The organism is Vreelandella lutescens (assembly GCF_014640815.1).
In the GTDB taxonomy this organism is placed as follows: Bacteria; Pseudomonadota; Gammaproteobacteria; order Pseudomonadales; family Halomonadaceae; genus Vreelandella; species Vreelandella lutescens.
Genome location: NZ_BMHM01000009.1, coordinates 1 through 57,671 on the forward strand (window position 1 = coordinate 1; position 57,671 = coordinate 57,671).

A 57,671-nucleotide genomic window follows, 5' to 3' on the forward strand; every position below is an offset into this window, starting at 1 on the left:
CCAGGCGGCTACTCGCCGCCTTCGCGGGTGCCTCATTTGCTCGTCCCTCGCAAGATTCGTTACGCCGCGCTACGGGTTCATACGCCGCTTGATGTGGGCACCTTGTAGCGCGGTGTAAGCGGAGCGCACCCGCGAAGCACTCCGCTAGGAGTGCCGAAGGCGGCGCTGAGGTGTGATGTTTCACGGTGGCCTAATCCAGGCGGCTAATCGCCGCCTTCGCGGGTGCCTCTTTCGCTCGTTGCTCTCGCTCATTCGTTACGCCGCGCTACGGGTTCATACACCGCTTGATGTGGGCACCTTGTAGCGCGGCGTAAGCGATAGCGCACCCGCGAAGCACTCCGCTAGGAGTGCCGACTGTGGCACTGAGATGTGATTATGCTCAATGGCCTCATCCAGGCGGCTACTCGCCGCCTTCGCGGGTGCCTCATTTGCTCGTCCCTCGCAAGATTCGTTACGCCGCGCACCCGCGAAGCACCGCGCCAGCGGTGCCGAAGGCGGCGCTGAAGTGTGATCATACTCAACGTTATGGGATTTCTTGTGCTCTTCCGTTACGCCGTGCGGCGGGGTGGAAAGCGTTACCAAGCGTTCATGGAGGGGTTGAGTGCGCTACACCATAGACGCTGCACAACCCGAAGGCCTAGAATACAGCCCCACATTAGCTGTTAATCTGGAATTTCTGTGACTGCAACAACGCCTACGCCTGCAATGACATCAACGTTACCCGCGCTTGAACAGCCTTACCTGGACCTGATGCGTACCGTGCTGGAGCAAGGCGTTGACCGCAGCGACCGCACGGGCACGGGCACCCGTTCGGTGTTTGGCCACCAAATGCGCTTTGACTTGTCACGTGGCTTCCCGCTCCTGACGACGAAAAAGCTGCACCTGCGCTCAATCATCCACGAACTGCTGTGGTTCCTAAAAGGAGATACCAATATTGGGTATCTCAAAGAGAACGGCGTACGCATCTGGGACGAATGGGCCGATGAAAACGGTAACCTGGGCCCTGTATATGGCTACCAGTGGCGTAGCTGGCCGAGTCCTAACGGCGGCAGCGTTGATCAAATTGCTAATGTGCTTGAGCAAATTCGCAGGAACCCGCAGTCACGTCGTTTGATTGTATCGGCCTGGAATCCCGGCCAAGTAGATGAAATGAAGTTGCCGCCGTGCCACTGCTTGTTCCAGTTTTACGTGGCCGATGGGCGTCTCTCATGCCAGCTTTATCAGCGCAGTGCAGATATTTTCCTCGGCGTGCCGTTTAATATTGCAAGCTACGCGCTGCTGCTGAGCATGGTGGCCCAGGTCACTGGCCTAAAGCCCGGTGAGTTTGTGCACACCCTAGGTGACGCGCATCTCTACAGCAATCACCTTGAGCAAGCCCAAGAGCAGCTAGCCCGCACGCCTATGGCACCGCCTACGCTGGCACTCAACCCACACGTAACCAGCTTGTTTGACTTCACCTTTGACGATATTCAGATTGAAGGGTACGAGTCGCATCCACACATCAAAGCAAAGGTGGCCGTATGAGTCAGCCAGCCAACACCTATGAATCGCTCGTGCCGGTTGCCATGATTGTCGCTATGGCCAAAAATCGCGTGATTGGCGTAGAGGGCCAGCTACCCTGGTACCTGCCCGAAGATTTAAAGTTTTTTAAACGCATGACCCAGGCAAAGCCGCTGGTGATGGGCCGCAAAACCTACGATTCCATCGGAAAGCCTTTACCTAATCGACTCAATATTGTGGTTACCCGAGACACCCGCTTCACCGCAGAAGGCACACGCGTATGTCACGAGTTGCCAGCGGCCCTGGAACTGGCCGACCAGCACGCCACCATCGAAGCCGCAGAAGAAATCATGGTAATGGGAGGCGGTGAGATTTATCGTCAAGCCCTACCGTTTGCTCAGCGGCTCTACATTACGGAAGTAGATATAGAAGTAGAAGGCGACGCTCACTTCCCGGAATTCTCCATGGAGGAGTGGCAGGAAGTTCAGCGCGTACCCGGCCAGCCAGCGGAAGGGCAGCCGAACTACGACTTCGTTGTTTACGAGCGCTATAACGACTGATTAGGTCAAAGGAGGGGGTTATGGCCGCCAGCGTACTGCACCTACTAGAAACCTTAGAAACACGGCTAGAGCAAAAAAATGCCGAACTCACTGCATTGCGCGCGGAAAACCAGCGGCTGAAACAACAATTAGCCGCGATAGCGGCAGAGTCTTCAGCGCCACCAGTTGAGCCGCCGCCTATTGAGGAGAGCGCAACACTCGCTCAGGAAGAGACACTGCAAGAGCCGTTAATGACAGAGCCAGCAGTGACAGAGCCAGAGTTGCCCGTGTTGAATGAGCCCGTTGCCGTCGAGGCAGCGGAAGCGCCCCCTTCACCGCAAGCGCTGTTAAAGCAGTGGTATCAACGCTACCCAGAAGCCTTCTTTAAAGGGCACACCAAGCCACTGAAGGTCGGTATTCATCAGGATCTGGCCGAGCGTGAACCTTGGTCAGGCAAATTAATTAGGCGCGCGCTGGCAAATTACGTCAATTTGCCCCGCTACGTGAAGTCGATGCGTGAAGGGGCCGAGCGCGTTGATTTAGACGGCCAGCCAGCGGGGAAAGTCGATAAAGAAGCTGCTCAACATGCCAGCGAAAGGCGTAAAGATCAGCCCGATGCCAATAAAACAGAGCGTGTTAAAACGCCACTTAAAAGGCCGACTGATAAAAGCCTAGAAGCCCCTGCAAAAGCACCTCAGCCGCCTCGGCATTATCCTGAAAAAACCGTGGTGGCGGAAAAAAGCGAGCAGAGAAAACCGCTTAGCCTTGAAGAGAAGCTAAAAGGATTGCAGCAGAAGTTCGAAGGCCACTGAGACCGAGAACGTTGGTAAGGGTTCCAAAAAAAATCGCAAATCGTAAAAAAACACTGTTTTTTTCTATTGCGTTCCCTGGAATCCCAGTATAGAGTTTGACCTGCGAGCATTGGACTATAACAAGGCTTTGTTGAGGACATGTCGCATACCACCGGGAAAAACCGGCGGATGAGAAAAAGAGCATGGCCCGCAAGCCACTTACTGGCTTCATTTGAAGGCCAGTAATAACGATCGAAACAGTAAGCTAGTTAAGGAACCTACATCATGAAAAAGACACTTTTAGCGACTGCTATTGTTGGTGCCCTGGGCGCCTCCGCTGCCGCTCAAGCAGCTACCGTATATGACCAAGACGGCACCAAACTGGACGTCTATGGCCGTATCGCTATGGGTATCGCCGGTGGCGGCCCCGAGTACAACAGCGATGGCGAAGCTGTAGACAACAGCGAAGAGTTCGTTGATGTTTACTCTCGTCTTGGCCTGCGCATGAGCCAAGAAGTTACTTCTGACCTGACTGCTTTCGGTCGTCTGGAATGGCGTTTCACTGGTGACGAGCGCACCGGTCCGAGCGGCAACGGTCAGTCTGGCTTCAACGAAGTTCGTCAGAGCTACCTGGGTCTGCAAAGCAAGCAGTACGGTACGTTCCAGGCTGGTAACTTCGACAGCTTCTACAACCAGTTCGTATCTCTGCCGTTCGACGTATACATCGACCGTGGCCTAGAGTTCGCTGGTCACCCGAAACAGTCTCGCGGCGACTCTATCGGTTACTACACGCCTGACCTGCAAGGTTTCACTGCATTCCTGCAGCTGAAGCACTACAGCGAGCGTGGCGAGCTTGAGCCGGTTCGTGGCGAAGGCAACGTAATCGCACCGCAAGGTGGTGTTCGTTACCAGCAAGGTCCGTTCACTGTAGGTCTGGGCTTCGTTGAAGACGTAGTTCGTGGCGGCGGTAACGGCGAAATGCTGGGCGGCCTGATCGGTTCTTACGCTGTAAACGACCAGTTCTCTGTACGTCTGGGCTACGAAGGTCGCGAGCAGAGCGATACTCTGGGCGGCGGCTTTGACAAAGTAGGTCTGGGTGGTACTTACACCACTGGTCCTTGGGCGTTCACTGCTGACATCTACGACGTAAGCAACGACAGCAGCGCTGACTCTGACCGCACTGCATGGGCGCTGGGTTCTTACTACAAAGTGTCTAGCAACTTCGACGTATTCGTCGAGCTGAACCAAGCTGACCAGCAGTCCATCAACGTCACTCTTGACGGTCTGGACTCTGAAGTCAACGCTGACGGCGACGACATTTACTACCTGACAGGCGCTCGTTACCACTTCTAAGCCTTGGTCAAACCAAGCTTAAAGTTGTAACCCCTGCAGTAGATAATGAACCGGCCCTAACTAGGGCCGGTTTTTTGCGACTATTAATTTTGTAACGATAGATTTTGTAACGATAGATTTTTTAGCTATAAAAAGTGCGGTAGCTCCTCGTGGTGTTCATGTTGAGATAGCTTCTCACTAAATGAATTAATTGTTATAGTATAACATTGCTTTTAAGCTTGTTAAGCAAAGTAAGCAATTAAAAAGTAACGATTAACCGCTAGGGGCACCGATGAACCGGTCTATTCAAGTCGCAGTTGTAGCAACAACAGTCGTAATGGCTAGCACAAACGCTAGTGCAGCAACCCTTTATGAGCAGGATGGAGCGCAGCTAGATGTCTATGGGCGCATTGCTATGGGGATTGCTGGAGGAGGGCCGAAGGTTAATACGGCAGGCCAGCAGGTTAACAACAGCGCAGAGTTTGTAGACGTTTACTCCAGGCTTGGCTTTCGGGTGAGTCAGCAAGTGAGCGACGATGTCAGCGCCTTCGGGCGTTTAGAGTGGCGCTTTACGGGCGATGAGCGTAATACCGCGCAGGGCTTCAACGAGATTCGGCAAAGTTATCTTGGTCTTAAAAGCGAGCGCTACGGAACGCTTCAGGCGGGTAACTTTGATAGCCTCTACTATCAATTTGTCTCCGCTCCTTTTGACGTTTACCTAGATCGAGGTCTGCAGTTTAGTTCTACAGGGCTTCAATCGCGTGGCGACTCAGTGGGCTATTACACTCCAGAGTTAAATGGCTTCACCACGTTTGTGCAGGTAAAGCATTACAGCGAGCGAGGGCTCATCGGCGCTGAGCAGCAAAATGAGGGCAACGTGGTGGCTGCCCAGGGGGGGATCCACTACCAGCATGGCCCGCTGAGCGTAGGTGTTGGTGCTGTTGAAGATGTGGTGCGAGGCGGTGGCAACGGTGAAATGCTATACGGCGTGATGGGTAGCTATCAAGTTACGGATAGCGTGAGCGCGCGGCTGGGTACCGAATGGCAGGGGCAGAATGACCAATATGGTGGTGGCTATGAAACGGTGGGGGTTGGTGCAACCTATGTCACTGGGTCATGGGCATTCACTGCCGATTACTACCGAATCAACCGAGATAATCAAGGCGGCAGCGACGCCTGGGCAGCAGGAAGCTACTACAAGCTCTCCAGTGCCTTTAACGTATTTGTGGAGCTGGCAGAGAACGATGCGCCAGGGATTACTCACAACGGCGGCTTGAAAGACGCCTACTGGCTAACGGGCGCGCGCTACCACTTCTAACCGGATGTGAAGCCCTCGTTACCAAAAAAAACAGCAGGTAACGGGGGCTCATGATGAACATCGGTAGTCATAAAAAGCATACAAGAAAGTAGCAAGGTTTATGAATTCTCGCCTCACGCGGTGCATAGAAGCAGTTATACAGGTATGATTATACCTTAGGCTAAGCAGCTCAATTGAACGCCGTTTAAGTAAATAGTCACGTTAAAACGAATATCTTATGGTGTGATTGATTATAATTCTCATTATAAGAGTTGAATATCCTCATTAAGTCAATGATTTGACTGCTTCTAAGAGTCACGGATGATTAACAGAGTTTTGAAAAGCCAGCTTTTAACGACGCTGGGTGCCCGAGGCTTAGCGGCTGGAGGCACGTTTTTACTTTCTTATGTACTGGCAACCTTCGTCAGCATTCAGGCGTTTGGTGCCTTCATGCTATGCCTATCGCTAATGATTGGCATGCAGGTATTTGCAAGTCTCGGCACTGATCGAGCCACTCTAAAATATATGGGGGTCGCTACCTCTAATAATAATCGTCGAGAAGTGGCGTGGATATACAAGCACGCTATGCTCGTCAATCTCATCATGGGCAGTGTGCTCGGTTTGGTCCTTTGGCTAGCGGCCCCGGTACTAGCAAACGCCTTGCTCTCCTCAACAGACCGAGCCATAGAAAGCCTACGCGTTACAGCGCTACTCTCCCCCGTATATAGCATGATTTACTTATGCAACTTTTTGATGAAAGGGTGGGGCAGGGCGAATATCTCTTGCCTATTTGAAATTGGTTGCATCTCCATTGTGCTCAGCCTAGTGGTGCTGGTATCGACAGTGATGGGCATGGCACTGAGTGCCTTGAATCTAGTTACCTCTCTAGGCGCTATCTTACTGATTTACTTAATCATCGCTTTGTGGGTGGTGTTTAGATTTTACCGACGTAGCCCGCTAGTGATAAAGCCAGAAGTGAGCTTCACAAAAGGGTTTTATCGGCACCTGCCTGACTTTCTGCTCGTGGGCATTATTTTTTACTATACCCAGTGGGGAGTAGCGCTTGTGCTGGGTGTCTTTCACAGTGAGAGCGATGTGGCTCTGTTCAGCCTGGGGTTGCGCCTAGCCATGATCATTGGCTTCATTCTGACTGTCTACGACAGCATTTTAGGGCCTCGTTTCTCCAGGCTGCAGCACGAAGGTAATCATGACGGCCTGAAGCAGTTAGCCCAAAAAAGTGCTTTTCAAATGAGCTGCTTTGCGTTGCTGCCTACCATCGTTTTTATGATCTGGCCAAGCTCTGTGTTAGCCCTTTTCGGAAGTGACTACAGCGGTGCCGTTGGTGTAGTGAGAATTCTAGTGATAGGGCAATGGGTGAATGTGATGACCGGCTCGGTCATATTGCTGCTTTTAATGGCCGACCAACAGCAGGCAGCCCGAAATATACTAATCTGGTCAGTAATAGTGGGCGGCATAGCATCGATGTTACTCATCCCACGATACAGTGCTGAAGGGGCAGCGTATGCGCTGCTGCTTTGTCTATTGGTGCAAAACGGCGTGGCGGTATACGTGGTGAAAAAGAAATTCGGTTTCATGATGACCGACTGGCGATACGTGGTGTCGCGCAAAAACCGTAGCGAATCAACACTAAAGTGAGCGCGAATGATTAAGCTTGAAAAGGAATTTCTCCTTAAAGAGGGCATGGACTACAGCTTTATTAACCCCTTTTCATTAGGAGTTGTTGCACAGGAACTAAGCGAGCAGGAGTGCGATCGCATCCATTTTTATGCAGATGGGATTGCGGTAGTTCTCTATGTGAGGCTGTTCAAGCAGAAAAAAATTATCCGCACGAGCTTTGACGACACCTCCATAGCACCCGTGGTATTCACGCATGCGCAGGCTAATGGGCTAACGGTGTCGTTAATTGGCGGCACGGAGGAGAATATTCATCAGGCAGCTCAGCTGCTGCAGCAAAAATACCCTAGCCTAACATTGGTGTACACGCGGTCGGGGTATTTTGTTGACGATGAAGAGCGTACCCAGAGTCTTCAGCGCGCGGCCAGCTGCGACATCGTGGTGGTGGGAATGGGCGCGGGTAAGCAAGAGCGGCTGTTGTTGGATCTACGAAAAATAGGCTGGCAAGGTACCGGATTTACTTGCGGTGGGTACCTAGACCAGTTTGTGCATGCCAAGGGCCAAGATTATTACCCCGCCTGGGTCGATAAGCTCAATCTTCGTTGGCTTTATCGTATGGCCAAAGAGCCGCGTCGCCTACTAAAACGCTACTTAAAAGATTACCCCTATTTTCTGATTAAATACGGCAACAAAATCGAGTAAGTTATGATTCCTAAAAAAATACATTTTTGCTGGTTTGGCGGAAACCCCATGACGACGCTCTACAAAGAGTGTATGGCGACGTGGCGGGAAAAAATGCCTGAGTTTGAAGTCATAGAGTGGAACGAAGCCACGATTGATCATAGCAACCCATTTATTAAGTATTGCCTTGATAATAAAAAGTGGGCGTTTCTCTCTGACTACGTACGTATGGCGGCTTTGTATGAACAGGGTGGCGTCTACCTTGACGTGGATATGGAAGTCGTCCGCTCCCTTGAACCGCTTCTGGACAGCCAGTGCTTCCTGGGGTACGAGGATGAGGGGCGGCTCAATACGGCGGTGATCGGCGGCGTGGCAGGGCATCACTTTTTTAAAAATGCCATGGCGTTAATTGAAGCACGTCATGAACAGAAAAAGCCGTTTTTGATAGCGCCGGAAGTCGCAAACGCGTGTGTCGAGCAAGATGCTAGCGACATTGACCTTAAGCCCTGGCACTTTTTTTATCCCTATAACCCCTATGCGAAGGCTCATAACCGAAAGCAGCTGATGTACTGCTATATTCAAAGCGATACTTATCTCATTCACCACTGGGGCAAGGGGTGGAAGATGGGGATAGGCGAAAAAATTCGTAGAAAATTTTTTAAATAATAGTCGGCGAATAGCAAGACCATCACGTCTTAAGGCAGATAAGGCACTTGGGGGCAAGGAATGCAACGTCGTTACTCGTTTGGAAATGACATTATCCAATACCGTAAAAGAGGGCAGTCATTAGTTGCCATGCTAATGATGTTGCTGATAGTTGGGCTCGGTGTGGGCGGAGTGCTTTCACCCTGGGACTACAATGTATTGCCAGCAGTGCCTATGATGGAACTGATGGTGCTGCTTCTATCGGTACTGGTGTTTCCGCCTAAAAGCCGGTTGTCGTGGTTATTTATGCTGCTGGCGGGTGCTTATCTGGGCGTGACATTTATGATTGCTGTTATTATGAATGACGCTCATATACTTGACTATGTTCAAGCCTATAAAGCGTTTTTCTATGTTGCGCTGTTATGCTCATTTGTTGGCGAAACGCTGTTTAAGAAAGAGCAGGTTGCTAAATTCTTCTATGTGTTATTGCTGCTTTTCCTCGCTAAGTACTCTTATTCGCGTCTACTTGGATTAGACTCATGGGTCAGTCAAAGGCCGGGGATTTTTACAGAAAATAATTTTGAATTAGTGTTTTTAATCTTACTGCTGTATCTCGTGCTTCCTGTCATTCGGTGGCGCTTCTTGTCGTTTTCAGCCGTCATGCTAATTATTCTTCTCTCTGGCTCACGCAGTGCATTTCTGTGCTTTGCAGTCGTTTACTTCTTTAGTGTTTTCCGGCTGGGAAAAGGGTTTATAAAGCAGTGGCTGCTGCTCTTTCCCCTTTTGCTAGTGCTTGCATATGGCATTGTTTCCGACCGTATGGATATTTCCCTCGGTGGGGGCAGTGGTCCGGCGGTACAAGCGCCTAGCATGCCAGCATTGGAGGAGGGGCGAGGCTCCGCTACGACGCCAGAAACAGGAGAAGTTGTAGAGCAAGAACCTTTAACGTTCCGCTCATTCCTAGAGCGTGGAGCCTCTATCGATAGGGTGCGTTTCTTGCTTTACTTTTTGAATGAGACAGAAGATTGGCAGTGGTGGAATGTCATGCTTGGCACCCAGCCACTGACTCCGCTGTCGGTGCAAACCTGTGACGACCTTTCCTATTGGAGCGACCTGCATAGCTTTTCAGGTGATGGGAGCTGCTATTCCGTCATTCTGCACTCCTACATCATTCGCGTCTTATATGACCATGGTGTTGCAGGGCTTCTGTTTCTCGTTGTGTTTACCGTTTATGCGCTCAGAAAGAGCGGATATAGCTGGGCAGACACACTCTGTGTTCTAGGGGTATTGCTGGCGTCTTCTCTCTCTGTATCAGCCTTTAACAGCGTTTTTGCCGTGCTCTCAATGATCTTCTTCCTCTCTCATGAGCGAGGGCCAAGTAGCGCCGCCCTCCGAGAGGAGAGAGAGCGTACAGTGCAGCACGCGTGAAGTGCCAGTGCCGCCATATAACTAGATAGTAAAGAGACCTAGCGATGCCATCACACAGTAAATTAAAGGGCGTTCAGAAAAGAGGCGTCATTTTTTCAGAGCGCTATCCGCCAAAAATTATTTTTCCTGCGCTCGATATTCTTATCGTTATTTTTTCAGGGTTGCTCGCCTACCTGATCCGTTTTGACACGGTGCACCTGCACGAGCGCTATGTACTAGCGCTGGTATGCATGGCGCTCCTAGTGGTGGTGGCTAACAGTTCGACGGGTAGTTACAGGCGCTGGCGTATTTCTTCCACGTTTAGCATCCTTTCTAAGCTCATGCTTGTGTGGGTGGTGATCGGTATCATTGTCACTTCTATTATTTACTTTGCGCACGCCTCTGATCGCTACTCCCGGTTATGGGTGGGGCTAACGTTATTATTCTCATTTTTACTGGCTTCCAGTGCACGAGCGCTAGTGCAGTATGGGCTACGGCGTATACGTATCAGAGGCGGCGCACGGCGGCCCGTTTTTCTGGTTGGCCCTTCCGGAAATGTACTTCATGTAGCCCGGGGAATGCGCTCTGCCTCTTGGGAAGGGCACTCAATAGCGGGGGTTGAACGTTTAAATGGCACGCCATCCCAAGAGCAGCTGGAACGCATTGCTCAGCGCATTAGTAGCTCAGGAGCCGCAGAGGTATGGATTTGCGTTCCACTCGAAATGGGGGAAACCGTACACAGCCTCTTTTACACACTGCGTAACCATACCGAAGAGATACGCCTGATTCCTGATTTCAAGGACATGCGGCTGCTCAATCACCGCACGAGCGAAGTCGCGGGGCATCTTGCGATTGACCTCAGTGTGACCCCGATTAACGGCATGTCGCGGCTGGTCAAGCGGGCTGAAGATATAGTGCTTGGCAGCATCATTTCATTGATGATTTTACCCGTGTGCTTTGCCATCGCAGTGGTCATTAAAGTAACGTCTCCCGGTCCTGTATTGTTCAAGCAGTATCGGGCAGGGTCGAATGGGAAAGTGTTTAAAGTTTATAAATTTCGCTCAATGAAAGTGCATCAAGAAAAAAGTGGAACCGTAACGCAGGCCACCAAAAACGATAATCGCCTAACCCCCGTTGGTGCTTTTTTGCGGCGCACCTCTCTGGATGAATTGCCGCAATTCTTTAATGTGCTGCAAGGGCGAATGTCCATCGTGGGGCCGCGCCCGCACGCGTTGGCGCATAACGAATACTACAAAGAGCTGGTGGAGTCCTATATGCGTAGGCACAAAGTGAAGCCTGGCATCACCGGTTGGGCACAGGTAAATGGCCTACGGGGCGAAACTGAAGCGCTCGAAAAAATGCAGCGAAGAGTCGAATACGATCTTTGGTACATTGATAACTGGTCCGTGTGGCTGGATTTAAAGATCATTTTCATGACTGTGTTCAAAGGCTTTAAAAATGCTAATGCCTACTAGCAGGAGTGCATCATGATCTTAGTGACAGGCGGAACGGGTTATATTGGCTCTCACGTGGTGGTTGAACTGCTTCAAGCAGGTCACCGCGTGGCTATCTTAGACGACTTATCGAATAGCGAAGTGTCAGTCGTTGAGCGAATTGAGCAAATTACACACCAGCGGGTAGCGTTTTATCATGGCGATGTGCGTGACGTAGAGCTACTGGCGACCATTTTTCAAACCCACGCAATAGAAGCGGTGATTCACTGTGCAGGCCTTAAAGCGGTTGGTGAGAGCGTGGTTAACCCACTCGCCTACTATGATGCCAATGTATACGGTGCCATAGCCCTTTGCCGCGCCATGGCCAGCGCTAATGTTAAACGGCTCATTTTTAGCTCCTCTGCAACGGTATATGGCGTAGAGGCAACCCCGCCGTACTGCGAAACCATGGGGCGAGGCAGCTGCACCAGCCCTTATGGTTCGTCCAAAGCAATGGTTGAGAAACTGCTCGAAGATTTAGGCAGTAGTGACCCTGAATGGTCGGTCACTATTCTGCGCTATTTCAATCCTATTGGTGCTCACCCTAGCGGTATGATTGGCGAGTCTCCCCAGGGAATACCCAACAACTTGATGCCTTATATCAGTCAGGTAGCGGCAGGTGTGTTACCTGAATTACTCGTTTATGGCAGCGACTACCCCACGCCTGATGGCACCTGCGTTCGTGATTACCTGCATGTGGTGGATCTCGCCAAAGGCCACCAAATGGCACTTAAATCGCTGCTGCAACCAGGCATAAAACACTACAATTTAGGCACAGGGCAGGGCGTTTCCGTCAAGCAAATGATAGAAGCCTTTACCCAAGCGACCCAAGTGCCGGTGCCGTACCGTTTTGCACCGCGCAGAAGCGGTGATATTGCGGCCTTTTGGGCCAGCGCGGAAAAGGCTCGGCGTGAACTCGGCTGGCAAGCCAATAAACACCTGCATGAAATGATGGTAGATACCTGGCGGTGGCAGCAATACATCGCCCAACGTTAGGCTGCCCGCGCTGCGAACTCTTGCTAAGCCAGCTTGCCGCTTGTGCTAGTATCGCCTTCCTAAATGAATTGCCCGCAGGGCCATGAAAGGAAGTCTGTTGAGATGCTGGCTACAACCCCCTCTCCTCCTCATACACACAACAGTGCTCCTCAGCTATTTACAGGAGCCTCTGTTTTTCTGTTAGCGGCGATTGCGCTGGTGGTACCCAGTGGTTACTCACTGGGTGCTGTTCTGCTGCTGCTAGCCGGGCTTGGGCTTATCGCCACTAGGCGCGTACCCGTCATCACCAAGCAGGATGGTGCGATTATTGCTGTGCTGCTCGCTTATGCGGCCATTACCATGTTCGAGGCATGGTGGGATGGGCAAGGCAGTAAGGGGTTTGATAAGCCAAGCCGCTTTATCCTGGCCATTCCGGCACTCTTCTGGATGCTGCGCTACCCTCCAAAACCTGCGTTTTTATGGAGCGGAGCGGCAACGGGGGCGCTGTTAGCGTGCGGCTGGGCGGGTTGGCAAAAGCTAGTAGAAGGCGTAGACCGCGCACAAGGCCACACCCATGTTATTCAGTTTGGCAACCTGAGCATGCTATTGGGCGTGTTGTGCATGGCGGGGCTCGGTTGGGCGGTGGTTCAACGCCAGCGCGGCTTATGGATAGCATTGTTACTGGCAGGTGCCGTGGGTGGCGTGCTGGGGTCACTGTTTTCAGGTAGTCGTGGTGGTTGGGTAGGATTCCCGATCGTACTGTTAGTGCTTTATCGCGCCTACGGTACCCAGCTTTCCGCCAAGCTTAAAATAGCCGTATTAGCCACCGTATTGGTGGGTGGGGCAACGGTGTATGCCGTTCCGCAGATAGGTGTGCAGGATAGGGTTCACCAAGCGTTTAGCGATATCGCGCTCTACGTATCAGGTGAAAACCGTTCGACCTCGATTGGATCGCGTTTCGAGATGTGGCGAGGAGCGGCGCTGCTCATCCAAGAAAAGCCACTGACAGGCTGGGGCAGCAATGGTTACGCAGAGGCCATGGCAGAGTTTGGTGCAGCAGGCGTGATAAGTGCAGAGGCTGCGCAATACGGTCATGCGCATAATGAGTTTATTGATGCGTTCGCAAAACGTGGCCTGCTAGGTCTGATAGTTCTGCTAGCACTATACTTAGTCCCGATGCGTCTGTTTGCGAGGCAACTACAAGCTGATCACCTACCCACAAGAGCCGTGGCGACGGCGGGCGTGTTGCTGCCAGTCACTTTTTTGGATTTTGGATTGTCGCAAGTATTTCTGGAACACAATAGCGGCGTCATGATGTATGCCTTCCTGCTTGTCGTGTTATGGGGTATTTACGTAAACGAACAGCAGATGAAAAGTTAGAAAAGCCCGTTTGTTGAAAGTATAAGCTCATGTTTTTGTAAGATTATTTTGCCGGCCATTGAGGCCGGCATTTTAATATCACAACAATGGGTTCTTGGCTAAATAGAATTAATCAGTTGTACAAGGTTTGTTAACGTAGAGCCTTGCCGGTTAATCCCTTACAATGTTGCGTGCTTTTTAATAGCATAGGTTAATTAAATTTCATCCGCACAGCGTAGGGCAAGGGAATGCGTCCGTTACAATCCCTGGGCGGTAGCGTGCCTTTTTATTGGAAATCACCATGTCAAACTCCCCACTTTTCATAGCGCGGCCAGCTCGCATGCTGCTGGCAGCGTTAAGCGTTGCCGTGGTTAGCGGCTGCGCCACGTACCCCAGCGGCAACCAGCAGCAGGTGCAGTACGTGCTTGGCAACGACTCCGCCAAGCCGCTGCAAGACGAAAACCTGAACGGCTTTCTCGCCCAAGCGCCTGCCGGAGCCGTGCTTAACCTCGTGCAAAGCCCTTGGGGCGATAACGTCGAGGTCATCGCCGAGGCCCCCTATCTGGCGGCCAGCGGCAGAGAGTGCCGCAAACTGCGCGTAGTAGAGCAGGGCAGCGGCGCGGCTCGCACGGCGCTTACCTGTGCGACGCCTAACGGGTGGGTAAACCAGCGCATGCTGCTGCCAGAAAGCCAGCAAGGGGCGATGTCGTTGACAGCGCCATCCTCTATGTCTCAAGGGACCTCTCAAGGGCGCTATTAATGAGTTTACAACGCGTAATGAAACGGCTTTCTCTCACGCGCCCGGTAGCGGTGCTATCTCTGGCCTTGCTGGGCACCGCCGCCAGCAGCGCAAGCTGGGCACAAAGCATTAGCCTGCCCAATACTATCCTGCCGGAAGATCAAGCTAGCCAGCAGCCCGTCGAGCAGGTCAACGACAACCCCCGCGCCGACTGGCGTAGCGGCACCTATGGCCCGGTAGCGAACCAGCCGCAATTGAACCCCGACGCGCTGCCACCCTTTGGTGCCAACCTGTTTACCGGCGGCTTTCGGGGTGCCATGGGGGATGGGCTAAACGCCGATTACCAAGTAAAACCTGGCGACCAAATTACCGTGCGTGCCTGGGGCGCGTTTGAGTTTGACCGCGTGCTACCGGTCGATGCCCAAGGCAACATCTTTATCCCCGGTTCTGGCCCGCTCAATGTAGAAGGCCAGAACAGCCAGCAGGTCGATAGCCGCGTGCGTGGTGCTATTACCTCGGTGTACCCTGAAAACGTACAGGTATACACCAACGTACAGGGCGTGCAGCCCGTGGCGGTGTTTGTCACCGGTTACGTGCAAAACCCTGGCCGCTTTGCAGGCACACCCAACGACTCGGTACTTTACTTCCTAGACCAAGCGGGCGGTATCGACCAAGACCTAGGCAGCTATCGCCAAATCCGCGTGATACGTAACGACCAAACCGTGGCCACAGTAGATCTCTACGACTTCCTGATCAACGGCAGTATTGCGCGCCCGCAGTTTCAGGATGGTGACACCATTGTGGTGGAAGAGCGCGGCCCGGCCATTGCCGTAGTGGGTGATGTTCACCGTGAGCACCGCTACGAGCTGATTGGCAACCAGCTAAGCGGTGCGGAACTGGTAGAGCTTGCACGCCTCAGAAGCGGCGTATCGCATGTGCTGCTACGCGGCGACCGTTCCGACGGCCCCATGGCGCAATACTTCCCGATTAACGAGTTCTACACCCAAACCATTCGCAGCGGTGATGAAGTGGCGTTTAGCGCCGACCAGCGCAGCGAAACCATCGTGGTACAAGTAGAAGGCAGCTACTACGGCCCTTCACGCTTTGCGCTACCCCGCGATGCACGCCTGAGTGAACTGCTGGATGCCATTCCCGTGCCGGAAAACATGACCGCCGTGGAAAGCATTTCACTACAGCGTGAAAGCGTGAAACAGCAGCAACAACAGTCCATGGAAGATAGCCTGCGCCGCCTGGAAACCACCTACCTAAGCGCAGAATCAAGCACCAATGAAGAAGCGCAGATTCGTGCCCAAGAAGCGGAGCTGATCCAAAACTTCGTGCAACGCGCCCGCGAGCTAGAGCCCAGCGGCCGCTTGGTCGTCGCCTACAACGACCGTATTTCAGATATCCGCCTGCAAGATGGCGATGTGATCACCATTCCTGAAATCAGCGACTCCATCCTCATCAGCGGTGAAGTGCTGGTACCCCAAGCAGCGGTGTATCGCCCCGGCATGAGCGTGATCGATTATATTGAGAGCGCAGGCGGGTTTACCCAGCGGGCCGACGACGATCACATCCTGCTGGTTCGCCAAAACGGCGCAGTGGAAAACGCCCGCAATACCCCACTACGCGCGGGTGATGAAATTCTCGTGATGCCAGAAGCGCCCACCCACAACCTGCAGCTAGCCGCCACGCTCACGCAAATCCTCTACCAAGTCGCCGTCGCTACTCGTGTTGCGGTGGATTTGTGATGGGTGGTTGGTAAATAGTGAATGGTGATCGGTGAGTGGTGTAAGCAGTATCTCGTAGCGCGGCGTAACGACTGAGCGAGAGCAACGAGCGAAAGAGGCACCCGCGAAGGCGGCGCCAGCCGCCCTGATCAAGGCAGCCTAATCATCAACAGCTCCTTCATTTACGTTCTTTTCAAAAGAAACAGCCTCATGAACAACACACCCAGCGCCCCGAAAGGGGCGCGCACCCCCTGGCAAGTCACCCGTAGTGTGTGGTACGCCATGTTTGTGCGCGAAGCCCTCTCACGCACCATGGGCGACCGTATGGGCTGGTTCTGGATGGTGTTTGAGCCAGTCGCCTTTGTGGGCATCATGATTGGTGTGCGCAGCTTTATCCGTGGCGACCGCTTAGTAGTCAACGCAGAGTTTATTCCCTGGTTAATTGCAGGCTTGCTTGGGTTTGCGTTAGTCCGTGAAGGGATGATGCGTGGTATGGGGGCAGTGGAAGCCAATAAATCACTGTTTGCCTACCGGCAAGTGCAGCCAGTGGACCCCGTGTTAGTGCGTAATTTTCTAGAGGGCGCACTGCGTAGCTTCGTATTTCTCATCTTTATCGGCGGCGGCCTGATGCTTGGGCTGGATATGTATCCCGACAATGCCTTACGCGTCTTGGCCGCATGGCTTTCGCTATGGAGCCTGGGGTTGGGGCTCGGGTTAGTCACTTCGGTAGCGGCAACGCTCGTGCCAGAAATAGGCAAGGTAGTACGCATGCTCTCATTGCCGCTGCTTATCCTATCCGGCGTCATTATGCCCTTAAACAGCCTGCCACACTGGCTACTTGAGTACTTAATGCTGAACCCTATCCCCCATGGGTTAGAGACATTGCGCCTCGGTTTTTTTGAAAACTACAAAGTGGTTCATGGCACAAGCATGCTCTACTTCTGGCTATTTACTCTCACGCTAATCTCAGTTGGGCTGGTGATGCACCTGCGCTTTGTTGACCGTTTAAAGGCAAAATAACCCATGTACGCTTCTGTTAATCGTTTTGTAAAAGCATTTCCCCATTGGGCAGTCGCCATTATCGCGATAGCGTTGGTGTCGTTTTATTGGTTTGTGTGGGCAGAAGAGCGCTACGTCTCCCGAGCAACTGTCGTTTTAGAAAGCCCCCAAGTAGCCACGCCAGATATTAGCTTCGCATCGCTACTAGGTGGAGGGGGAGGCGGTAATACGCACGACTTGCTGTTGCTACGTGAGCATTTGTTATCCGTCGATATGCTACGGCTCTTGGATGAGCAGTTAGGTATTCGTCAACACTACAGTGAGCACGGCGACTTTTTTGCCAAGCTACGCGACCCTAATGTGCCCATTGAAGACCTCCACAAATACTACCTGCGCCGAGTAGAGGTAGAGCTAGACGAGTACGCTGGGGTGCTCAATATCCACGTTCAAGGTTACACGCCAGAGTTTGCAAGAGACATGGCAGCCCTGCTATTAGATGCTGGCGAAAACCACATGAACGAAATGGGCCACCGGCTAGCAGATGAACAGGTGCGTTTTTTAGAACAGCAAATGGTACGCCTGGAAGAGCGCTTTGAAGAAACGCGTGCCCAACTGCTCGAATTTCAGAATGAGTACGGCTTAGTATCGCCTACGGCCACGGTCGAAAGCATCAACCAAGTAGTGGCAACACTGGAAGGCGACTTAGCTCGTTTACAAGCCCAGCGCAATGCTCTAGCCAGCTTCCAAAGCTCACAATCAGCAGAGCTTCGCCAAGTAGAGCGCAGTATTGCAGCGTTACGCGACCAGATTGTGGAACAGCGCGATCGCCTAGCACAAGCCGCCGGTAACTCGCTCAACCGAGTTTCTGCCGAGTACGAAACCCTAGAGCTACAAGCCCAGTTCGCCCAGGAAACCTACTCCAGCGCACTGGCCGCCCTTGAAAACACCCGTTTAGAAGCCGCCCGCCAACTCAAGCAAGTCAGCGTGCTACAAAGCCCACTACTGCCAGAATACCCCACCGAGCCTAACCGCCTATATAACAGCAGCGTCTTCGCCATCATCACCATCTTCCTCGCGTTCATCCTCAGCATGATCATCATGATCGTCAAAGACCATCGCGATTAGAATTGTAGGTGAAGGGTGAAGGGTGAAGGGTGAAGGGTGAAGGGTGAAGGGTGAATGATGCCGCCACCCCGTAGCGCGGCGTAACGAAAGAGCGAGAGAAACGAGCGAAAGAGGCACCCGCGGAGGGCGGCACCAGCCGCCCCGATTGAGCCACCGAATATTAAAGTGCCATTGCAAACCACGGTGCCATCATCGGCAATGCTCACGCGTTGCTTCGCGGGTGCGCTCCGCTTACACCGCGCTACGGGAACACCGCCAATGTTATGACGCGTGACACCACCCCGTTTCGCGGCATAACGATCAATCGTGGCAATACTTCAAATGGTGGCAACATCCCGTAGCGCGGCGTAACGAAAGAGCGAGAGCAACGAGCGAAAGAGGCACCCGCGGAGGGCGGCACCAGCCGCCCCGATAACGCCACCACACGCCCAACGTCTCATCGCTGAAAGAAAGCACGAAAAGGAATTCAATGCTCAACATCACCCACCACGGTGGAGCCAAAGGCGTCACCGGAAGCTGCCACCAGCTCACCCTTGATAGCGAACACTCACTGCTGATCGATTGCGGGCTATTTCAAGGCGAAGACGCAACAGAAGACGCCTTCCAGCAGCTACAAATCGAATTCGATATCAGCACCGTCAAAGCGCTGGTCATCACCCATGTACACATCGACCACGTAGGCCGCTTGCCTTACCTATTGGCTGCCGGGTTCAAAGGGCCAATCATCTGCTCCATTCCCTCGGCCAAGCTATTACCTCTGGTGATCGAAGACGCGCTAAAAATCGGCTTCACTCGCAACGCGCAATTCATTGAGCGTTTCCAGCAGCAGCTAGAAAGCCAAATCATCAGCGTACCCTACGGCAAATGGCACGCCGTGGTAGAAGGCAATATCACCACGCGAGTAAAGCTCAAGCGGGCAGGGCACATTCTCGGCTCCAGCTACGTAGAAGTAGCGCACCAACACCCCAATGGTGAAAAGGAACGGGTCATCTTCAGCGGCGATTTAGGTGCCCCTTACGCACCGCTACTCCCCGCACCTAAATCCCCCTACGGCTGCGAACAGCTAGTACTCGAAAGCACCTACGGCGACCGAAACCACCCTGACCGCCGTCAGCGCCGAGCCACGCTGAAACATGCCATCGAGCAAGCACTCACTAACGGTGGCACAGTGATGGTGCCTGCTTTCAGCATAGGCCGCACCCAAGAGCTCCTCTACGAGCTGGAAGGCATCATTTATGACGCCGGACGCAACGCCAAACGCGGTCTACCCAAAAGCCAATGGCAAGCGCTAGAAATTATCGTCGATTCACCGCTCGCCGCACGCTTCACTCAGGTATACCGCCAGCTAAAACCCTACTGGGATAACGAAGCCCAGCGCCGCCTACGCAGCGGCCGCCACCCGCTCAACTTCGATAACCTCTACACCGTAGAAAGCCACGAAGCTCACGAGCAAACGGTAGCGTATTTAGCCAACACAGGCCGCCCAGCCGTAGTGATCGCCGCCAGTGGCATGTGCGCAGGCGGGCGCATTATGAACTACCTAAAAGCCATGCTAGGGGATGAACGCCACCAAGTTCTGTTTGTCGGCTACCAAGGCGCAGGCACCCCAGGCCGCGCTATTCAGCAATACGGCCCGCGTGGTGGTTGGGTAGAAATAGACGGCCAGCGCTTTGACATCAAAGCAGGGGTCACCTCCATCAGCGGCTACTCCGCCCACGCCGACCAAAAAGGCCTGCTCAACTTCGTCAAACGCATGCGCCGCTGGCCCCACACCATTCATTTGGTACACGGCGAACAAACCGCCCGCAGCGCGCTCAAACGTGAGTTGGAAGCAATGTACGCACGTAAAGGCAGGGGGGTGAAAGTGGTGAATGGTGAGTAGCACCAACCTCGTTTCGCGGCATAACCAACAATCGCGGCAACACCTCGAATGGCAGCAACCACCCCGTAGCGCGGCGTAACGAAAGAGCGAGAGCAACGAGCGAAAGAGGCACCCGCGGAGGCGGCGCTAGCCGCCCCGATCGAGCCACGGTGATTGATCAAACCCCGGTGGCATATTCGGCACCCCTGGCGGGGTGCTTCGCGGGTGCGCTATCGCTTACACCGCGCTACGGGAACATAGCCAACGTTAGAACCTTGCAGTCCCCGTAGTGCGGCGTAACGAAAGAGCGAGAGCAACGAGCGAAAGAGGCACCCGCGGAGGCGGCGCTAGCCGCCCCGATCGAGCCACGGTGATTGATCAAACCCCGGTGGCATATTCGGCACCCCTGGCGGGGTGCTTCGCGGGTGCGCTATCGCTTACACCGCGCTACGGGAACATAGCCAACGTTAGAACCTTGCAGTCCCCGTAGCGCGGCGTAACGAAAGAGCGAGAGTAACGAGCGAAAGAGGCACCCGCGGAGGGCGGCGCTAGCCGCCCTGATAACGCCACCACTCCGCATAGAAACCGCATCGACACATCATCGGCTACTAACCCAAAATGATTGAAATAAAGAACCTCTATAAGCGCTACCACAACCATCACGGTAGCGATTGGGTGCTCAAGGATATCAACGTCACCATTCCCCAAGGGGTCAGCGTAGGCTTGATTGGTGCTAACGGTGCGGGTAAATCCACACTGTTGCGTCTGATCGCCGGTATGGATTCACCAGAGCGTGGTGAAGTGATCCGCCATAGCCGGGTTTCCTGGCCAGTCGGGCTATCCGGTGGAATGCAAGGCAACATGACCGGGCGACAAAACGTCAAATTCGTTGCCCGTGTGCAAGGCAGTGGCCCGGAAGAAGTAAAGCGCGTTATTAAGTTTGTAGAGGAGTTTGCTGAAATAGGCCCCGCCTTTGATGAGCCCATTCGCACCTACTCATCGGGCATGAAGTCGCGTATTTCATTTGGCCTTTCCCTGGCATTTGATTTTGACGTCTATATTTCCGACGAAGCCACCGCCGTAGGCGACCGCGCATTTAAAGAAAAAGCCAAAAATCTGTTTCAATCAAAAATAGGCGTGTCATCGCTCATTATGGTGTCCCACTCAGAAGGCATTTTGAAAGACCTCTGCCAAGCAGGGCTCTACATCAAAAAAGGCCAAGCCTTCTGGTACGACGATATTAACGATGCCATCGCCGCTTATCACGTCGATAGTGATCAGAAAAAGCGCAGCGCCGACTTCCCTAAAGACCCCAAAGGCGCACGTCAGTATCTACAGTCCTGCCATGCGGATTTAAAAGCCGCCCAAGAACGCCTAGCGAATGCAAAAGAGCAGGGCGATACAAAAGAGATAGCCGAAGCCAAGAAAGCCGTGCAAGACGCAGGCAGCCGGGCCAAAGAAGCCCGCGCGCATCTTGAAACCCTTCGCTAAGTTTGCCGCTCATCACGCACAAAAGTAGGAAGTAATGCACAGCAAAACGTTTTTAATTACCGGTGGCGCAGGGTTTATTGGTTCAGCCGTCGTACGCGAACTCATCCATAGCACTCAACACCGAGTGATCAACGTCGATAAGCTCACCTATGCTGGCAATTTAGAATCGCTAGCCATGGTAAAAAGCAGTGAGCGCTACACCTTTGTGCAGGCCGATATTTGCGATGCACCCGCCATGCAGCGGCTGTTTGATGGGTACCAGCCCGATATCGTGATGCACCTAGCGGCCGAAAGCCACGTAGACCGTTCCATCGACGGCCCCGCCGAGTTTATCCAAACCAACGTGGTAGGCACCGCGGTACTGCTGGAAGCCGCCCGTGCTTATTGGAAAGCGCTTCAAGCAACGAACGCCACCAAAGCCAACGCCTTCCGCTTTCACCACATCTCCACTGATGAAGTATACGGTGACTTAGAAGGCACCGATGATCTCTTCACAGAGACAACACCCTACGCACCCAGCTCGCCTTACTCCGCCAGCAAGGCAAGCTCAGACCACCTAGTACGCGCTTGGCAGCGCACCTACGGGCTGCCCACGCTGGTCACCAACTGCTCGAACAACTACGGCCCTTACCATTTTCCGGAAAAGCTCATCCCGCTGATGATCTTGAATGCCCTCGCGGGCAAGCCCCTACCGGTATACGGCAACGGGCAACAAATCCGCGACTGGCTCTACGTAGAAGACCACGCCCGCGCCCTCATCCAAGTGGCCGTAGAAGGCCAAGTAGGCGAGACCTACAACATCGGCGGGCATAACGAACAAACGAACTTACACGTCGTAGAAACCATCTGTGACATCCTGGACGAGCTGGTGCCCCTACAGGCAAACGAGAGCACACAAGACACCACTCACCACTCACCACTCACGACTCACGACTCACCATTCACCACTTACAAACAACTAATCACGTTTGTAACAGACCGCCCAGGCCACGACGTACGCTACGCCATCGACGCCAGCAAAATCGAACGCGAACTCGGCTGGAAGCCAGCAGAAACCTTCGAAACTGGCCTGCGTAAAACCGTGGAGTGGTACCTCGCCAACGAAACTTGGTGGAAACGCGTACAAGACGGCAGCTACCAAGGCCAACGCCTCGGCAGCCTATAAGGAGTGAGCGCCATGACCCCTGACCACTCACAACTCAGCACTCACAACTCACAACTTACCACTCACCATTCACCATTCACCCCTCACAATTTACCATTTACTATTCTCATCACCGGCGGTAATGGCCAAGTAGGTTTTGAACTACAGCGCCAGTTTGCCCCATGGGGCACTATCCTTGCCCCTACACGGCAAGCGCTCGATTTAACCAATGCTCAAGCCGTAGATGATTATCTTGCCCAGCACCAACCCGCGCTGATTCTGAATGCCGCCGCCTACACCGCGGTAGACAAAGCCGAAAGCGAGCCAGAACAAGCCAGGCGCCTGAATGCTGAGTTACCCGCACAGCTAGCGGCATACGCGGCTAAGCAGGGCATCACGCTGGTGCACTATTCAACCGACTACGTGTACCCCGGCAACGGCGAAACCCCCTGGCAGGAAGATAGCCCCACCGCGCCGCTAAGCATTTACGGGCAAACCAAGTTAGAAGGGGATGAAGCGGTTACTCAAAGCGGTGCGCACCACCTGATTTTTCGCACCAGTTGGGTATACGCCGCCCGTGGCAACAACTTTATGAAAACCATGCTGCGCCTGGGCCACAAGCGCGAAACGCTCAACATCGTCAACGACCAAATAGGCGCGCCCACGCCAGCACGCCTAATCGCCCAAATCAGCGCGTTAGCCTTTACTCCTCACGCCTCACGTCTCACGCCTGGCCATTCACCCCTCACCCCTTACCTTTCATCAGGGGTTTACCATCTAGCCACGCAGGGCGAAACCAGCTGGCACGGCCTCGCCAGTGAAATTTTTAAACAGGCCGCCCAGCGGCAGGTAGAGCTTGCCATTACGCCTGAAAACACCCAAGGCATCACCACCGCCCAGTACCCAACACCCGCCAAGCGCCCGTTAAACTCACGCTTAGCGCTGAGTAAATTAGAGCGGGCATTAGGCATCACCCTGCCTACTTGGCAAAGCCAGCTAGCGCTAACGCTTCAAGAGCATCTGGAACATTACTAAGCCACGGAAAGCACTGAAAAAACGGAAAAAATTCTGTTAATTTTCTCCTTTAATGTCATCCGTGCTATCAGTGAGTATCCGTGGCTAAAAAATGAATAAAGAGACCCCAATGAGTCAAAGCACACCCAGAAAAGGCATTATTCTTGCCGGTGGCTCAGGCACACGCCTGCACCCCATTACTCGGGGCGTTTCCAAGCAACTGCTGCCTATTTACGACAAACCGATGATCTATTACCCGATCTCGGTGCTCATGCTGGCCGGCATCCGGGAAATTCTCATTATTTCCACGCCTGAAGATTTGCCCCAATATCAAAACCTATTGGGTAGCGGGGAAGACTTCGGCCTGCACTTTGAATACGCCGAACAGGCCAACCCCGATGGCTTAGCCCAGGCATTCATCATTGGTGAGCACTTCATCGGAGAAAGCCCAGTATGCCTAGTGCTAGGCGACAACATCTTCCACGGCCAGCACTTCTCTGATCAGCTAAAGCGAGCCAGCGCACACACCAGCGGTGCCACCGTATTTGGCTATTTAGTCAAAGACCCTGAACGCTTTGGCGTGGTGGAGTTTGATGAGTCAGGCAAAGCCATCTCAATAGAAGAGAAACCCAAAAAGCCAAAGTCCGCCTACGCGGTCACTGGGCTCTACTTCTACGATAACGACGTGGTCGAGATCGCCAAACAGGTCAAGCCCTCTGAGCGTGGCGAGCTAGAAATTACCAGCGTGAATAACGCCTACCTACAGCGGGGCGATTTACGCGTAGAGCGCCTAGGCCGAGGCTTCGCCTGGTTAGACACCGGCACCCACGATAGCCTCTTGGAAGCCAGTCAATACGTACAAACCATTGAGCACCGCCAAGGCCTGAAAATTGCCTGCCTAGAAGAAATTGCCTGGCAGCAAGGCTGGATCACCAGCGAACAGCTAGCCCACTTGGCCAAACCACTAGCCAAAACTCAATACGGCCAATACCTCCAGCGCCTTTTAAAAGGTAAAAAGTGATTTTTAATGAGTGAATGGTGAATAGGTAATAGTGAATAGTGAATAGTAGGAAACCACTCACCACTCACCACTCACCACTCACCACTCACCATTCACCATTCACCATTCACGGCTCTTTAATGAAATACGAAAAACTCGCCATTCCTGATGTTGTTCTGCTGACCCCGCAAGTGTTTGGGGATGAGCGCGGTTTCTTCATGGAAACCTTTCGTCAAAGCGAATTTGAAACACACTGCGGCCCCTATCAGTTCGTGCAAGACAACCACAGCAAATCCAAGCAGGGCATACTGCGTGGGCTGCACTACCAACACCAACACCCCCAAGGCAAGCTTGTGCGCGTTACGCAAGGTGATGTGTTCGATGTGGCCGTGGATATGCGCAAAAGCTCGGCCACTTTCGGCCAGTGGGTAGGCGCGCACTTAAGTGCAGAAAACAAACAAATGCTATGGGTGCCACCGGGCTTTGCCCACGGCTTCTATGTCACGAGTGAAGAAGCAGAGTTCCAATACAAGTGCACCGACTACTACGCCCCAGGCGATGAAGTCTCGGTACGTTGGGATGACCCAGCCCTCGCCATCACATGGCCACTCGTGAACCAACAGCCGCCCGCCCTTTCCGCCAAAGATGCGCAAGGGCTTAGCGTGAACGAAGCGCCCTATTTTAAGTAAACCAAATGACTACTAAAGAAGTGAATGGAGCTGCCCAGACCATGTCGTTAGCCGTATATATCGGAACCGAAAAATTTCTTGATAACAGAGAGAATTCTTCGGCAGGGGGTAATAAATCATTTATTAGTTTAAATGATTTATTAGAGGATAATGTTGAAAGTATCGATGAAGAGTCAAGGCAGTTGCTTTTATCGGATTTCACAGAAGAAGATTTATCAGGATTGGAAGGTTGGTTGAACGCCAATGATAAACACGAATGTATCTTGATATGGCCTCATCCCATTGCTTGGTTAGCTGTTTGTTTGCAGGAAGGTAAGTATCCTAAAGAGTTGTCCAAGCAGTGGAGCCATCAAGCCGCCCTGATTCAAAAGCTCTATAAGCGTAAGCGCCGCCAAGTGACTTTAGAAGGCTATGTGCCCAAGGCGGCCACCGCAGCCGCGCTGCCGCTGGTAGCTCAGCTCTCGCTGAACGGTGCGGCACCTATTTACCGTTTAATGGCGCACCAGCTTACCCAAGAAGATAGCTTGCTACAGCAAGCCTACAGCTATTTAAAAGCCAGCAGTGCCCACGTAGCCACATGGCAGCAGCCCGCCGTAGAAGCCGTAGAACAAAGCCTTCACTACCTAGCGCAAGAGCACCAACAGCGCGATACCAAACACAGTGAGCTAAACCAAGCACAGCAAGAAAACGCCAAGCTCACAGAGCAGCTAACAAAGCTGCAGCAACAGCACAAAGAAGTACAGGCGAATAACGAAGCGCACCAGAAACAGCTAAAAGAAACGACAGAACGCCTCTCAGAAAAAAGCGCCCAGCTGCTTGAAACCGAAAAAACAAAAGACACCCTGAGCGAACAGCTAACGCAAGCCCAAGAAGCCAGTGCGAAACAGAGCAGCGAACACGCCAAGCTGCAAGACCACACGCACAGCATTGAGCAAGAAAACGCCGCGCTGTTAGAACAACTAATGACCGTGCAAGAAGCGCTAGAAGAAAACATCCTAGCCAACCAAGCACATCAAACGGATCTTGAAGAAAAAGAGGTTAAGCTCAACTGGCTAAGAAAGAAAACCAAAAGCCAAGAAGCCAAACTGGAAGAGCGTAAAACCGCCCTTAGCCAGCTAAAAGATGAACACAAAAGCGCCATAGCAGCGCTTGAAAAAGCCCTAGCAGAGCAGAAAAAAGAAACACAAGCACAGCAAGCCGCCTACCAAACGCTAAGTAAGCAAGCCGAGCAAAAAGAGCAAGCACTTACCAAAGCGCACAAAGAGGCAGTGAAACAAGCTGAGCAAAAAGAGCGGGCACTTACTAAAGCGCACCAAGAAGCAGTAAATAAAGCTGCCAGCGCTCAGCACAAAGCACAGCATCAGCAAGAGCAACTGCTTCAAGAGCAAGCACTGGTGGTCGCTCAATTGCATGAGGCTCAAGAGCAGCTGGTGAAAAATACCGAAAACGCCCATCACTTTAAAAAACAGGCGGATAGCCGCCAAAAAACCATCAACGTGCTTAAGCAAGAACAGCAGTTGATGAAGCACCAGTGCGAAAGCATTACCCAGTGGCTGCGGGTAAGCGGGCATCGCAACGCGGCGGCGGCCTACCGCTATAGCCGCCCCTTTAAGCGAGCGCTGCCAAAACAGCTCGCCATGATCAAAGAAAGCGGCTTCTTCGATGCCCAGTGGTACTGTGAACAGTATCCCGATGTAAAAACCGCAGGGATTGAACCCGCCGAGCACTACCTCAAATTTGGAGCCATTGAAGGGCGCAACCCCAGCGACAAATTTGATACTTACTTCTACCTGTGTGAATACCCGGATGTCGCCATTTCCGGCCAAAACCCACTGCTCCACTACCTGCGCTATGGCCAGCATGAAGAGCGTTTTCCCACTCAGCCGCGCCAACAGTTGCCTGCCCCTGTGCAGCACTAAGCGCAACGCCTCTTCTTTACCTGCCTACGGCTAAAAGCGAGCTACCATGAGTCAAAATTTACTCTACTTAGGCCCCCTTAGGCCTGAAACGCTCACTATGCTAGGAGAACTTAATCCTGTTGATCAGGCTTTTTTTGTAGCTCCTATTGCTAGTGTTGAACAATGGAAGGAAGTACAAGGTTTCTTTCCAGATGCTTCACTACAAATCAGTAAAGTAGCTGAAATAAGTGGTGAGAAACCGTATTATGAATTTAATTTACCAGAATTTAATGCTAGTCAACCCGCAACAGGGCTATATGATCTTTATCCTGGGTTAAAGTTAGTCGATAGTGCGCCTGACTCTTTACTAGGGATTGATGAACTGCTAAGTGAACAACATTGCTCAGTTTTGCATACAGTTATAATAGAGCAGGTGGAACTGGTATGGCCATTTCTGAGTCTAATAAAAAAGAGCCCTAACTATAAGCATGTTAATGGCTTGTGGCTTCGTATAGGAGTAATGCAGCTTTATAAAAATACACCAGAGTTAGTTGAAGTTATAGCGTGGTGTGAAGAAGAAGGGTTTGAGATATGTGAAAACGCTAATAATGATCCTGATTTTCCACTTTTAAAATTTGTGCGGAATCCTTATTTTTTAGATTTAAAGAAAAGTTCTTTGCGTGTCTTTGAGCTTGAGGAAAAAATCAAATCTGTACGAAAAGATTTATTGTTGTCGAAAAATAAAATTGAAAGCATCACTGAAGAAAAAAAAGAATTAAGAGAAAAGCAGGATTCGCTCTACCTTGAAATAGACGCTATCAAAACTAGAAATGCTGCGTTAGAAAAAAGCTTAATAGAAAAAGACGAAGTAATAAATGGTCTTAAGAAAAAACTGATTTCTAATCAAGAGATTGCTGATCTAATCAAAGGTGTTAGTAATCAACTGGACAAAGGTTTTTATGATCAAAAGAAATATATCGCAAGTGCTTCAAGTGCACTGGGTAAGCATTTGACAAAATTTTATAAGTCATAGTTCTCTATGTCTTGCAGGGATTGATTAGCCAGGAGTAATAATCTCATGATCGAAGCAGGTTTGATATCTGAAGCCAATAAGCTCTTTAATAAAAAAGAATATGTGCGGGCGCTAAGCTATTACCGTATGGCAGCAAAAAAATATGGCGACAAATTATTTAAATATAATATAGAGGCTTGTTTAAAAAAAACAGGTTTGTCTAGGGAAGTGGATTTAGATCCAATTTCAATGCTTCTGCTTAGTAATGATAATGACCTAGAGATATCAGAAGAAACAAAGAAAGAGTTTCTGAAGTTTTATAAAGAGCTTTGTGGGCATAAGTCAGAAGTAATCAATAATTTAAAAAAAGTTAACCCTGTTCCAGCCGACTGGCCTTCAGATTTATTGTTGGCACCATTACCTGAAGGGCCGAACGATTTTGAGTGGTATTTAAATTATAAGTATAAGCCTAATTCTGCAGTTGTTGGCTCTGATGTTGGTTTAAGTATTATCATACCAACTTTTAATCGTCATCGTATTCTTGATATCACGCTTGCCTGTTTAACGCATCAAGTTTCAGATTACTCATTTGAAGTTATTGTTGCTGATGATGGTAGTAGTGAGGATTTGACTGATATAGTTAGAAAATACGAAAATGAGTTGGATATTAAGTTTGTACGCCAAAGAGATTATGGTTATCAACTCTGCGCAGTTAGAAATTTAGGAATGAGAACGGCAAAATATGATTTTGTCTCTATTTTAGACTGTGATATGGCTCCCGGTCCTCATTGGGTTCAAAGTTATGTGGATGGTTTGATTGAATGCGATGATATTGCTTTAATAGGTCCTAGGAAATATGTGGATACTCATGATATCAGTGCAAAAGAAGTGCTGGGGAACAGCTCTTTAATAGAGAGCTTGCCAGAAGTAAGAACTAACAGCGATGTTGGAAATTCTAAGAAAGGTGATATTTCTGTTGACTGGCGCTTAGAGCACTTTAAAAAAACTGAAGATCTTCGTCTTTGTGATAGCCCTTTTAGGTATTTTTCTGGTGGCAATGTTGCTTTTTCAAAAAAATGGCTTCATAAGATCGGATGGTTCGATGAAGAGTTTACTCATTGGGGGGGGGAAGATAATGAGTTTGGTTACCGTCTTTTCCGAGCAGGGTGTTTTTTTAAAGTTGTTCATGGTGGTATGGCCTACCACCAAGAGCCACCAGGAAGAGAAAATGAAACCGATAGGGCTGCCGGTAAAGCTATAACAATAAAGATTGTACAAGAAAAAGTCCCTTATTTTTATCGTAAGTTAGCACCAATTAGTGAATCTAAAATACACAGAGTTCCTCTCGTTTCCATTTATATACCCGCCTATAATTGTGAAAAAACTATTATCAAATGTGTTGAAAGTGCTTTGCAGCAAACAGTTACTGATTTAGAAGTTTGCATTTGTGATGACGGTTCCACAGATAACACATTATTACTTCTAAAAGAGAATTTTAATAATCATCCTCGTGTGCGTTTTGTTTCTCAAATTAATGGGGGTATTGGTAAGGCATCAAATGCAGCGGTAAACTTGTGTAGAGGTTTCTATATAGGTCAATTAGATTCGGATGATTATTTAGAACCTGATGCTGTAGAGCTTTGTTTGAAAGAGTTTTTCAAAAATCGCCACTTAGCATGTGTCTATACTGCAAATAGAAATGTGGATGCTGATGGTGAATTAATTGAAGTGGGTTATAATTGGCCAGTATATTCTAGAGAAAAGCTTACGTCAGCGATGATCTGTCACCATTTTAGAATGTTCACAGCTAGGGCTTGGAGCTTGACTAGTGGCTTTGATGAGAAAATAACTAATGCTGTTGACTATGATATGTATTTGAAACTAAGTGAAGTAGGCCCGTTTAAGCATTTGAATGTTATTGCTTACAATCGAGTTCTTCATGGCGAAAACACTTCAATAAAGAAACTAGGTATTCAAAAAGTGAATCATTTCAAAGTTGTTAATGATTCGCTTGCGAGGCAAAAAGTAGATAATTATAATTATTCGCCTCAAGATATGAAAAATGACGCATGTAGAAAATATTACTTTAATCAAAAAAACTGAGGTGTTTATGAAGAAGATTGGTGTAATTGGTTGTTTGCCTGAGTTGCCTTTAGAGTTTCCAGTGGAAAAGCCTGAGAACTCCGGTAATATGATCCATGCTCAAGCGCCGCTTAGGATGTTTGACAATGCTGTTTATAACAAAGATTATAAAAAATGGTATAGCCAGCAATCTGGCTTTAAGGACTTTGTTAATAGCGATTGCAGTCACTTGATTATTACTCTTGCTAATAGCCTTTCTATTGACAAGCCAGATGAGGAAAAATATAAAAGGCTTCGTTTGTCTTTAGAGCAATACGATGTCCCAGTTGTTGTTTTTGGTTTGGGGATTCAGAAAAAGAATTTTGATATTTCAGATGCTAAGCTAGGAGTTGAGGCGGTAAAGTTGCTAGAGTTTTTAAGTGAAAGATCCCGCTACTTAGGAGTAAGAGGAGAATTTACTAAAAAAGTTATTGAGCAGTCTTCTAGTATTAATAATGTGTATGTTACAGGCTGTCCGTCATTTTTTTCATATCCTGAGGAATTTTCAAAAATAAAGAAAAATTTAGAAAATAAGAATGGCCGTCCTGCTGTAAGCTTAACCAATATGGCAAATGAAGATGAGAGGAAAGTGTTAGCTTATGCTTACAGCCAAAAGCACTTCAATATAGAGCCTGTTTCTAGAATTACTCACAGTTTTTATAACGAATTGTTGAATGGTAGCAACCCTGATTTGCCTTACTACTGGAAAGGTATTAAAGCTAAGAAATATTTTGGAGATATTGAAGATGATAGTGTAAAGAAATACTATCTTGCTTATTATAGACTCTTCAGGCAAGTAAAGCCTTGGCTTGAGTTTAATAAGGAGCATGTGTCATATACTTATGGAACACGCTTTCACGTGAATATGGCATCAATTCTTTCTGGGGTGCCAGCTTTATGGCTAGTGCATGATGCACGTACCAAAGAATTAACGGATTTTCATGGATTGCCTTCAGCTAACATAGAAGATTTTTCTAAGTACATAGAAAAAGGAAATGTTGCTGACTTAATAGATTACACGGCTTTTTATGAAAGGCTAGGCTATCTATTTGAAAATTTTAACAACTATTTAACATCGAATGGATTGCCTGAAATCAACACCCCTTAAGTCTGCTGCCTTTCCATATTAGGAAAGGCATTCTTTTTTGGAATATGGCTATGAATGTTTTTGTTACTGGCGGCGCTGGATATATAGGTTCCCATACTTGCTTAGAGCTTTTGCTTAATGGCTGGAATGTAACGGTTTTCGATAATTTCTCAAATAGCTGTTCACAGTCTTTAGATCGAGTTGAAAAAATAACAAATAGGAAAATATCTTTAATTGAGGGTGATGTAAGAAATACTCACGATTTGACTTTGGCAATTAAAAGCTCTGCTGCAGATGCTGTTATACATTTTGCAGGTTTAAAGTCTGTTGGTGAGTCAAATGCTTTTCCAGTTAGATACTATGATAATAATGTTACTGGCACTATAAGTCTCTTGAAAGCGATGGTTGCGAATGAGCTTAAAAAGCTTGTTTTTTCATCTTCTGCAACAGTATATGGTACACCTGAAAAGTTACCTATACCTGAAGTTGCTCCTACTTCAACCACTAATCCTTATGGCCAATCAAAATTGATGGTCGAAAAAATATTGTCCGATGTTGCAAAATCTGATGATAACTGGAAGATCGCTAATCTAAGATATTTTAATCCAGCAGGTGCGGATGAGTCCGGTTTGATAGGTGAAAATCCTAAAGATATTCCAAATAATATCATGCCTTATATTTCGCAGGTGGCTGTTGGTAAGCTCCGAGAATTAAGCGTTTTTGGAGGTGATTACGATACTCACGATGGAACAGGTGTTAGAGACTATATTCACGTTAGCGATTTGGCAAAAGGGCACTTGTCAGCATTGAAGTATATATCAAACAATGAGGCTGCTGATTTCTGTTCTTTTAATTTAGGTACAGGAAAAGGCGTCTCCGTATTAGAGCTTGTTAAAGCTTTTGAAAAAGCAAGTGGCAAAAGTATACCTTTCGACATCGTTGCCAGAAGGCAAGGGGATGTTGCTGCATGCTACGCGGATCCCACTAAGGCTAACAAGGTTCTTGGCTGGAAGGCAGAACTTGACATTGAACGTATTTGTCAAGATGCTTGGCGATGGCAGGTCAATAACCCAACTGGCTACTAGACTATAATAAGGCTGTGTAAATGGATGACTTTTCGACTTTAATTAGCGCTCTAGAAAAAAACATTTCCTCGTCTACTGATAAAAAATTAAGTTATCTGCGCTCTGATTTGCATAAGGCAATTGATAACTTATATACACAAGTCGAAAGTGTCATGTGGTTAAATAAGAGGCTTTCTTTAAAAGCCCAATTGCCACCTTTGAGAGGCTGGCCAGTCTCTCCTGATTTTTTGTTGAAGCTACATACTTGGATTCGTAAAAATAAGCCAAAAATTATTGTTGAAACAGGTAGTGGGTCTTCAACATTAGTTATTGCAGATGCACTTCGGCAAAATGGGTTTGGCAAGTTGTATAGTTTTGAACATTTAGAAAAGTACGCTAACCAAACCTATGAAACACTTGCTGATGAACACTTAACGCCTTGGGTGGAGCTGCGTGTAGGTAGTTTAGAAGTATGGGAAGGGCCGCATCTAAATCCAACGGGTGCTGATCCTATTTCTAAATGGTATCCCTTGAATTTGGCGGGTATAGAGGGGGTGGATTTACTTTTAGTAGACGGCCCTCCAGGCAATACGTGCCAATACGCGCGTTACCCCGCGGTGCCTGCCTTCATAGATCGTCTTTCTCCAAATGCGCAAGTGTGGATGGATGATGCCAACCGACAAGATGAGAAAGATGTTTGTGAGCATTGGGCTGAGAATTACGGCTTTAACTTGGAGTTTTTCCCTTTAGAGAAAGGCTTAGGGTTACTAACACGTAAGTAAAGAACAATATTTTTGTGACAACTGTTAAGCCTCAAATTTTCTGCATTACATTACTAATTTTGAATTAACGAGAATACCATGTGTGGCATTGTAGGCGCGGTAAGCGCAAAGGATAGCATCGCTTTTCTATTAGAAGGGCTCTCGACGCTGGAGTATCGCGGTTACGATTCAGCTGGTTTGGCAGTCATCAATCATGGCTTACAGCGGGCGCGTGCTAAAGGGCGCGTGGCGGAATTGGCGGCCCGCGTTGAACAGCAGTCACTCACCGGTACTATTGGCATTGCCCACACCCGCTGGGCAACCCACGGGGTGCCCGCAGAGCGTAATGCCCACCCGCATATCTCGGCAGGCTTGGCCGTGGTGCATAACGGCATTATCGAAAACTACGAAGCCCTGCGTGAACAGTTGCAGGCGTTGGGCTATGTGTTTACGTCAGATACCGACACCGAAACTATCGCTCACCTTATTCAAGCGTGCTTTAAGGGTGAAATAGGCGAACCCGCAGAAAACCTGTTTTCAGCCGTTCAATGTGCGGTCAAGCATTTGACCGGGGCGTTTGCTCTGGCGGTCGTCAGTGAAGAAGAGCCGGATGGCCTCGTGGTGGCCCGTGAAGGGTCGCCGCTGATGCTGGGCATAACGGAAGAGGGCCACTACGCCGCGTCGGATGCCTCTGCGCTGCTTTCGGTCACGCAGCAAATGATGTACCTGGAAAATGGCGATGTTGCCCGCTTAACCCGTGATGCGGTGGTGGTGGTAGATGCCGTTGGCCAACCCGTTAAGCGCGATGTCGTCACCTCTCACCTTTCTGCCAATGCGGTAGAGCTGGGTGAGTTCAACCACTACATGCAAAAAGAGATGTTTGAGCAACCCCAAGCGCTAGGCAATACGCTGGAAATGCTCAGCGGGGCAGGGCAGCTGCACCCCGGCATTTTTGGGGCCGATGCCCAGGGAGTGTTTGAGCAAGTTGATTCTGTATTGATCCTGGCGTGTGGCACCTCCAGCTATGCGGGCATGACGGCTAAATACTGGATAGAACAAGTGGCGGGTATTCCCTGCAATGTAGAAATTGCCAGCGAATACCGCTACCGCGTGAGCGTGCCCAACCCGAACCAGCTGGTGGTAGTGATCTCTCAATCCGGTGAAACCGCTGATACCTTAGCTGCGTTACAGCACGCTAAAGCGCTGGGCCACCCCCATACGCTGGCGATTTGTAACGTGCCGGAATCTGCCATTGTGCGTGAAACCGCGCTGCGCTTCATTACACGTGCCGGGCCAGAAATCGGCGTGGCCTCTACTAAGGCGTTTACCACTCAGCTGGCCGCGCTATTTTTGCTTACCCTGCTGCTGGCAAAAGGCAAGCAGCGGTTATTAGAGGCAGATGAAAAGGACTACTTAGATGAGCTGCGCCACCTGCCCATTGCCGTTGAAAAGGTATTAGCGCTAGAACCTAGCATTCAAGCGTGGTCACAGCAGTTTGCTAATAAGCACCATGCGCTGTTTTTAGGCCGTGGCCGCCACTTCCCAGTTGCCTTGGAAGGTGCGTTGAAGCTGAAAGAGATCTCTTACATTCACGCAGAAGCTTACCCAGCCGGTGAGCTGAAACACGGCCCGCTCGCCCTGGTCGATGCCGAAATGCCCGTGGTGGTGGTGGCACCCAACGATGAAATGCTGGAAAAGCTAAAAGCCAACATGCAGGAAGTCAGTGCCCGCGGCGGCCAGCTGTACGTGTTTGCTGATGGTGACAGCAAAGTGAGGTCAACGGATGGGGTGAAGGTACTGGCAATGCCTGAGCACTACGGCTTGCTTTCCCCCGTGCTGCACGTGGTGGCGCTTCAGTTGCTCTCTTATCACGTGGCGCTGGTAAAAGGCACCGATGTGGATAAACCGCGCAATTTGGCCAAGAGCGTCACGGTGGAGTAAGGCTTGGCATAGCGTGGGTGCCAGCGTTAGTGGGGTGGCATTATCGGGGCGGCTCATCGCCGCCCTCGCACCATCTGCCGCATTTACTCCCGCTCCCTCCCAGGCTACTCACTCTTCACTACTCACCACTCACCATTCACCTTCCTCTATTCAGGTTTTGACATCATGCGACACTATTTTGGCACCGACGGCGTTCGCGGCCGTGTAGGCGAATTTCCGATGACACCGGCCTTTGCCATGAAGCTTGGCTGGGCGGCCGGTAAGGTATTGGGTGCTGAAGGCGTTAAAGAAGTTCTTATCGGGAAAGATACCCGTGCCAGCGGTTATATGTTGGAGTCTGCTCTAGAAGCGGGTTTTTCAGCAGCGGGTGTGAATATTGCCTTGGTAGGCCCGCTGCCTACGCCTGCGGTGGCATACCTTACCTCTACGTTTCGGGCCGATGCCGGCGTGGTGATCAGTGCGTCTCATAACCCGTTTTACGATAACGGCATTAAAATTTTCGGCCAGGGCGGCTTTAAGCTGACCGATGTTCAAGAGCAAGAAATTGAAGCCATGCTGCATATTGCCTTGGAAGGCGGTATGGAGTGTGTGGAATCGGAAGCGTTAGGCAAAGCCCGCCGTATTGATGATGCCGCTGGACGTTATATCGAGTACTGCAAAGCCGTGTTGCCCAGCGCGTTAAGCTTGAAGGGCCTTAAGATCGTGGTCGATTGTGCGAACGGTGCAGGCTATAAAGTGGCCCCCGCTGTGTACAAAGAGTTAGGCGCAGAGGTGATCAGTATTCACGACCAGCCTAACGGTGTGAACATCAACGCAGAGTGTGGCGCAACCTCGATGCGTAACCTGTGTGGGGCGGTGCTGGCTCATGAAGCGGATTTGGGTATTGCGCTGGATGGCGATGCCGACCGCCTGATGATGGTAGATCATACCGGCTCCGTAGTAGATGGCGATGAGCTGTTATTCCTATTAGCCAAAGATGCCAAACAGGCGGGTTATACGGGCGGCGTAGTGGGCACACAAATGAGTAATTTAGGGCTAGAGCAGGCCCTAAACGCCTTAGATATCCCGTTTGTACGTGCCAAAGTAGGCGACCGCTACGTGATGGAACAGCTAAAAGCCACCGGTTGGCGCTTAGGGGGGGAAGGTTCTGGGCACCTGCTCAGCCTAGACCACGCTTCCACTGGCGATGCCATTATTGCTTCATTGCGCGTGCTTACCTCGTTACTTAATCAAAGTAATACGCTGTTTATGGCGAAGCAGGGCATGCATAAGCTGCCACAGGTATTGGTTAACGTACGCTTCAAGGCTAGCGAGGCAGACCCCTTAACCAGCCCCAGCGTGCAGCAAGCGGTTCAAGTCGCCGAAGAGAGATTGGGTAACCGGGGGCGGGTGCTGTTACGTAAATCGGGTACCGAGCCGTTAATTCGCGTGATGGTGGAAGCCAGCGATGCTTCCCTTGCCGATGGGTGCGCACAGCATATCGCTAAAGCGTTGCCACAGGCGTAATTCACACATCACACTCCATCTTATGCTATTCAAGGAAGGGACCATGAGCGAAACAAATGACACTGCAAAAAATACGACACCCGAACAAAAATCGGAGGCCGCTAAAATAGCGGAATTAGTTGCGCGTATTCAGTCACTCGTTGAGCACCATGCGGTAGACAGGGGCCAGCTTGCAGAGCAGGTAAGTCAGCTTTTAGAAGAAAACTCACGTTTAAAAAAGAAAATTGCGGAATTAGAACATAATGATGGCCGCACTTCTCAGGCTTACTATGAGCCGACTGAGCTTGAGAGAGAACTAGGGCTCGATTTTTCGGTTTAGCATCTGTTCAAGCACTTTATCAAGCATTGATGAGAGCTGAATAGACCTACTTTATTATGATAATCTATTAAGACTTTCGTCTAGTTTTTGTATCTGCAACGGGGCAACAGTGCCCCTTCTTTTTTGAATCTTGCCCATGAACATGATGACCACAGAGAGCCCGATCGACCCTATGAATTTTCAAAAAGGAAATGAGTTATATCGGCAGGGAGCCTTTGAACAGGCGGCTTCCTTTTACGTGAAAGCACTGAATCGTTACAGCGGCTTCAAGCCTATTTACGTGAATTTAGCTCTTTCTCTGCGCAAGATCGAAAACAAGAAGGTGTGCGATCAGTTGCTGCGCGATGCCCTGGAAATCGTTCGCCCTGGGGAAGTGGATAACGACATTGCGCTGGTCAAGAAATCCCGTTTAGTGAACGGTAAGTGGTATTTGGTAGAGCATGAGGTGTGGGTACCGAAAAAGGTAGACCCGATGCTGCACTACCTAGCGGTAGGCTGGCGGTTAGGTTTGAACCCCTGCAAGCGCTTTGATAACGACTTCTATCTCGAAAGCCACAGCACCCAAATGCAGCCGAATGAAGTACCGCTGCTGCACTACCTTTACAAAGGTAAAGTGAATGGGAATGAGATAAAGGATAAAGAGGCCAATGGCACGGCTAACCTCGCGGTTCAGCTGTGGAACGGCCACTCTATTTCGGCGTTAAAAGCGCTGGAAGTGGTCTATAACGACCCAGCAGCTACCGAGGCTTCCCGTTGGTGGGCGATGTGGCACACGGCGCGCTGGCTTTATTTTTGTGGCGAAATCGAACAAGCGTTGGCGTTTGCAGGCAAAATGCGCGAGCTGGTGGCGGCCAACAAATCTCGTAAAGAGACGGTCTACCTGACCTATTTTTGCTTATTAACCCTGGGCCGCCCGGAAGAAGCCTATGCGGCGTTAAAGCCTTTTGTAGAACGCCACCCGAACGATGCCGATGCCCATTTTGCTCTTGCTAACGCCTTAAATGATGATGCCCGGCGCATTGAGCTGATTAACCAGGCCTTCGCCATTCATGGGTTTAGCGGTATTCGCCGTAAAGATAAAACCCAGCCGCTTTCCATTGGTAATGTGGTGGGCTTGCCTGCGCCCAAAGTGAAGGGTGCGAAAAAAGTTTCGATCATCATGCCGATTTATAGCGCGGGTGAGCAGGTGCGTATCGCCATTGAGTCGCTGCTGGCGCAAACCTACGATAACATCGAAATTATCGCGGTGGATGACTGCTCACCCGACCACACCTTCGATGTGCTGAAAGCCCTCGCAAAAGAAGACCCCCGCGTAAAAGCTGTGCAGCCGCCGCACAATGGCGGGGCGTATGCCGCGCGTAATTACGGCCTCACATTTGCCACGGGTGAGCTGTTCACCACCCATGACAGCGATGACTGGTCGCATCCGCAAAAAATTGCGACTCAGGTAGCGTATCTAGAGAAGCACCCCAAGGTCATGGGCTGCTCCGCTCATTGGATTCGTGCGCAGGATAACCTGGCGTTTACGCAAAACTGGCGCCCCAATAACTGCCTAACACACTGGAGCCAGTCCTCCTTCATGTTCCGTAAGGAAGTGTTAGACACCGTAGGCGAGTGGGACCACGTGCGTATTGGCGGCGACACCGAATACATCTGGCGCATGCAGGCCCAGTTCGGTAAAAAATCGTTCGCTAAAATTTACTCGGATACGCCGCTGGCATTTGCGTTGGATGAAGAGTCGTCACTCACGCGTACGAAGGCAACGCATGTACGTACAGTCTACTTTGGCTTGCGCCATATCTACCGTGAAATTTGTGCTTGGTGGCATGCCTCGCAAAAGCATCTGAACGTACAGGATGCGAAAACCAAACGGGCCTTCCCCGCACCACGCAGCATGTTCGAGCGCTCTGATGAGCCTCTCACGTTTAATACCGTGATTGCAGGCGATTTCTCTCGTTTAGAGGATTGCCAGAAAGCGGCTGAATTTATCGGCAAGCACCCCAAGCAGAAGGTGGCGCTGTTCCATTGGCCTAGCTTCCACAAGGCACCGGAAGCCCTATGCAACCTCTACTTCGAGCTGCTGAAACAGGGTAAAGTAGAGCCCGTTGTGATGGGCCAGACGGTTGATGCCAACCACTATAAAACTGCCGATAAAGCCCTAACCGAGTACCCGTTGGATGGGTACCCTGACTTTATGGGCTTGAAAAATTGGGGAGCTCTGTGAGTAAACGCCAGCAGGATGTGAGCGCTTTGTTAGAAGCGCTTACCCAAGCAGAAGAAAAGGTACAGCGAGAAAAGGCACAAAAACGCGCCATTGCCAATCAGGTGGTGGCCGCTACCCAGAAATTACCTGCTGATGAGCGCCAAGCTGTACTGGAGCAAGTATCGGCACTGTTAAGTGCCGATGAATTAACGGAAAAATTTACCCGCTTGCTGAGTCAGCATAAGGTGCCCCTTACCAATGTGGCCTCTTTTCAACAGCTGTTGGTGCAGGCCACACGGCGTCGGCAGTTGTTTAATTTTCAACCCGAATGGAAGCTGAACAACAAACGCTACGCTTACCAGTTTATTGATGAGCTAGGCGTAAAGCGGCCCGAAACGTTTGCCTTCAACCAGCCGCTTGCCAGCATTGAGCCTAAATCGGCCACGGTGCTTAAGCCTGAAAATGGCTCATCCAGCCACGGCGTCTTTATTTTTGATGAACAAGGTGGTGCGTTTGAAGTACGCACTGGTGAAACACTGCCCACCGTCAGCGATGCCATGGCTAAGGCAAGCGGCATGGTAGAGCAGGGCACCATCAAAAAAGATTCCTGGTTGCTGGAGGAGTTTATTGGTGATTTTGAAGGTGGAAAGCCACTGCCCCCGGTAGACCTCAAGTTCTACTGCTTCTTTGGCGAAGTGGGGTTTGTGTTAGAAGTGGAACGCGCCAATGAAACCCGTTACTGCGAATGGCTACCCGATGGCCGCTTGGCAGAAACAGGGCGCTATGAAGGCAGAAGTTTTGTCGGTAGTGGATTCACCAATGAGCAGTTGGAAATTGCTAAGCGAGTCAGCCAAGCGATCCCCACGCCGTTTATGCGTATCGACTTTATCAAAAGTAAAAACGCTTTTTCCTTTGGTGAGTTTACCCCCCGCCCTGGCCAGTTTTCCTCTTTTAATAAAGAGTTTGATCGGTACCTTGGGGAGTGCTACCTGAGTGCAGAGGCGAAAGTTCTTGCACATTTAAGTTCAAAATAACGCCTTTGGGTGCGCTAATGAATCGTGAATGCTTTGATGTTGTAGAAGAAGAAATTGCCAATATTCGTGAGTCGTTCAAGAAAATTGACACCCAAATTAAGAAAGTTGTGCGTACCGGGGATTCTTCTGCATTGCGAGATCTTAGGGCTAAGGCATCAGAGTACTCTTTAGTACCTCCTGTATCCCACTCGTTTTCAACTGTTTTTGTTAATTCTTTCTCGAAGTCATTTAAATTTCAGAGAATGATAAACAGTAGCCTAATGGCTTCTACGGTGAGTAGCCGAAATGCGATCAATAGTAAATCAGGTGGCAAAGCTTTCTGTACGTCGTTAGGTGTGAGCGTACCTGAAACGTACTTGACCAATATTCCGACACCAGAGTTAGTACATGTAGATTACTCATGTTTTGGCGACAGCTTTGTTATTAAGCCTGTATTTGGGGCGCAGTCTAAAAATGTCTTCGGTATCGCGCTACAGCCGGATGGTAGTGTGCTAGAAGTCTTCAAACAGAAAAAATACAAAAATTTAAGCGATGCTTTAAGTGCTATTGCCAATACGGCAGGCCGTGGCATGAAGTGGGAGGTTGAACAGCTTGTTCTGGACGGTCAGGGGCAGTGTTCTTATGATGTAAAATTCTATACCTTTTACGGTAAAGTCGTCCTTGTGCTTCAAGTCGCTCGTTGGGGAAAAAAAAGAGAGGATGTGTTCTTCGAAAGAACTGGGAATATTGTTGAAGCTAGAATAGAGAGAAGCTACAAGCCGGGTAGCCCAGTGTCGTTTCCTCTATTTTCGCAACATGATATCGAACAGGTTGAGCGGCTGAGCCTTCAGATACCTTTCCCATTTAGTAGAATTGATTTTTTGGCAGGTAAAGATAAGCTGTATTTTGGTGAATTTACATTTAATGCAGGTGGTGCAGCTGGTTTCTTCGATGAGTGGGATCGTGTGTTAGGTGAAGAGTTTCAAGCTGCGCAAAACAGGCTAATGAAAGATTTGCTGGATGGCAAAAAATTTGATGCCTACAAACAAATTGTAATGTAACGAGTATTGGAGCAGTAAGTGAATATACTGTTTGTGGGTGGAAGTAATTTAGTTATTCGTGATGGCCTATCAACGCTCATTCCTCAGTGCCTGAGTGCTTCGGGTGTTGAGGTAGAAAACGTTTTTAACATTTCAGTAGGTGCGACGGGTAGTTTGTTTGGTTTAGAAAACTTGTCTATGTTTGGTAAAAAAAACATTGACCTTGTTTTTGTAGAATACGGTATTAACGATCTGCCTTTGCACTCTAATGATAAGCGCTTATGGGGATACGCTTTTTCTGCGCTGCTCGATAAAATTAGTGAAAAGTATCCTAGCGCGATGCTAGTCACCATTTTATTAGGCCGTCGTAGAGAAAGATTTTGGGAAAAACAAGCTAAGATGCATGAAGGGATGTCAAATATTACTCACCGCTATGGTGGGTTGGTAGTAGATATTGACAGTCTGCTTAAGCATAAGTCACAGCGCATCGCCGCGTTAGATAGTTTTTATTTAGATGATAGTCATTATCAGTCGCCCTTTGTTACAAGATATATCTCTGAAACGGTTGTTTCCGAGTTTCTGGTTGCTAAAGAGCTTGGTTTTTTCAACGATAAAAAAGTATTGCTAGATAATGACTTGCCGCGCTTGGGGCTGTCATCAGTTTCTGGCGAGATAAAGTGTTACGAGAATTCTCGCTTTATGCAAAAAACAACCGTGCTGAAAAAAAATGAGCCTGTTGTGCTGAGCGTGCCAGGGGTGCCAGTAGGAATATCGTTTATTTCTGAATTTGAATCATGCTCGTTGTTAATTGAAGCCGGTGAAAAAAAGAAAATCATCAACACTAAGCGTAAAAAAGCATCGCTAGGCCGTTTTAGCTTTATTTTAAAGCAAACGCCGCTTTATAATTTTTTTGCAAGTGATGTTGGTTTTGCCGGTATGACTGAAGTGAAGCTTACCGCTGTTGATACAAGTAGCGCTGGGTGGGATGCTTCTATTATGCAAAATACTTATGGTATGGAGCCTGCAGAACCCGAAAGTAACAGTAAAATATTCATCTCGCATATTTCATCTTGCTTTGTTAAGAAGGCATCGTAATGAGTTGGGCTATTAAACGTATTGGTGATGAGCGTTCATTTGACCGCTGGGGAAAACCTGTAGAGTTTACAACGTTAGCGAGCTTTGAAGACTCAAACGTATCAACATCAGGTATCTATTCAATTTTTGAACAAGGTGCCCTGATTGATTTGAATGTTGAAGTTTGTGTTGGCAAGCCCCTAGTAGTCTTCTTTAATGGTGCGCAAAAAAGAGACACAGGCATAAAACTACCTATTTTTTCAGGGTTAAGCGTCGCTCCGAAAGGTAAGGTAAGCCGTCTTTCTATTAATGACCCCTGTTTGTATATGGCAGACGACATTAATATGGCTTGGTATGTGGGAAGTAAGTATTTCTCTTTACAGAATTCTATTGTGCCAAGAATTATTGATAAAGTGATTGCTTTGACACAAGCGTCTAGCGTTATTTTTATCGGTGGCTCCGCGGGCGGCATGGCTAGTTTGTATTACGCTAGGAAGTTTCCTGGTGCGTTCTGTATCACTTCCAATCCGCAAACGAATATTCTCGATTACTACAAACCTCATGTGAACCGTTTTTTATCTAATTGCTTGGGAGTAGAGAGCGTTGCGCTGGTAAAAGAAAATCCTCGTGCTGTAGGTGAGGCGGTGATGAATATCCGTACTTACTATGGTGGTAGCGTTAAAAACCCCACTATCTATCTTCAGAATATCCAAGATGAGCACCATGTGGTGAGGCATTTCACGCCTTTCATTAAATCATTAAAAATGAAAGTGCCAGAAGAAGTCGGTTCTAAGCAGATGAATAATAGGCTGCTGGTTCATTTAGGTGACTGGGGAAAGGGCCACAAAAGCGCTCCTCGAGAATTTTGGGCTAACATGCTCAATAACGTAGTGGAAAATGAGGGTCACTGGGACACGCTCTTCAAAGAGAAGCGCGCCAGTGAGCTATTGCAATAAATTTATTAGCGTTAGCGTTTAGGCAAATGATGAATGAATAAGCTTTGGACAACCTTCGCTACCCTGCTCTTTTTGTTGTTACTGGCATGGCAGCCTTGGGAGTCAACACCAAGCCCCGACGATGATACTGAGCGCTTCGAGAGCAGTACATTATCTCCCGTGGGGCAGGCAATAGTGGATCATTCTTTGACTCATCTAGTGCCGGGTGTGGGTTTAGAGGGAAGTACCGCCTTACAGGTTGATTATGAAGGATACGAGCGAGGCAGCCGTCGTGTGGTGGTGTCGCCACGTATTGAACCGGCCACACAATCCTCGCTTTCGTTTTGGGTGCAGTTCTGTGATGGTTTTGATTTTGCTCGTGGCGGTAAGCTTCACGGGCTGGGGCCGGCTAACCCAGTGGCGGGCGGCAATGCCATTACTCCGGAAGGGTGGAGCGCGCGTTTGATGTTCCGTGGTGATGGTGGCTTGCAAACGTATATTTATCATCAAGATATGGCAGGCCGCTATGGCGACACCCAGCGCGCTGAAGGTTTTGTATTTGAGCCAGGGCGTTACTATCAAGTGCGTATGCAGGTGGTTCTAAATACGCCAGCCTCTGCCAGTAATGGAAGTGTGACGGTTTGGGTAGATGACCAGCGTTTGATCGATCATGCTGGGTTACGTTTTCGCGACCGTGAAAGTGATGCCAGTCACATACAGCGACTCTTATTCAGTACGTTCCATGGCGGTAGTAGCCCTGAATGGGCCCCACGCCGTAGCGATGGTAGCTACAAAACGGATTGCGCGTTATTTGACGATATAAGCGTCGTTGCTCACCCGCCTGATGTACCTCAGTCATAGGTTTGCTAGATATTTTCTGTGCTGTGGGTTGAGCGGCTCCCCCAAGGTGTGCTACAACTTAAGTCTAGGTAGAAATTATAATTAACCGGCTAATGGTTGCTTAAACAATATAGTTGTTCTAATAAAGCCGGTTTAATAAAAAAGAAACCCACGCCACTCTGTCTAAGCTGTTTAAAGACGGTTGGCGTGGTGCTGTATGAATGGTTTGTTATCACCCTCCATCATCGTGCTTTAAATGGTTTTTCCAGAGTGGCGTGCCCTAGATGTACTCAGCAGGCACGTTGACAAGGAGAGAACCAATGAAAAAGCATGCATTTGTAATGATTCGTTATAGCGTGTTGTCTGAGAATAATGCCGCCTGGGTCATTGGGCGCGATAACGAATTTGAAAAATATAAACAAGAGCTTTTCTCAGATGCGCGTATGTCGTTGCATGAAGAGCTCTTTTTTAATGTCACGCTGCCGTCTTTACAGAAAATGTCTGCAGATAAGACCACGGTGCTGGTGTTTACATCAGAGGCGCTTCCCGAAAAAAATATGCAGCGGTTGCTGCTAGCCCAGCAGAAATGCCCCAATATGGATGTTGTTCCTCTTTCCAGCCAGGGGGGAGTGATCCATAAAATGCAGCAGCACTTGCTGGAAAAATTAAATACCTTTGGTGAGGAGGTATGCTACGCGACGGTGCGTCTGGATGACGATGACGCGTTAGCCGATGACTTTGAAACCGAGCTGTATAAGTACATTGAGCCCCAGTTTGCTGGGCATGCTATTTCATTTGCACGTGGTTACGAGGGTATTTACGAACAAGGGGCGTATTCAACATTTACGGAGCGGCACAGTCCTAAAATAGCCATGGGGTTGTCGTTGATACAGGTTTACCGCCCAGCCCAGCCGCCTAACATTTTGTCTGTTTACAGCCTGGGTAATCATACTAAGGTAGATGAAAAGCACCCACTCATTGTGAACCCTTTAGCGCCGATGTATGTGCGAACGGTGCATCCAGGTAGCGATGTGTTTGCCAAGCGCTTTGAAAAAAAATTGAAGAAATCGCGTTTGGATACTCCCTCCAGTCACGATGAAGTGGCCTCCCGTTTTTGCTTTTTGCGCGATAACGTCCCGCTGGCGCTTGAAACATTACCTCATCTGAATTTTCTTGGGGATGGTTTTTCTGCTTCATGCCTTGTGACTCACCATAAGAGTGTTCTGCTGTATTCTCACAGCAGTGAGCAAATTCATCATTGTGATCCTGATAAGGTTATCTTAGACGCCGATGATGAGTTGGTCTGCTTTGATAAAGAGCAGCAGGTGCTGATGCTAAGTGAGACCGGAAAGCAGCTTTTTTTAGATAGCCGTAATACGTTTTCAACCAATGACTCTTATGGCTGCAAGGCGCTCTCATTCAAGCGTAATGGAAGAGGTCTTGCGATTGCACTCAACGGCGGTGGCCGTTACCTCTCGGCGGAACGAAATGGAGAGGTTAGTTTTAAGCGGCAATGTAAAGCGTGGGAAGTGTTTTATTTAAATTAGTGGCCGCTGATGATGAGTGCTTTTTTGAAGTACTTCTTTTAACAGTGCTGGGCAGGCCTGATGCTCTTGGTGCCTGCTTGGGCAAGGCAGTGGTTAATCGAGTGCTAAATAACACAAAGACGGTTGATGTAGAGGGTCGCCATTAAATTGTGCCGTGGTAGTGAATTCAAGGGCGCGTATTTTGATACAATCGCGCCACCCCGTCGCCATAGGCGATGAACGATGCAACGATAAACGATGCAACAGAGCTTGGTGGAGAACGTTAAGGATGAAAATTGCAGTTGCTGGTACGGGCTATGTTGGCCTTTCTAACGCGATGCTGTTGGCCCAGCACCATGAGGTCGTCGCGGTCGATATCGTGCCTGAGAAGGTGAGCATGCTGAATAACCGCGTATCTCCGATTGAGGATGCGGAGATTTCAGCGTTTTTAGCCCGTGAAGACCTGCATTTTACGGCAACCCTGGATGCCGAAACGGCGTATCAAGACGCTGCGTTTGTAATTATTGCCACGCCGACGGATTACGATCCGGAAACCAACTACTTCAATACCAAAAGCGTTGAGGCTGTTATTCAGCAGGTCATGCAGATCAACCCTGACGCGGTGATGGTGATTAAGTCGACGGTTCCCGTGGGTTACACCACGGAAGCCGCTGAGCGATTTAATACTCAAAATTTGCTGTTTTCACCTGAGTTTTTGCGTGAAGGCAAGGCACTGCACGATAACCTCTACCCCTCGCGTATTATTGTAGGTGAGCGCTCTGAGCGTGCCGCCACGTTTGCTGAGCTATTGAAGCAGGGCGCAATTAAGCAAGAAGTTGAGGTGCTGCTGACCAACAGTACCGAAGCAGAAGCCATTAAGCTGTTTGCGAATACCTACCTGGCGATGCGTGTGGCGTACTTTAATGAGCTGGATACCTATGCGGAAAGCCATGGGTTGGATGCCAAGCAGATTATTGAAGGTGTTGGCTTAGACCCGCGTATTGGCAAGCATTACAACAACCCTAGCTTTGGCTATGGCGGCTACTGCTTGCCGAAAGACACCAAGCAGCTTCTCGCGAACTATCAAGATGTGCCTAACAATATGATTCAGGCCATCGTGGAAGCTAACCGCACACGTAAAGATTTCATTGCGGAGTCGGTGTTGCGCCGGAACCCGGAAGTGGTCGGTGTATATCGCCTGATTATGAAAACCGGTTCCGATAACTTCCGCGCCAGTGCCATGCAGGGTGTGATGAAGCGCTTGAAGGCGAAAGGCATCGAAGTGGTGGTGTATGAGCCTGCGCTGGATAAAGAGAAGTTTTTTGGTTCGGTGGTTATGCGCGATTTTGATGCTTTTAAACAGAAGGCGGATGTGATCCTAGCCAACCGCATGGTGGAAGAGCTTCATGACGTTGCGGAAAAGGTGTACACCCGTGACTTGTTTGGTAGCGATTAATTTACGAATATACCTTGATGCATTGGCGTGATAGCTGCATTTGCGTGATATTAGGTGCGTTATAGAGTGTGATATAGTGCATCTAGGTTCCGGTTTTTACTCATAAAAGCTGCTGCCCTGTTTCGTATTGGTTGGGCCGTCAAGCCTTGGTTTGACGGCCTTTTCTATGGGGAAAGCGGTCGATTTTTTGCTAATCAATAGGTGGCTATGCACTCTTTTCTGGCGAAATGGTGGAGCAAACTGGGTCGTCGGAAGGTGGCTGAGTCCGCTACGTTGGCCAAAAGATACGTTGCGCCTGAGGGGGCGGCTGCTCATTTTGATGCGGCTTGGTATCTCTCGGCATACCCGGATGTAGCGGCCGCGGGCATCGACCCATGGGAGCATTACCAGTACCACGGTAAAACCGAAGGGCGGCTGCCTTATCGTAACCGTGCGCTCGCCTGGGACCATGCGCTTTGGCGAGGTGCCAGCAGTGTGGTACTTCCCCGTTTGGTCAGTGTGTTAAGCGCTGATAATGCGAATACGCCAGAGCAGCACACGGCGCGTTGGGCGCTGGCCCGCTGGTATGCGTGGCAAGGTCGTTGGGACGCGGTGATTGATAGCCTGATGCCTGGTGGGCATTTAATCGAACTGAACCAACCTGGCCCCGCGCTGTTGGTGATTGATGCATGCTGCCGCGAACCTAACACTCAGCGGTTATCGCAGATGGCCCCTCAAGCGTTGGCTTTCTTAGAGGCCAATTTTCCTCACGCGGCAGATACCGCCCTGGCACGTAGCAATGTGCTTCGTTTGACGCCTGGCCCGCAGTCGCAGCCTTTAGCGGTGTTAAATGCGCTGTTTCACACTCATGGCCTTGCGCCGCTTGCGTTACGAATGCCTGAACAGCCATTGGGGCTAAATAACTTGGCGGCTCCTGTGCCAACTGCGGCAGCGGCTTCAGGGCCGCTCATTAGTGTCGTTGTGCCGCTGTATAACGCGGAGCTGACCATTGCGACGGCGCTGCGTAGCCTATTTGCCCAGCAAGAGGTGCGCCTGGAAATTATTGTGGTGGATGATGCCAGCCAAGACGGCAGTGTGGGTGTGGTGGAGGCGTTACAGCAGGAAGCGCCTGAGCATGTACAGCTGTTGGTGGTTAGGCATTTCCATAATCAGGGTGCTTACGCGGCGCGTAATACCGGCATGGCTGCCGCAAGCGGCGAATTTTTGACTACGCACGATAGCGATGATTGGTCTCATCCACAGAAATTGCAGCATCAGGTTCAGGCATTGATAGCACACCCAGATGCTCCGGCCTGTTTATCTCACTGGGTACGTGTGACCCCTGCGCTCCATTTTCACCGTTGGCGATTAGATGAGTATGGCTGGGTCTATCCGAATATGTCATCGCTGATGCTGCGCCGGGCGACCTTCGATACCTTAGGCTATTGGGATTTGGTCAGCGTTAATGCGGATACCGAGTGGCGTTTACGAGTGGAAGCGGGGTTTGGGGCGGGAAGTGTGCTGGAAGTGTTGCCTGGTGTGCCGCTGGCCTTTGGATTGGCGGATGAGGGGTCGTTAAGCCAGCACGCCAACTCGCATTTGGTCAGCCAGTTTTCAGGAGCCCGGTTTCGGTATATGCAGATGGCCAGCGCTTGGCATTCGGCGGCCATAGAGGCCACTGAGCTGTATATGCCTCGTGTCCCGGAGCAGCGCCTTTTTTGCGCTCCTTTAGCCATGTTGCGTGAGGATGCCCCGCGTAATGGGCACCCCACAGATTTTGAGTGTGTGTGCGAGTCGACGCTGTTCGACCCGGGTTGGTACTTAACCCGGTATATCGATTTACAACAAACGCCGGTTGAACCACTGCGTCATTACTGGGAAAGCGGCGCAGCGGAAGGGCGTGACCCTGGGCCTGATTTCTCTAGCTCTGGTTATCGGCGGCGCTATCCTGAGCGGTGTACTGAACCAGAAAACCCTTTAGCGCATTTTTTACGCGAAGGGCGTGCATTGGGGTATGCGCCGCTCCCGGTATGGGAAGGCGAAAGGGTATTTGCCCAGCAGCCAACGGTTATGCTGTGCGCGCATCAGGCGGGTGCTACCCACTATGGCGCTGAACGCAGCTTGTTAGATGTATTAGAAGCCTTTAGCGCGTTGCGCTGGAATGTCGTGGTAACGCTGCCAGAGGCTAATAATGAGGCCTACGAGCAGGCTATTATGCAGCGTTGCTGTGCGCTGGCTATTCTCCCTTATGGTTGGTGGCAAGTAGGTAAGCCGCCGGTAGAGGCGACTGTTAGCCATTTTGAGGCGTTGATTCATCGCTACTCTGTGAAAGCGGTGCATGGTAATACCAGCGTGCTGCATGAACCTTATGTGGCCGCCAAAAGAGCGGGTATTCCTGCTTTGGTGCACGTACGTGAGTTGCCGAAGCACGATGAGGCGCTGTGCGAACTATTAGGGGCCACCCCAGAAGAAGTGGTTTCCCATGTGCATGCTCAGGCAGATATCCTCTTGGCGAACTCACAGTGTGTGGCGAAAGCGTTTGCGCTTCCTTCTGAGGTGCCTGTGTGTGTGGTGCCCAATACGATTCATATGCCGCCTTTATTGGCGTTGCCTCCCGTTCAGTTTGCGCCGGGTGAGCGGGTCGGTAATGTGCGTGTCGGTATGCTCAGTAGTAACGTGGCTAAAAAGGGAATAGACGATTTGGAGGCCATGGCGGGGCACCTTCAGTCGTTGGCTCCGTTTGCTATTGTTGTGCTGTACGGCGCTCGTTCTCCTGAAGTAGAAGCGCTCCTTCGTCGGCAGGCGCAGGGGCGTGCTCCAGCGAATATTCATTTCGCAGGTTATGTTGAGCGGCCGGAGCAGGCGCTAGCTGAGCTGGATATTGTGGTGAACCTCTCGCGCTTTCAAGAGTCTTTTGGGCGTACTGTTTTGGAGGCGATGGCGGCGGGTAGGCCCGTTGTCGCCTATCGTTGGGGGGCGCTTGAGGAGTTAATTATCGAGGGTGAAACCGGCCATTTAGTGGCTTATGGTGAGCCTTTTGCGGCCGCTCAACAGGTGGCGAAATTAGCCATGGCTCCTGCTCAATGTCGGCGTTTTGGCAAAGCAGCCCAGCGCCGGGCAGAAACGTGTTTTAGCTCAGCGGAGCTGGTGGCTGCGCTGGCAAGGGCTTATCGGAAAACGGGCGTATCTGCTTTAACAGCGGATACATAACATCGATATCACCCCAGATAGAGGTCTATTTGAAGCTTGCAATGGCGGCCATCGTCAAAAATGAGCGAGATAGCCTGCCTGAGTGGATCGCTTTCCACTTGGCGGTAGGGGCTAGCCATTTCTTGATCGCTGATAATACCAGTGATGATGGCTCTTTCGCGTGGCTGGAGGCGCTAGAAAAAGCAGGTATTGTGACGCTGATCTCGGTGCCTACTGAAGATAAGCCACCTCAGTTATCGGCTTACCAGCAGTTGCTCGCTAAGTGTCCTCAGTTGATTGATCTTGTTGCGTTTATTGATGCAGATGAGTTTTTATTACCTACAGATGATGGGCTGGTAGAGTGGTTAGGTGAGCGTTTTGCTGACCCTGAGGTAGGGGCGATGGGGTTAAATTGGGCATGCTTTGGTTCTAATGGTGCGAAATTTCGTGAAGATGGCTTAGTGATTGAGCGTTTCACACAACGTGCTGAGCGTGGCTTTGGCCCAAACCACCATATTAAGAGCATCGTGCGTCCTGATTACGTCGATCGTTTTCTTAACCCTCATATTGCTCGTTTGCAGCGAGGCCATTATATCAACAGTCAAGGGCAGCCCTTGGTCGAGCGTCGTGCTCCTGATGGGGCCGTGCGCGTTGGCTTAAGCGAGCAGGTCTGTTGGGAAGGCGCGCGTATTAATCACTATCTTGTGAAGTCTGTAGAAGAATTTATTTTAGGTAAGGCGCGTCGCGGTAGTGCCGCCACGCCTAACTATCAGAAGCAGCGCGACTATTTTATGCGCCATGACCGCAACGATACTGCGTGTTATATGGCCGCTGAACTCGCGCCTAAGGTTAAACAGAAGATGAAATGGTTACAGCAGCTTTCCGACAAGCAGCAGGCCACGCCTGAAAGTGCCGATGAGCACTCTACCGGACATGATTTAACACGCTGGTTAAAACGCCGGGTGAAGGAGTGGGCATCCACTACGCCAAACAGCGATCAAGCGCCTATCGAGCGTTGGTCGTTAGATTACCCCTCTGAGCATCGTGGTTCTCGGTTTCTGCCCTCTGGAAGAGTTGTGCAGGGCTGGTTACTGTTGCCGGAAAGCCTCGCTGAAATGCAGTCTCAAGTGCGTATTATTGCCCAGTGGCTGCCTACCTATGAACTATGCTACCCGCTGGATATTGATCGTCCGGATGTGATTAAGAATGTGTTGTCGGTCTCGCCGGAGCAGCACCCCCAGCGTAGCTGTGGTTTTCGTTTTACTGTGCCCCCCAAACTGGGTGCCTTTCGTTTATGGTTAGCGTTAGATGACCAGCGTTGGCCCTTGCAAGAAGTGAGTGTCGATACGCTAGACGTAGAAGCATCGCAGCCGCTGAAGGTGTTGGAAGGTAAGCAAGGCTGGCTGTTTCTGGATAACGATACCAATGGTAGCGTGGACCAATTCACCGGCCGAATGCACCTGACACCTGAAGGTGTTGAAGGGTGGCGTCAGTACTTAAGCCAGCTTGTAGTGACGGCAGAAAGCCAGCCGTGGGCTCTGTTAGTGGCTCCTTCTAAAGAGAGTGTGATGGGGGCCCTGTACCATCCGTTTCAGGAGGGCGCTTCTGGGCCGATGCATCAGGTGTTGGCTTTAGAAGCCGCTAAGGAATTGGTGTACCCCGTTTCAGAGCTTAAAGCACTAGGCGACGGCGCTTTTATTCCCACAGATACCCATTGGACGCATAAAGGTGCTTTATCCGCATCGCTTGCGTTAGCCGAACGTTTGGGGCTGGACAAGGCGTCATGCGAAGCGGTATTCGCCAAAGATCGCTATAAAGTGAGAGCCATGGGGGGCGACCTGGGCAATAAGCTGACGCCCAAACAGGTATCTGAAGTAGAGGTGCTGAGTTCGTTCACCCATACCCGTTATAAAACCTATGACAACGGCCTGCCTAATTTTGGACGTTTACTGGTCATGGAGTACCCGGATGCATTGAATCCAGGGACGTGCCTCTTGTTTGGCTCTTCTTCCAGCTACTCCATGTTCAACTATCTCACCAGAATCTTTCGTCGCGTGGTGTTTGCTCACAGTGCTGGCAATGTTGACCCTGCACTGGTGGCTGCGGTTTCCCCTGATTATTTAGCCGCACAAACAAATGCCCGTTTTGTTGTGCAAGTGCCCACGGTGGCTTACAGCTTGGACGAAATGATACGCCACAAGGGCTCGCAGCTGGATGAGAAGGCGTTTGAAGGCGTGCTTGAAAAGCGTATCATCGCCTCCGATGAGTATCTTCAGGCAGTTGGCGTGCTTCAGTGGGACTACACTGCACGTACGCTATTTGCATAAATGTTGCCTTGTCAATGAATTAGCTTGAGGTGGTAATGAGGCAGCATATTGTTCGTTTAAAAGAGTGTATGGCGGCAGTTGGCCGCTTTATTAACATGCCGCCCATTTGGCGTCGTCAGCCGGTGTTGCACGTAATAGCGCCACCTGCGGTTAACAGCGAGCATGCCACTGAGGGGCGTGATGTCGCTGAGCAGGAAGTCCAAGCACTTGAGACTCCAGCATACGAGACCACCCAGTGCCGAGCCGTGGGTAACCGCCCCTGGCCGGGCTGGAATATGATTGAGCTTGATGGGCTAGAAGGCGATGCGCACGGTGCCGCCACTTTAACGCTCTACACGCGCCGTCGTACCGTTGAGTATTCGGTCTCACTACGGCCTGGTAAAACCACGAAACGTATTATTTGGGTGCCGGTTGGCGTTCGCGATATCACGCTCTCCTTTAGTGCTTCTACTGAAGCGCTAAGCGCCGCTACCGTGCAGTGGGTATGGTTGACGCCTTGGTTTGCACATAACCGCTTGGCGCGTCGTTTGATTAATAATCATCCCGACTATAAGGGGCTGCGTACCCGCAAGGTGATTAGGCAGTTGCATGTTGCGTCGGTGGCAAAAGGCTGCTGGTGGCGTACAGTGGCACTCGCAGATTATGACCAAACGCACGCCAAACAGCATATTAACGACGATTATGCTCGCTGGATTGAAACGACCGAATGTGAAACCAGTTGTGATGCTCAGCAGCTGATTGCTGGCTTGCATCATGCGCCGCTATTTTCTCTTGTGATGCCGGTTACGCATGAAGATTTTCAACGTGGGGAGAAGTACTTTGTTGCCACCATTGACTCGTTAAAAGCGCAAAGTTACTTTTTTTGGGAAGTCATTATTGTACTTTCCGCAGATATTACGGATGTACAGCGACGCACGTTGGAGCGTTATATTCCTTCGTCTAGCCGTGTCAGCATGATTCGTAGTTATCACCGTACGTATGCCAAATTAGATCATCAGGGGTTCATCCAGACGCATGGCGATGGCGTAATGCGTATTAGTGTTGGCGACCAGCTTGCCAAAGAAGCGCTTAGCCAGTTAGCAAATGCGTGGAATGACTATCCAGACGCACAGCTTTTTTATGGCGATGAAGATGTTATTAGTAGCGATGGTGTGCGTTCTAAACCGTCGTTCAAGCCTGATTGGAACCCAGACCTGTTATTGTCGACCAACTATATTGGCCGTTTGGCGCTGTATAAGCGCCGGTTGCTATGGCAGCTAGAGGCAGAGCAGGCTGATTTACTGTCACATTTAACGAATCGTGCGGCCGTCGATTATGCGCTGGCGCTGACGTTTTTAATGTGGAAGAGCACGCATGGAACTCCGCGTGCTGTCTATCATCTGCCAAAGATGTTGTACCATCGCAACGCGCTGTTTAACTATGGACTATCTCAGAAAGACGCGGTGTTCTTAGTTGATAGCGTGTTGAAGCAGCACGTAGCAAGTGCACAAGCGGTGGTGCATCCAGGATTAACCGAGCATTCTGTACGTATTGAGTGGCCGATTCCTAACCCTGCACCGTTGGTGAGTTTGTTAGTACCTACTCGCAACGGTGTGGATATCCTACGCCCTTGCGTGGATGCTATTTTAGAGCGCACCGCATATACCCATTTTGAGCTGTTGATATTAGATAACCAAAGCGACTGCCCTGAAGCGCTGGCTTATATGCGTGAAGTAGAGCAGCGTGACCCGCGGGTGCGTGTACTGCATTGGGATCATCCTTTCAATTATTCAGCCATTAATAATTTTGGTGCTGCTAACGCTCATGGCAGCATTATTGGCTTGGTGAATAATGATATTGAGCCAGTGAATGAGCACTGGTTGACGGAGATGGTTAGCCAAGTTTGCCGTTCTGAGATTGGTTGTGTGGGGGCGAAACTTTACTATCCTAATGGAATGTTGCAGCATGGCGGTGTCATCCTTGGGTTAGGCGATGTGGCAGGCCATGCGCATCGCTTTTTCCCTCGTGAAAGCGATGGCTACACAGGTCGTTTAAAAGTCGTTCAAAATTTGTCAGCAGTGACTGCTGCTTGTTTATTGCTGCGTAGGCATGTGTTTAACAATGTTAATGGTTTGAATGAAAAAGATCTTACCGTTGCTTATAACGATGTGGACTTATGCTTGAAAGTACGTGAAGCCGGGTACCGTAATTTATGGACACCCTTCGCGGAACTTTACCATCATGAGTCCATTTCACGCGGCGCTGATGATACGCCTACTAAGCGCGCACGCTGGCTAAGTGAAGTTGCTTATATGCGCCGTGTTTGGGGTAAACAGTTAGATAGCGATCCTGCTTATAATCCTAATTTAACGCTGGTGCATGAAGATTTTTCGCTCCGCTAACGCTGCACTTGCGCAAGGTGCTATCGACAACGTTAATGAGACGGGCGTGCGCGGGTGGTGCGCGACCTCTTCATGCGTTTGTATCTCTGTGAATGGCAGTGAGTTTTTTAACGCGTTTTGTTGGCGTGAAAGGCAGGATGTTCAGACTTCCTTGGGTATTGATACCACGGTTGGGTTTAACGCCCCTTTACGCCTACTGCCGGGAGATATTGTTGAAGTTACCTCTGGCGGTCAGCCGTTGCCGGGTAGCCCACAGCGTGTAGGCGCGAACGCTTGGTTGGCGGCACCGTCCAATCATCATACTGCTTTTGCGCCTCTCGCCAGCTTGCTGGAACGCACGGGGGCTAGTCACTTTAAACCTTTCTTCAAGCGTAACGCTGAGTTAACCGCCGTTGCCGTGCGCGGCGATGATTTCCCGGATACCTTGGTTAAACTGGCAGCCTCTCCGGCACATATTCAAGATGTGTCGGCCTTTTATGAGCAAGTGATTACGCCATTGGCGTTGCCAGCTCCCGCATTATTACCGTCTTCTAGTACATGGGGGGCCGAGCCTTGCTTGTCGTATGAGTATGTCGATGGGGTGTCGGTTTCTGCTGCGGTGCTATTGAGTGAGCAGGTGCGTCAGCAAGTTATTGATATATTGGGCCAATTGCATGGTCATTCCATCCCTGCTTTACGCCGTATTAATCCACAGCAGGCCTATCTGGTTGACTTGCAGCGCCTAGTACTACGGCAGTCGTTGTTGACCTTCGATGTTCGCCATGTCCTTTTTATGCTTAAGCTGAGACGGTGCGTAAAACACCTGCCTTGTGTGCTTTCGCATGGTGATCTTCACGCTGGTAACGTGATTGTCACCGAAAAAAGCGATACGGAACACGTGAGTGCGAAACATGGCCGTGCGAAAGATCGTAAGAACCCCGTACTCATTGATTGGGATCGCTGGGGTATGCTCCCTGTGGGCTATGACGAAGCTTGCTTTTTAAGAGGGCTGCCGTTTACACAGGCTCTTAGTTACCTGCCTCACCATATTGACCTCCGCTTGGGCTTTGCCGTGTTTAGTTATTGGCTTGGGTTAGTTGAGGATGTGAAGTTTCGGTTTACAGAAAAAGCGAAAGAAATAGCACGCTATGTTGAAGGTGCCCTGTGAAGCGCCCTGACAATTGGCTTGTTCTTAGTGATGGTGCGAAGCCCACAGAAGATATTTATTTTTTAAAGTCGGCGGCCTATTCCCTGCGACAGCAGGGCGTGTGTATTGAACGTGTTATCGCCTCTCGTTTCTTTGCCGCAGCTCGGTGGAAGGGGAGCGACTTATTACATCGTTACGCCGGAGCAAATCTGTTGCTCTGCCGGTCGTTGCCCCCTAGCTGGCTACGCTGGCTGGCGCGCCATCGCCATGCGTTTGGTTATGTGGTGTATCTAATTGATGACGATATTGTGGCCGCCGCTGACGATGCCACGCTGCCCGCGGCCTACCGCCAGCGTATGGCGGGGATCGCGAAACGGCAACCCGCCTTGCTGGCCCTGTGTGATGAGGTAGTGGCTTGTAGCGATGCATTAGCGGCGCGCTTTTCGGCTTTGCACCAACATGTATCCGTCTTAACGCCGCCGTTAATCGCTTCGTTGCCGAGGCTTGAGCATTTCGATGAGCCGCCTTCGGTTCAATCCCCTTGGCAAATCGGTTTTCATGGCACGCGCGCGCACATGCAGGATCTATTGCATATTACCCCGGCACTCTGGGCGTTGCTCAATCTACGCCAGGATATTCAGTGCGAGGTAATGTTGGGTAAGCATACGCCTACGGCACTCGCTTCTCTGCCCAACACCTCAACGCCAGACCCATTGCCGTGGCAGGATTTTCGCCATTATCAGGCAAGCCGGCGGGTGCATATTGGCTTGGCACCGTTATTGCAAACTCCCTTTAACGAGGGGAAGTCGTTTATTAAGTTTTTAGACATCGCGGCGATGGGTGGCGTGGGCATCTACTCGAATCGCTACCCTTACACAGAGGTAGTGCGCCACGGTGAAAATGGCTTGCTGGTGGGGGATACCCCCGATGAGTGGCGAGCCGCGCTGCAACAATTGCTTAATAATCCTGAGGCGACTGCTAACATGGCGCAACAAGCAGCTGCCGATGCGCTGCGCGTAGGTGCACCTCAACACGCGGTCGATTTTTGGCAGGCGCGTCAGCATTAAGCTTCAGAATTTTGATGAAGGGAGTAAATAGAATGGATGCCATTATTCAGGCTTTTTTTGACCAAACCCCAGATGCCAATGTGGCGAAAGAGCGAGTTGCCTTTGGCACCTCGGGCCACCGTGGCCGTGCCACCGAGCGCACGTTTAACGAAGCGCACATAATCGCTATTACCCAGGCGGTGGTGGATTACCGCAAAGAGGAAGATTACCAAGGCCCGCTGTTCCTTGGGGTGGATACTCACGCGCTTTCACGCCCCGCCTGGGAGTGTGCGTTGCGGGTGCTGGCGGCGAATAAAGTGCCGGTAATGGTCGAAAAGGGCCATGGTTATACGGCCACTCCTTTAGTCAGCCACGCGATTC

Annotated in this window: 45 protein-coding genes (1 of these 45 running past the window's edge); all 45 read left to right on the forward strand. The window is 50.3% G+C overall.

Features of this window, described 5'->3' with window-relative positions; translation table 11 throughout:
- The first annotated feature begins 705 nt into the window (after positions 1 to 705).
- Positions 706 to 1,524 (forward strand): thymidylate synthase, encoded by an 819-nt coding sequence (locus IEW65_RS16530; protein ID WP_188640601.1) that lies wholly within the window; start codon positions 706 to 708, stop codon positions 1,522 to 1,524.
- The gene (locus tag IEW65_RS16535) at positions 1,521 to 2,060 is read left to right on the forward strand and encodes a dihydrofolate reductase (protein WP_188640558.1); all 540 of its coding nucleotides are present in this window, start codon (positions 1,521 to 1,523) and stop codon (positions 2,058 to 2,060) included. The genes IEW65_RS16530 and IEW65_RS16535 overlap by 4 nt, the downstream gene beginning before the upstream one ends.
- A gap of 20 nt (positions 2,061 to 2,080) precedes the next feature.
- Positions 2,081 to 2,851 (forward strand): ProQ/FINO family protein, encoded by a 771-nt coding sequence (locus tag IEW65_RS16540; RefSeq protein ID WP_188640559.1) that lies wholly within the window; start codon positions 2,081 to 2,083, stop codon positions 2,849 to 2,851.
- 264 nt (positions 2,852 to 3,115) lie between these two features.
- The gene (locus tag IEW65_RS16545; protein WP_188640560.1) at positions 3,116 to 4,183 is read left to right on the forward strand and encodes a porin; all 1,068 of its coding nucleotides are present in this window, start codon (positions 3,116 to 3,118) and stop codon (positions 4,181 to 4,183) included.
- Between the two features lie 283 nt (positions 4,184 to 4,466).
- Positions 4,467 to 5,480, forward strand: coding sequence for a porin (locus IEW65_RS16550; RefSeq protein WP_188640602.1), 1,014 nt, complete (start codon positions 4,467 to 4,469; stop codon positions 5,478 to 5,480).
- Positions 5,481 to 5,780: 300 nt separating this feature from the next.
- Positions 5,781 to 7,115 carry an oligosaccharide flippase family protein gene (locus IEW65_RS16555; protein WP_188640561.1) on the forward strand — a complete coding sequence of 445 codons (1,335 nt, stop codon included), beginning with the start codon at positions 5,781 to 5,783 and terminating at the stop codon, positions 7,113 to 7,115.
- 6 nt (positions 7,116 to 7,121) lie between these two features.
- Positions 7,122 to 7,796 carry a WecB/TagA/CpsF family glycosyltransferase gene (locus IEW65_RS16560; RefSeq protein ID WP_188640562.1) on the forward strand — a complete coding sequence of 225 codons (675 nt, stop codon included), beginning with the start codon at positions 7,122 to 7,124 and terminating at the stop codon, positions 7,794 to 7,796.
- Between the two features lie 3 nt (positions 7,797 to 7,799).
- The gene (locus IEW65_RS16565) at positions 7,800 to 8,441 is read left to right on the forward strand and encodes a glycosyltransferase family 32 protein (protein WP_188640563.1); all 642 of its coding nucleotides are present in this window, start codon (positions 7,800 to 7,802) and stop codon (positions 8,439 to 8,441) included.
- 60 nt (positions 8,442 to 8,501) lie between these two features.
- Positions 8,502 to 9,848: a hypothetical protein gene (locus IEW65_RS16570; protein ID WP_188640564.1), complete on the forward strand. Its 1,347-nt coding sequence runs from the start codon at positions 8,502 to 8,504 to the stop codon at positions 9,846 to 9,848.
- A 44-nt stretch (positions 9,849 to 9,892) separates the two neighbouring features.
- On the forward strand, positions 9,893 to 11,302 hold the full coding sequence (locus IEW65_RS16575) for an undecaprenyl-phosphate glucose phosphotransferase (RefSeq protein ID WP_188640565.1): 1,410 nt from the start codon (positions 9,893 to 9,895) through the stop codon (positions 11,300 to 11,302).
- Positions 11,303 to 11,314: 12 nt separating this feature from the next.
- A complete protein-coding gene (gene galE, locus IEW65_RS16580; RefSeq protein WP_479694276.1) occupies positions 11,315 to 12,316 on the forward strand; it encodes a UDP-glucose 4-epimerase GalE in 1,002 nt (333 codons plus the stop codon).
- A gap of 102 nt (positions 12,317 to 12,418) precedes the next feature.
- Entirely contained in the window at positions 12,419 to 13,675 is a 1,257-nt protein-coding gene (locus IEW65_RS16585; RefSeq protein WP_188640566.1) for an O-antigen ligase family protein, read from the forward strand.
- 280 nt (positions 13,676 to 13,955) lie between these two features.
- The gene (locus IEW65_RS16590) at positions 13,956 to 14,414 is read left to right on the forward strand and encodes a DVU3141 family protein (protein ID WP_188640567.1); all 459 of its coding nucleotides are present in this window, start codon (positions 13,956 to 13,958) and stop codon (positions 14,412 to 14,414) included.
- Positions 14,414 to 16,144 (forward strand): polysaccharide biosynthesis/export family protein, encoded by a 1,731-nt coding sequence (locus tag IEW65_RS16595; RefSeq protein ID WP_188640568.1) that lies wholly within the window; start codon positions 14,414 to 14,416, stop codon positions 16,142 to 16,144. Before IEW65_RS16590 ends, IEW65_RS16595 begins: the two co-directional genes overlap by 1 nt.
- 189 nt (positions 16,145 to 16,333) lie before the next feature.
- Positions 16,334 to 17,143, forward strand: coding sequence for an ABC transporter permease (locus IEW65_RS16600; RefSeq protein ID WP_188640569.1), 810 nt, complete (start codon positions 16,334 to 16,336; stop codon positions 17,141 to 17,143).
- 3 nt (positions 17,144 to 17,146) lie between these two features.
- Positions 17,147 to 18,247 (forward strand): KpsE/RkpR family capsule polysaccharide export protein, encoded by a 1,101-nt coding sequence (locus IEW65_RS16605; protein WP_188640570.1) that lies wholly within the window; start codon positions 17,147 to 17,149, stop codon positions 18,245 to 18,247.
- 469 nt (positions 18,248 to 18,716) lie between these two features.
- A complete protein-coding gene (locus IEW65_RS16610; RefSeq protein ID WP_188640571.1) occupies positions 18,717 to 20,129 on the forward strand; it encodes an MBL fold metallo-hydrolase RNA specificity domain-containing protein in 1,413 nt (470 codons plus the stop codon).
- A gap of 597 nt (positions 20,130 to 20,726) precedes the next feature.
- Positions 20,727 to 21,599 (forward strand): ATP-binding cassette domain-containing protein, encoded by an 873-nt coding sequence (locus tag IEW65_RS16615; protein WP_188640572.1) that lies wholly within the window; start codon positions 20,727 to 20,729, stop codon positions 21,597 to 21,599.
- A 34-nt stretch (positions 21,600 to 21,633) separates the two neighbouring features.
- Complete coding sequence (gene rfbB / locus IEW65_RS16620) at positions 21,634 to 22,764, forward strand: dTDP-glucose 4,6-dehydratase (protein ID WP_188640573.1); 1,131 nt, start codon at positions 21,634 to 21,636, stop codon at positions 22,762 to 22,764.
- Positions 22,765 to 22,776: 12 nt separating this feature from the next.
- Positions 22,777 to 23,778: a dTDP-4-dehydrorhamnose reductase gene (gene rfbD, locus IEW65_RS16625; RefSeq protein ID WP_188640574.1), complete on the forward strand. Its 1,002-nt coding sequence runs from the start codon at positions 22,777 to 22,779 to the stop codon at positions 23,776 to 23,778.
- Between the two features lie 109 nt (positions 23,779 to 23,887).
- Positions 23,888 to 24,778 carry a glucose-1-phosphate thymidylyltransferase RfbA gene (rfbA, locus tag IEW65_RS16630; RefSeq protein WP_188640575.1) on the forward strand — a complete coding sequence of 297 codons (891 nt, stop codon included), beginning with the start codon at positions 23,888 to 23,890 and terminating at the stop codon, positions 24,776 to 24,778.
- A gap of 119 nt (positions 24,779 to 24,897) precedes the next feature.
- Positions 24,898 to 25,446 (forward strand): dTDP-4-dehydrorhamnose 3,5-epimerase, encoded by a 549-nt coding sequence (gene rfbC, locus IEW65_RS16635; protein WP_188640576.1) that lies wholly within the window; start codon positions 24,898 to 24,900, stop codon positions 25,444 to 25,446.
- 233 nt (positions 25,447 to 25,679) lie between these two features.
- Entirely contained in the window at positions 25,680 to 27,365 is a 1,686-nt protein-coding gene (locus IEW65_RS16640) for a coiled-coil domain-containing protein (RefSeq protein ID WP_188640577.1), read from the forward strand.
- Between the two features lie 46 nt (positions 27,366 to 27,411).
- Entirely contained in the window at positions 27,412 to 28,377 is a 966-nt protein-coding gene (locus tag IEW65_RS16645; RefSeq protein ID WP_188640578.1) for a hypothetical protein, read from the forward strand.
- Between the two features lie 45 nt (positions 28,378 to 28,422).
- A complete protein-coding gene (locus IEW65_RS16650) occupies positions 28,423 to 30,459 on the forward strand; it encodes a glycosyltransferase family 2 protein (protein WP_188640579.1) in 2,037 nt (678 codons plus the stop codon).
- A complete protein-coding gene (locus IEW65_RS16655; RefSeq protein ID WP_229755607.1) occupies positions 30,419 to 31,585 on the forward strand; it encodes a polysaccharide pyruvyl transferase family protein in 1,167 nt (388 codons plus the stop codon). The genes IEW65_RS16650 and IEW65_RS16655 overlap by 41 nt, the downstream gene beginning before the upstream one ends.
- A 50-nt stretch (positions 31,586 to 31,635) precedes the next feature.
- Entirely contained in the window at positions 31,636 to 32,649 is a 1,014-nt protein-coding gene (gene galE, locus IEW65_RS16660; protein WP_188640580.1) for a UDP-glucose 4-epimerase GalE, read from the forward strand.
- Positions 32,650 to 32,669: 20 nt separating this feature from the next.
- Positions 32,670 to 33,410: an O-methyltransferase gene (locus tag IEW65_RS16665; protein WP_188640581.1), complete on the forward strand. Its 741-nt coding sequence runs from the start codon at positions 32,670 to 32,672 to the stop codon at positions 33,408 to 33,410.
- Positions 33,411 to 33,488: 78 nt separating this feature from the next.
- Positions 33,489 to 35,330 carry a glutamine--fructose-6-phosphate transaminase (isomerizing) gene (gene glmS, locus IEW65_RS16670; RefSeq protein WP_188640582.1) on the forward strand — a complete coding sequence of 614 codons (1,842 nt, stop codon included), beginning with the start codon at positions 33,489 to 33,491 and terminating at the stop codon, positions 35,328 to 35,330.
- Positions 35,331 to 35,495: 165 nt separating this feature from the next.
- Complete coding sequence (gene glmM, locus IEW65_RS16675) at positions 35,496 to 36,836, forward strand: phosphoglucosamine mutase (RefSeq protein WP_229755608.1); 1,341 nt, start codon at positions 35,496 to 35,498, stop codon at positions 36,834 to 36,836.
- Positions 36,837 to 36,879: 43 nt separating this feature from the next.
- Entirely contained in the window at positions 36,880 to 37,155 is a 276-nt protein-coding gene (locus IEW65_RS16680; RefSeq protein WP_188640583.1) for a hypothetical protein, read from the forward strand.
- A 136-nt stretch (positions 37,156 to 37,291) separates the two neighbouring features.
- Positions 37,292 to 39,379: a glycosyltransferase family A protein gene (locus IEW65_RS16685; RefSeq protein WP_188640584.1), complete on the forward strand. Its 2,088-nt coding sequence runs from the start codon at positions 37,292 to 37,294 to the stop codon at positions 39,377 to 39,379.
- Positions 39,376 to 40,392 (forward strand): ATP-grasp fold amidoligase family protein, encoded by a 1,017-nt coding sequence (locus IEW65_RS16690; RefSeq protein ID WP_188640585.1) that lies wholly within the window; start codon positions 39,376 to 39,378, stop codon positions 40,390 to 40,392. The genes IEW65_RS16685 and IEW65_RS16690 overlap by 4 nt, the downstream gene beginning before the upstream one ends.
- Positions 40,393 to 40,409: 17 nt before the next feature.
- A complete protein-coding gene (locus IEW65_RS16695) occupies positions 40,410 to 41,432 on the forward strand; it encodes an ATP-grasp fold amidoligase family protein (RefSeq protein WP_188640586.1) in 1,023 nt (340 codons plus the stop codon).
- 18 nt (positions 41,433 to 41,450) lie between these two features.
- On the forward strand, positions 41,451 to 42,506 hold the full coding sequence (locus tag IEW65_RS16700; RefSeq protein ID WP_188640587.1) for an SGNH/GDSL hydrolase family protein: 1,056 nt from the start codon (positions 41,451 to 41,453) through the stop codon (positions 42,504 to 42,506).
- Positions 42,506 to 43,441 carry a lipase family protein gene (locus tag IEW65_RS16705; protein ID WP_188640588.1) on the forward strand — a complete coding sequence of 312 codons (936 nt, stop codon included), beginning with the start codon at positions 42,506 to 42,508 and terminating at the stop codon, positions 43,439 to 43,441. The genes IEW65_RS16700 and IEW65_RS16705 overlap by 1 nt, the downstream gene beginning before the upstream one ends.
- Before the next feature lie 33 nt (positions 43,442 to 43,474).
- A complete protein-coding gene (locus tag IEW65_RS16710) occupies positions 43,475 to 44,281 on the forward strand; it encodes a polysaccharide lyase (RefSeq protein WP_188640589.1) in 807 nt (268 codons plus the stop codon).
- A gap of 299 nt (positions 44,282 to 44,580) precedes the next feature.
- Complete coding sequence (locus tag IEW65_RS16715) at positions 44,581 to 45,807, forward strand: glycosyltransferase (protein WP_188640590.1); 1,227 nt, start codon at positions 44,581 to 44,583, stop codon at positions 45,805 to 45,807.
- A 268-nt stretch (positions 45,808 to 46,075) separates the two neighbouring features.
- A complete protein-coding gene (locus IEW65_RS16720) occupies positions 46,076 to 47,242 on the forward strand; it encodes a nucleotide sugar dehydrogenase (RefSeq protein WP_188640591.1) in 1,167 nt (388 codons plus the stop codon).
- A 207-nt stretch (positions 47,243 to 47,449) separates the two neighbouring features.
- A complete protein-coding gene (locus IEW65_RS16725) occupies positions 47,450 to 50,431 on the forward strand; it encodes a glycosyltransferase (RefSeq protein WP_188640592.1) in 2,982 nt (993 codons plus the stop codon).
- Positions 50,432 to 50,460: 29 nt separating this feature from the next.
- Positions 50,461 to 52,737: a glycosyltransferase family 2 protein gene (locus IEW65_RS16730; protein WP_188640593.1), complete on the forward strand. Its 2,277-nt coding sequence runs from the start codon at positions 50,461 to 50,463 to the stop codon at positions 52,735 to 52,737.
- Between the two features lie 35 nt (positions 52,738 to 52,772).
- Positions 52,773 to 55,118, forward strand: coding sequence for a glycosyltransferase (locus IEW65_RS16735; RefSeq protein ID WP_188640594.1), 2,346 nt, complete (start codon positions 52,773 to 52,775; stop codon positions 55,116 to 55,118).
- Positions 55,096 to 56,265, forward strand: coding sequence for a phosphotransferase family protein (locus IEW65_RS16740; protein WP_188640595.1), 1,170 nt, complete (start codon positions 55,096 to 55,098; stop codon positions 56,263 to 56,265). The genes IEW65_RS16735 and IEW65_RS16740 overlap by 23 nt, the downstream gene beginning before the upstream one ends.
- Positions 56,266 to 56,456: 191 nt before the next feature.
- Positions 56,457 to 57,311 carry a glycosyltransferase gene (locus IEW65_RS16745; protein WP_229755610.1) on the forward strand — a complete coding sequence of 285 codons (855 nt, stop codon included), beginning with the start codon at positions 56,457 to 56,459 and terminating at the stop codon, positions 57,309 to 57,311.
- Positions 57,312 to 57,343: 32 nt separating this feature from the next.
- Positions 57,344 to 57,671 carry the beginning of a phosphoglucomutase (alpha-D-glucose-1,6-bisphosphate-dependent) gene (gene pgm, locus IEW65_RS16750; RefSeq protein WP_188640597.1) on the forward strand. 1,265 nt of this gene lie beyond the right edge of the window, so the window shows 328 of its 1,593 coding nt (coding positions 1-328); its start codon is at positions 57,344 to 57,346; its stop codon lies beyond the right edge, outside the window.

Excerpts from the sequence above, each read along its gene's own strand:
- IEW65_RS16530 (WP_188640601.1), top strand. The coding sequence starts at position 706 with ATGACATCAACGTTACCCGCGCTTGAACAGCCTTACCTGGACCTGATG.
- IEW65_RS16535 (WP_188640558.1), top strand. The coding sequence starts at position 1,521 with ATGAGTCAGCCAGCCAACACCTATGAATCGCTCGTGCCGGTTGCCATG.
- IEW65_RS16540 (WP_188640559.1), top strand. The coding sequence starts at position 2,081 with ATGGCCGCCAGCGTACTGCACCTACTAGAAACCTTAGAAACACGGCTA.
- IEW65_RS16545 (WP_188640560.1), top strand. The coding sequence starts at position 3,116 with ATGAAAAAGACACTTTTAGCGACTGCTATTGTTGGTGCCCTGGGCGCC.
- IEW65_RS16555 (WP_188640561.1), top strand. The coding sequence starts at position 5,781 with ATGATTAACAGAGTTTTGAAAAGCCAGCTTTTAACGACGCTGGGTGCC.
- IEW65_RS16560 (WP_188640562.1), top strand. The coding sequence starts at position 7,122 with ATGATTAAGCTTGAAAAGGAATTTCTCCTTAAAGAGGGCATGGACTAC.
- IEW65_RS16565 (WP_188640563.1), top strand. The coding sequence starts at position 7,800 with ATGATTCCTAAAAAAATACATTTTTGCTGGTTTGGCGGAAACCCCATG.
- IEW65_RS16570 (WP_188640564.1), top strand. The coding sequence starts at position 8,502 with ATGCAACGTCGTTACTCGTTTGGAAATGACATTATCCAATACCGTAAA.
- IEW65_RS16575 (WP_188640565.1), top strand. The coding sequence starts at position 9,893 with ATGCCATCACACAGTAAATTAAAGGGCGTTCAGAAAAGAGGCGTCATT.
- galE (WP_479694276.1), top strand. The coding sequence starts at position 11,315 with ATGATCTTAGTGACAGGCGGAACGGGTTATATTGGCTCTCACGTGGTG.
- IEW65_RS16585 (WP_188640566.1), top strand. The coding sequence starts at position 12,419 with ATGCTGGCTACAACCCCCTCTCCTCCTCATACACACAACAGTGCTCCT.
- IEW65_RS16590 (WP_188640567.1), top strand. The coding sequence starts at position 13,956 with ATGTCAAACTCCCCACTTTTCATAGCGCGGCCAGCTCGCATGCTGCTG.
- IEW65_RS16595 (WP_188640568.1), top strand. The coding sequence starts at position 14,414 with ATGAGTTTACAACGCGTAATGAAACGGCTTTCTCTCACGCGCCCGGTA.
- IEW65_RS16600 (WP_188640569.1), top strand. The coding sequence starts at position 16,334 with ATGAACAACACACCCAGCGCCCCGAAAGGGGCGCGCACCCCCTGGCAA.
- IEW65_RS16605 (WP_188640570.1), top strand. The coding sequence starts at position 17,147 with ATGTACGCTTCTGTTAATCGTTTTGTAAAAGCATTTCCCCATTGGGCA.
- IEW65_RS16610 (WP_188640571.1), top strand. The coding sequence starts at position 18,717 with ATGCTCAACATCACCCACCACGGTGGAGCCAAAGGCGTCACCGGAAGC.
- IEW65_RS16615 (WP_188640572.1), top strand. The coding sequence starts at position 20,727 with ATGATTGAAATAAAGAACCTCTATAAGCGCTACCACAACCATCACGGT.
- rfbB (WP_188640573.1), top strand. The coding sequence starts at position 21,634 with ATGCACAGCAAAACGTTTTTAATTACCGGTGGCGCAGGGTTTATTGGT.
- rfbD (WP_188640574.1), top strand. The coding sequence starts at position 22,777 with ATGACCCCTGACCACTCACAACTCAGCACTCACAACTCACAACTTACC.
- rfbA (WP_188640575.1), top strand. The coding sequence starts at position 23,888 with ATGAGTCAAAGCACACCCAGAAAAGGCATTATTCTTGCCGGTGGCTCA.
- rfbC (WP_188640576.1), top strand. The coding sequence starts at position 24,898 with ATGAAATACGAAAAACTCGCCATTCCTGATGTTGTTCTGCTGACCCCG.
- IEW65_RS16645 (WP_188640578.1), top strand. The coding sequence starts at position 27,412 with ATGAGTCAAAATTTACTCTACTTAGGCCCCCTTAGGCCTGAAACGCTC.
- IEW65_RS16650 (WP_188640579.1), top strand. The coding sequence starts at position 28,423 with ATGATCGAAGCAGGTTTGATATCTGAAGCCAATAAGCTCTTTAATAAA.
- IEW65_RS16655 (WP_229755607.1), top strand. The coding sequence starts at position 30,419 with ATGACGCATGTAGAAAATATTACTTTAATCAAAAAAACTGAGGTGTTT.
- galE (WP_188640580.1), top strand. The coding sequence starts at position 31,636 with ATGAATGTTTTTGTTACTGGCGGCGCTGGATATATAGGTTCCCATACT.
- IEW65_RS16665 (WP_188640581.1), top strand. The coding sequence starts at position 32,670 with ATGGATGACTTTTCGACTTTAATTAGCGCTCTAGAAAAAAACATTTCC.
- glmS (WP_188640582.1), top strand. The coding sequence starts at position 33,489 with ATGTGTGGCATTGTAGGCGCGGTAAGCGCAAAGGATAGCATCGCTTTT.
- glmM (WP_229755608.1), top strand. The coding sequence starts at position 35,496 with ATGCGACACTATTTTGGCACCGACGGCGTTCGCGGCCGTGTAGGCGAA.
- IEW65_RS16680 (WP_188640583.1), top strand. The coding sequence starts at position 36,880 with ATGAGCGAAACAAATGACACTGCAAAAAATACGACACCCGAACAAAAA.
- IEW65_RS16685 (WP_188640584.1), top strand. The coding sequence starts at position 37,292 with ATGAACATGATGACCACAGAGAGCCCGATCGACCCTATGAATTTTCAA.
- IEW65_RS16695 (WP_188640586.1), top strand. The coding sequence starts at position 40,410 with ATGAATCGTGAATGCTTTGATGTTGTAGAAGAAGAAATTGCCAATATT.
- IEW65_RS16705 (WP_188640588.1), top strand. The coding sequence starts at position 42,506 with ATGAGTTGGGCTATTAAACGTATTGGTGATGAGCGTTCATTTGACCGC.
- IEW65_RS16710 (WP_188640589.1), top strand. The coding sequence starts at position 43,475 with ATGAATAAGCTTTGGACAACCTTCGCTACCCTGCTCTTTTTGTTGTTA.
- IEW65_RS16715 (WP_188640590.1), top strand. The coding sequence starts at position 44,581 with ATGAAAAAGCATGCATTTGTAATGATTCGTTATAGCGTGTTGTCTGAG.
- IEW65_RS16720 (WP_188640591.1), top strand. The coding sequence starts at position 46,076 with ATGAAAATTGCAGTTGCTGGTACGGGCTATGTTGGCCTTTCTAACGCG.
- IEW65_RS16725 (WP_188640592.1), top strand. The coding sequence starts at position 47,450 with ATGCACTCTTTTCTGGCGAAATGGTGGAGCAAACTGGGTCGTCGGAAG.
- IEW65_RS16735 (WP_188640594.1), top strand. The coding sequence starts at position 52,773 with ATGAGGCAGCATATTGTTCGTTTAAAAGAGTGTATGGCGGCAGTTGGC.
- IEW65_RS16740 (WP_188640595.1), top strand. The coding sequence starts at position 55,096 with ATGAAGATTTTTCGCTCCGCTAACGCTGCACTTGCGCAAGGTGCTATC.